The following is a 57032-nucleotide window of genomic DNA, read 5'->3' as shown; positions in this document are numbered from 1 at the left end:
GGCGGTGCGGGTGAACGGGGTGTCGTAGGTGACGTCCAGCTTTCCGCCGGAGGCGGGGAGTTCGAAGCCCTGGGCCCAGCCGTCGACCGTGGTGCGGGTGAGCGGCTTGCCGTCCAGGGTGGCCGTCCAGCCCTCGGCGGCGGTGTCGGCGAGGCGCAGCACGCGGCCGTCGGAGCCGGACGGGATCTCCGTGTGGATCTCCACGGGCCCGGCCGCGACGGGCTGCGGCTCACCGGCACCGGAGCCGGAGTCCGCGCCCGGGTCTTCGCCGGACACGATGGTCGCGCGCGCGACCTCCTGGTCCACCCGCCACAGTCCGCTGCCGTCCTGCTGGCTCAGCCGGCTCAGACCGGGCGTGGCGTCCAGGACGCGGGTGACCTCGCGGGGCGCGCCCTTGTGCACGAGGACGTAGCGCACGGCGAAGCCGCCGAGCTGGTCGGCCTGGTCGGCGCCGGAACCGGCCACGAGGTTGGCGACGATCTTGTCGAGCCCGCTGTTCCCGCCGTCTCCGGCGGCCAGTTCGCCGTCGCCGAGACGGGCTCCGGAGCCGCGGACCAGCATGTAGCTCACGTGGGCCGGGGAGTCGCTGTCGAGGACGAGGGTGCGGGCCTGGTCGCGGGTGTGGCTCTCCTCGGCGACGAACGCGGGCACCTGGACGGGATCGCGTCGCTCCAGGGGGCCGTCGGCGCCCCCGATCATCCAGCCGGCGGCGGCGATCAGCGGGCCGGCGGCCGAGGCGAGGGCGATCAGGGCGGCGACGGGCTGGCGCCAGCCGAAGCTCTGCTCGGCCACCCGCGAGCGTGCCCCGTCGGCGCCGAGGGTGGCGGCGGACAGCAGGGCGATGCCGTAGACGAGGGTGGCGGGCCCGGCCCAGGCGGAGCGGTTGGAGAGGACCGCGAAGACCAGGGCGACCAGGGCGACGGCCCAGGCCGTGCGGATGCCCAACTGCCGTTCCGAGCGCAGCAGAGCGGCGAGTGCGGCCAGCACGATGCCGATGAGGATCAGCCCGCCCACCGTACCGGGGCCGCCGGGGCTCGCCCCGAGCAGGTCGAGGGCGGAGGCGGCCGAGGAGCCGTGGTCCAGTCCGGCCTCGTCGAAGAAGCCGAACGGGAGCAGCGTCAGCGACCAGGGGGCGAGGAGCAGCAGGGGGGTGCCCAGTTGGGCGAGGAAGCGCAGTCCGTACGCCGCGATGTCGCCTCGGCGCAGGGCCAGGACGCCGACGCCGAGGAGCAGCGCGAGGGGCCACACGACGGGCGTGAAGGCAGTGGTGATCGTCAGCAGCAGCGCGTACGCCCAGGTGGCGCGCCAGCTGCCGCGGGTGCCGGACGAACTCGTCAGGCCGGCCGCGGCGGCGCCCGCGCGCGCGATGAGCGGCAGCAGTACGGCGAGGACGGCGGTGCCGATGCGGCCGCCGGCGAGCGCGCCGGTCGCGGCGGGCAGGAAGGCGTAGGCGACGGCCGCCCACGCGCGCAGCAGCCGGGAGGTGACGAGCGGACGGGACGCGAAGTAGGCGGTGACGCCGGCCAGGGGCACCGAGCAGACCAGCAGCAGGGTGACGGCCAGGCCGGTGGAGCCGAGCAGCACGGAGGCCAGCGTGGCGACGATCGCGAGGTAGGGCGGTGCGGAGGCGGTGCCGCCGGTGCCGACGGTGTGCCAGGCGTCCGTGTAGCGCGCCCACAGCTCTCCGGCGCCGGCCGGGGCGGGCAGCAGCGCGCCGCCCGCCAGGGCGCCGCCGCCGAGAAGCGCGCGGCAGGCGGCCAGGGAGACGAACAGCAGCACCAGGAAGAGCACCGGGCCGGGCTTGCGGGCGATGCGCTTGAGGCGGGCGAACTGCTCGATCTCCAGGAAGTCGGCGTCGTCGCCGCCGGGTCCGGACTCGATACCGCCGCCGTGCCGCCCGGCGCCGGTGGCCGTCTCGGCGTCGGAGCTGCCGGCCAGGCTGCCCGCGGCCTGTTCGACGGTGACGCGGACGGTCGCGCCGGGGGGCGGGAACAGGGGGCGCAGTTCGTCCTTCTCGACCTGCGGGCGGCCGCGTTCGCGCCGCCCGGCGAGGATGCGCTCGGGGCGCAGCAGGACGCCGAGCAGGCCGCGGATCTCGTCGACGGCCTGTCCGGGGACCTTGCCGACGAGGTAGGCGAGGGTGCGCAGCAGGGTGCCCACGACGATGCGCAGCAGCACCCAGGGCAGGGCGGCCGTACGGACGTTGACGAGGAGGGTGTGGACGGCGCCGGCTTTGTCCACCTTGTGCGGGGAGGCGGTGGTGCGGCCCGCGCAGTCGACGGCGCGGCGTTCGCGGGAAGCGGCCTCCGCGTGGCGTACGACCGCCTCGGGGGCGACGAGGACGCGGAGGCCGGCGGCGTGCGCGCGCCAGCACAGGTCGACGTCGTCGCGCATCAGGGGCAGCCGGCGGTCGAAGCCGCCGAGCCGCTCGAAGACGTCACGCCGGATCAGCATGCCCGCGGTGGACACCGACAGGACGGGCCGGACGTGGTCGTGCTGGCCCTGGTCCTGTTCGCGGCGGTCCAGGCCGGTCCAGCGGCGGCCGGAGTTGGCGATGGAGACGCCGACCTCCAGCAGCTGCCGGCGGTCGTACCAGCCGCGGAGCTTGGGGCCCACCACGGCGACGTCGTCACGGCCGAGTTCGTACTCGTTGTCCACGACGCGCAGCAGCTGGGCCAGGGCGTCGGGTTCGGGGGCGCAGTCGTCGTGCAGCAGCCACAGCCACTGCACCGGCTCTCCGTGGGGAAGCTCCGGCAGGTCGTAGGTGTCGTCGCGCCAGGTGCGCGTGACGGGGTCCCAGCCGCTGGGCCGCCTCAGGTACGGCAGGTCGTCCGGGGTGAGGACGGGGGCGGTGCGGGCGGCCTCCTCGACGGCCTGGCCGAAGCCGGTGCGCCGGGCGAGGTGGAGCACGCGGTCGTCACCGAGGGCGTCGGTCACCAGCCGGGCGGAGTCGTCGGCGCTGCCGGTGTCGGCGGCCACGGCGTACTGGACGGGGCGCTCCTGGCCGAGCAGCCCGGCGAGCGCGTCGGGCAGCCAGCGGGCTCCGTCGTGGGCGACGAGGACCGCCGTCACCACGTGACGCGGGAACTCAGGTGTGGCAGCGAGGTCTTGCTGGGCTGCCGTGTGGCTGTGCACGGACATCGAGGTACGGGCCCCGGTTCGGTGGACTGCGGTGGACGCCCGTGCCTGTTGGGGGTGGCGGGGCGTCTCGGACGAGCGCCCACACTATCGGCTGGGCAGGGCGACGGCCCGCCGCCTGTGGACAACCCACCCGCGAGGTGCCGTTCCTGCCGTTGCGTACGCGGGGTGGTGCGGTACGTGCGGAGACCGCGCCGCCCGTCGGACCGCGGGTCGACGGCGGGTCAGACGGCCGCCTTCTTCAGGCGGCGGCGCTCCCGCTCGGACAGACCGCCCCAGATACCGAACCGCTCGTCGTTGGCAAGGGCGTACTCGAGGCACTCGGAGCGGACCTCACAGGCGAGGCAGACCTTCTTGGCCTCCCTGGTGGAGCCGCCCTTCTCGGGAAAGAAGGACTCGGGGTCGGTCTGGGCGCACAGTGCGCGCTCCTGCCAGCCGAGTTCCTCGTCCGCGTCGTCGACCAGCAGTTGCTGCACCAGCTCGGTCATGTGCGCCCCTCGTCTGTCTTCGCGTCCCCGTGATCTAGCCGTTACCGATTCCGGCTGAACGACACGAGTGAAATTACAAGTGTGCTGATCCGGGCGAGTCAAGCCGAGATCTGCTATTGGGCCCCTTATTCACTCTGCGGAACCAAGGCCAAGCGGAAAGTGTTCAAATCGGCATAAACCTCGACATACCAATGTGGGTCCCGAGGGCAGCCGACCCGCTTGGAGTCCGCACAGGGAAGGACGCCCGGGTGTTCGATCCCGTTCCGATACACACGCCGAAGCGAACCTGATCACATTCGGATCACGGGATCGCAACGGGGGTTGTGCGCCCGGCTTGTGCGCCATGTGTCCCGGAAGCCCCCCGAGCAAACCTTTCACCTTTGAGATGAACCGGATGAGGTGAAACATGTCCTACATAACGGTCACCGAGTTGACAGTGCTGGTGTGAAGCGCTGTCCTTGTGGGCATGCTCGCGAACTTGGCGCTCACCTCGACCCGCACCGCCGGGTCCCACGGTGCTGCCCGCGCTCGCTGTAGCTGTTGCTGCTGTTCCAGCTGTTGAGCCAACCGCGCTCCGGCTGTCCCGAGTCCACGCGACTCGTGTCTTCACTGCCCGCCCCACCAGGGCGTTCTCCGTCTTCCTGCTTCGCCTCCCGCACTCTTCCGCCGAGGACCCACCGCACCCATGAACAGCGACAGCGACCTCCAGATCGCCGGCGACATCCTCGAAGTCCCCCACCTCCTGCAAGCACCGCGCGAGCACCCGGCCACCGTCGCCGAGTTCGCCGGCCTTGCCCGGTCCATCGCCGCCGACCGGTCCGAGTGGGAGCACCTCGTCCGTTACGACGCGACGACGCGCTGGTACCACCGGCTGCGCACGGGCCCCGGCTACGAGGTCTGGCTGCTGTCCTGGCTGCCCGGTCAGGGCAGCGGACGCCATGACCACGGGCCCTCCTCGGGAGTGCTGACCGTCCTGCACGGCACCGTGACCGAGCACACCGGGCGCGGCACGCGTGCGCTGCGGGCAGGGGCACAGCGCGTTTTCGCGCCGGGATACGTGCACGAGGTGGTCAACGACGCGCTGGAGCCGGCGGTCAGCCTGCACGTCTACTACCCGGGGCTGACGGACATGCCGATGCACTCCGCGCGGTGCTCGGGTGCCGAGGCGGGAGCCGGTGCCGGTGCGGTGACGACTGCCTGACGCGGTGTCGTACCCGCCTGCAAGACTGGGGCCATGCGCATTGTGGTTCTGGCAGGCGGCATCGGCGGTGCCCGGTTCCTGCGTGGTCTGAAGCAGGCCGCGCCGGACGCGGACATCACGGTCATCGGCAACACCGGGGACGACATCCACCTCTTCGGGCTGAAGGTCTGCCCGGACCTCGACACGGTGATGTACACGCTCGGCGACGGCATCAACGAGGAGCAGGGCTGGGGACGGGCCGACGAGACCTTCCACCTCAAGGAGGAACTCGCGGCGTACGGCGTCGGGCCCGAGTGGTTCGGCCTCGGCGACCGCGACTTCGCCACGCACATCGTGCGGACGCAGATGATCGCCGCCGGCTTTCCGCTCAGCGCGGTGACGCAGGCCCTGTGCGACCGCTGGAAGCCCGGCGTGCACCTCGTTCCGATGACCGACGACCGCGTGGAGACCCACGTCGCCGTCGAGCTGGACGGAGAGCGCAAGGCGGTCCACTTCCAGGAGTACTGGGTACGGCTGCGGGCCTCGGTTCCCGCCGAGGCGGTCGTACCGGTCGGCGCCGAGCAGGCCAAGCCGGCACCCGGTGTCCTGGAGGCCATCGCGGAGGCGGACGTGATCCTCTTCCCGCCGTCCAACCCGGTCGTCTCCGTCGGCACGATCCTCGCCGTGCCCGGCATCAGGGAGGCGATCGCCGACGCCGGGGTGCCGGTGGTGGGCCTGTCCCCGATCGTCGGGGACAGGCCCGTACGCGGGATGGCCGACAAGGTGCTCGCGGCGGTCGGCGTGGAGTCCACGGCGGCCGCGGTCGCCGAGCACTACGGCTCGGGACTGCTCGACGGCTGGCTGGTCGACACGGTCGACGCGGACTCCGTCACGCGCGTGAAGGCGGCCGGCATCCTCTGCCGTACCGTACCGCTGATGATGACCGACCTCGACGCGACGGCGCAGATGGCCCGTGAGGCGCTGACGCTGGCCGAGGAGGTGCGGGAAGCGTGAGCGACGGCGTGCGTGACGGCGCGTCCGGCCCCGGGGACGGCTACCGGGTGTGGGCCGTCCCGGGTCTGCCGGAGGTGCAGCCGGGCGACGACCTGGCCAAGCTGATCACGGCGGCCGGGCCCGCCCTCGCCGACGGGGACGTGCTGCTCGTCACGTCCAAGATCGTGTCCAAGGCCGAGGGCCGTGTCGTGGAGGCCGCCGACCGGGAGGCCGCGATCGACGCGGAGACCGTGCGGGTGGTGGCCCGGCGCGGCGCGCTCCGCATCGTCGAGAACCGCCAGGGCCTGGTCATGGCGGCGGCCGGGGTCGACGCCTCCAACACACCCTCCGGGACGGTGCTGCTGCTCCCCGAGGACCCGGACGCCTCCGCGCGCGGCATCCGCGACGGACTGCGCGACGCGCTGGGCGTGGACGTCGGCGTGGTCGTCACCGACACGTTCGGGCGGCCCTGGCGGGCCGGACTCACGGACGTGGCCATCGGCGCCGCCGGCGTCCGGGTCCTCGACGACCTGCGCGGGGGCACGGACGCGCACGGCAATCCGCTGGGCGCCACCGTCGTCGCCACCGCCGACGAGCTGGCCGCCGCGGGCGACCTGGTCAAGGGGAAGGCGGCCGGGCTGCCCGTCGCCGTCGTGCGCGGGCTCCCGCAGGTGGTGGCGGAGGACGACGGCGAGGGCGCGCGGGCGATGCTGCGCGGTGCGCGCGACGACATGTTCCGGCTGGGCACGTCGGAGGCGGTACGGCAGGCGGTCACCCAGCGCCGTACGGTTCGGGCCTTCACGGACGAGCCGGTCGACCCCGGCGCCGTACGACGGGCGGTGGCCGCGGCGGTGACCGCACCGGCGCCGCACCACACGACGCCATGGCGGTTCGTGCTGCTGGAGTCGGCCGAATCCCGCACCCGGCTGCTGGACGCGATGCGGGACGCCTGGATCGCGGACCTGCGGCGGGACGGCAAGAGCGAGGAGTCGGTCGCCAAGCGGGTCCGGCGCGGGGACGTGCTGCGGAACGCGCCGTATCTGGTCGTCCCCTGCCTGGTCATGGACGGCTCGCACACGTACGGGGACGCGCGGCGCGACCGGGCCGAGCGGGAGATGTTCGTGGTCGCCACCGGCGCCGGCGTGCAGAACCTGCTCGTCGCGCTGGCCGGGGAGCGACTGGGTTCGGCGTGGGTGTCCTCGACGATGTTCTGCCGGGACGTCGTGCGGGAGGTGCTGGGGCTGCCGGGTGACTGGGACCCGATGGGTGCCGTCGCCGTCGGTCATCCCGCCGAGGAGCCGCGGGCGCGGCCGGAGCGGGACGCGGAGGCGTTCATCGAGGTGCGGTGAGCTTGTCCGGGCGAGCCTTTACCCTCGTAGGGGCTTCCGCTTCCCCGCATGCCCTCACGTCCCTTTCCCCCGCATTCCCTCACGTCTCTTTCCCCGCACTCCCTCGCGCCAAGGACCTCTCTCGTGGCAGGACGTTTCGCTCCCCGGCCCACGCGCGCTTCGGTGCGCGGTGGGGAGGGCGTCGTGCCCGCGGGCGGTGTGCCCCGGCAGACCGTGGCGCCGGGGAAGGTACGGGTGTGGGTGCCGGACGGGCCGCTGGAGCTGGGGCTGGTGCTCGGTCCGCTGCGGCGCGGGCCGGGCGATCCGACGTTCCGCACGATGCCGGACGGGTCGGTGTGGCGGGCCAGCCGGACGCCCGCCGGGCCGGGCACGCTGCGGGTCACCGCGCGCGGCGGTGAGATGCGGGGCGAGGCCTGGGGGCCGGGAGCGGACTGGCTGCTGGAGCAGTTGCCGCGGATGCTGGGCGCCGACGACGATCCGTCCGCGTTCGTGCCGCGGCACCGGCTGCTGGCGTTCACGGCGCACCGGCGGCCGGGGCTGCGGCTGGCCCGGACCGGGCTGGTGATGGAGTCGCTGATCCCGTCGATCCTGGAGCAGAAGGTCACGACGCTGGAGGCGTACCAGGCGTGGCGGCTGCTCGTACGGAAGTACGGGGAACCGGCGCCGGGTCCCGCGCCCGGACGGATGTGTGTCATGCCGTCGGCGCGGACGTGGGCGATGATCCCGTCCTGGGAGTGGCACCTGGCCGGGGTGGACGACAAGCGGGCGTCGACGATCCTGCGGGCCGTGCGGGTCGCCGCGCGACTGGAGGAGGCGGCCGGGATGGAACCGGCGGCGGCGCAGGAACGGCTGGAGGTCGTGTCCGGCATCGGGCCGTGGACGTCCGCGGAGACCGTGCAGCGCAGTCATGGGGCACCGGACGCGGTGACGGTGGGGGATCTGCATCTGCCGGGGATCGTGGGGTTCGCGCTGGGCGGGGACCGGGACGCGGACGACTCCGTAATGCTGCGGCTGCTGGAGCCGTATGCCGGGCAGCGGCATCGGGCGGCTCGGTTGGTGTTGCTGAGTGGGCGGGTGCCGGGGCGGCGGGCGCCGCGGATGGCTCCGCGGGGGATTGAGCGGCTCTGACGCTGCTCCGCCGGCCTGCTGGTCCGGTCCTTCCCGGTTGCCCGGCGTGGGTGTGGGGCGGGGCGGGGCGGGGCGGGTGGCGCGGCCCGGCGTTGCGGGGTGCCTCCCCCACGCTCGGCTTCTCCCCCGCGCTCGGTCTCTCCCTCACGCTCGGCTTCTCCACCGCGCTCGGTCTCTCCCCCGCGCTCGGCTTCTCCACCGCGCTCGGTCTCTCCCCCACACTCGGCTTCGCTTGCGCGCTCGGCTTCTCCCCCACACTCGGCTTCGCTCGCGCGCTCGGCTTCTCCCCCACACTCGGCTTCGCTCGCGCGGGCCCCATGAGCGGGAGGTGTCCCCACCGCCCACCCGTGCCGCCCCTGGGGGTACCTCCCAGGCAGTTCAGGCACTGGGGGAGGCACGACCGCCCGCAGCCACGCGACACGACTGCCCCAGCGGCGCGGCGCGGCGCGGCGCGGCTGTCCGCAGCTGCGGGCGGTTCACGGCAGTTGCCGCCGCAGGCACCCCGCGCAACCGCCGGAGGCCTACGCGTCGGACGAGAAGCGGAGTGCTGCCGGGGGGATGTGGGCGTCGCACCAGATTCGGGCGCCGGAGCGGAGTTCGTTGTCGGCGCCGATGACGGCGCCGTCGCCGATCACCGTGTCGGTGAGGACCGAGCGGGTGCCGACGCGGGCGCGGGTGCCGATGAGGGAGTCGGTGACGACGGCACCCGGTTCGATGACCGCGCCGGGCAGGATCGTGCTGCCGAAGACGCGCGCACCCTCCGCCACGAAGGCGCCCTCGCCGACCACCGTGCCGCCGGCCAGCTTGGCGTCGGGCGCGACCCGCGCCGTGGGGAGGACGAGACGGTCGCCGCAGCGGCCCGGTATCGCGGGGGACGGGACGCGGCCGAGGACCAGGTCGGCGGAGCCGCGTACGAAGGCCGCCGGGGTACCCAGGTCCAGCCAGTACGTGGAGTCGACCATGCCCTGGAGGTGGGCTCCGGTGGCGAGGAGCTCCGGGAAGGTCTCGCGTTCGACCGAGACGGGGCGGCCGTGCGGGATCGTGTCGATGACCGAGCGGCGGAAGACGTACGCCCCCGCGTTGATCTGGTCGGTGACGATCTCCTCGGAGGTCTGGGGCTTCTCCAGGAAGGCCAGCACCCGGCCCGTCTCGTCCGTCGGCACCAGGCCGTACGCCCTCGGGTCGGTCACCTTCGTCAGGTGCAGGGAGACGTCCGCGCCCGTCGTCCCGTGGGTGCGGACCAGCGCGCCGATGTCCAGGCCGGTCAGGATGTCCCCGTTGAAGACGAGGACCGGGTCGTCGGGGCCCGAGTGCAGCCGGGACGCCACGTTGCGGATCGCGCCGCCGGTGCCGAGCGGCTCCTCCTCGGTGACGTACTCGAGGTGGAGGCCGAGGGCCGAGCCGTCGCCGAAGTGCGGTTCGAAGACCTCCGCCAGGTAGCTCGTCGCGAGCACGATGTGATCGACGCCCGCCGCCTTCGCCCGCGCCAGCTGATGCGTGAGGAACGGCACCCCCGCCGCCCTGACCATGGGCTTGGGCGTGTGCACCGTGAGCGGACGCAGCCGCGTGCCCTTGCCGCCGACCAGGAGGATCGCTTCTGTCACCGTCGTCTCTGCTTCCTGCCGGGACCGGCCGAACTGTCTTTCGGCCGGCCAGTGTATGCAGACCGTTCCATGGCGCCCTCGGTGGTCGTGCGGTGCGCCGCCCTCAGCGGCCCTGGTACTTGGCCGCCGTCGAGCGGGTGGTGCCGAGCTTGCCGTAGAGCTTCTTGCCGGGGCAGCTCGTGGCGAAGCCGTCGCGGTGACCGGAGATGACGTTCAGTCGTACGTTCTTACCTTTTCGGTAGAGATTGCCACCACCGGACCTCAGGTATGTCTTTCCGCGCGGATTCATGCCGTACAGGCCGACCTTCCACGCGGTGAGCCGGGCAACCGCCTTGACGGCGGCGGACGACGGCTTCTTGGAGCCGTATGTGCCGAGTACCGCGATGCCCATGCTGTTGGAGTTGAACCCCAGGGTGTGGGCGCCCAGTACCGCCTTGGACACGCCCCCGGCGCGTCCCTCGTAGATCTTTCCGCACTTGTCGACGAGGAAGTTGTAGCCGAGGTCACGCCAGCCCATGCTGTTGACGTGGTAGCGGTAGATGCTGCGAATGACTGACGGCGCCTGCTTGCAGGTGTAGTTGTTGCCGGTGGCCGAGTGGTGCACGAAGGCCGCCTTGACCTTGCTGGTGTACACGAACTTCTTCTCGCGCAGCTTCTCGTTGGCGCCCCAGCCGCGGCGCGTGGTGATCTTCGGGCGAGGGCCGACGTACGGCTTGGCCTGCTGCTGGGTGGCGAGTTCGGCCTGGGTCTGCGCCCGGCTCAGGGCCGGGATCTCGGTGGCGCCGAGCGGGGCGAGGCCTGCGTTGGCTGCGGAGGCGGCGACGGCTTCCGCGGACTCGGCGGTCATGCCGGTGGTACGGGGGGCCTCGTCCGGTCCGGGGGCCGCCTCGGGCGGGGCGCCCTCGCCCGGGTTGACGAGTTCGAGGCGCATGCCGGTGGGGAGGGGGGAGGCGGCGGCCGGAGCGGCTGTGGTCGCCCTGGCGGCCTCCGGGATGCGTTCCGCTCGTACCCGTACCTGCACGCCGTCGGACTCGCCCACCCACAGCGGGGCGGTGGCGCCGCGGACGCGGCCCGAGGTGCTCTCGGGGGTGCCGGGGTCGGCCGCGTGGTCGGCGTTGTGGGCCTCCAACTCCTGCCAGCCGGACCAGTTTCCGGTGGCGGTGGCGCGGGTGCGGACCTGGACGTGGCCGTGGAGTTCGGTGTCCGGGTCGTCCCAGACGAGACCGACCAGCGAGAAGTGCCGTACGTCCCGGCGGGGTACGCCCTGTTCGGCGGCGCCGGGGGCTCGGTCGCGGGTGAGGGGGGCGAGGGGCAGCGACTGAGTGCCGCCGGGGACGTACGCCTCGGACTGCGCCGTTCCTCCGCTTGTGGGCGGAACGGCGGAGGGGGCTGCCGCCGCCGCGGGCGGGGCGAGCGGAAGGGCCAGGGCGGCCGCGCACGTGACACCGATCGAGGAAGCAAGGAATCCACGCATGCTCCCGATCGTGGACATCACCGTACAAATCTGTCCAACCGTGATCTGACGGGCTGTAGGGCGTTTTCGTCCGAACCGGTGGCGGTGCGGTACGCCGTACGCTCGGTGCCCGCCCGTGGGCCCGCGTACGCTTGGGCGGGTGAACGCGACCGACCGCACCCCTGCCGACCTGCTGAGTTCCGCGCTCGCCGCGGACCCGGGACGCCCCCTGGTGACCTTCTACGACGACGCCACCGGCGAACGCGTCGAACTGTCCGTGGCCACCTTCGCCAATTGGGTGGCCAAGACCGCGAATCTGCTCCAGGACGAACTGTCCGTCGAACCCGGCGATCGGGTCGCGCTGCTGCTGCCCGCGCACTGGCAGACGGCCGTGTGGCTGCTGGCGTGCGCGTCGGTGGGTGTCGTCGCCGACGTGGGGGGTGATCCGGCGACGGCCGACGTGGTCGTGAGCGGGCCGGAACCGGAGTCGCTGGAGGCGGCGCGGGCGTGCTCGGGGGCGCGGGTGGCACTGGCGCTGCGCCCGCTCGGAGGGCGCTTCGTGCCGCGAGCGCCGGAGGGCTTCGCCGATTACGCGGTGGAGGTGCCGGGGCAGGGCGACCGGTTCGTGCCGTACGCGCCGGTGGATCCGGAGGAGCCCGCGCTGATCGTGGCCGGGCGGGAGTTCAGCGGGGCGGAGGTCGTGGAACGGGCCCGGGCGGAGGCGTCGGGCCTCGGGCTCACGGGGCCGGGGGCGCGGATTCTGTCGGGGTTGCCGTACGACACGTGGGCGGGGCTGAGCGCGGGGCTGTACGGGCCGTTGGCCAGCGGGGGGTCGGTGGTGCTGTGCCGGCATCTGGAGCTGGCGGAGGCGGGGGTCGTGGACCAGCGGATCGAGTCGGAGAAGGTCTCGGCGACGGCGCGGTGAGGTGTCTGCCGGGGCGGTGACTCGGCGTTGGGTGAGGAGGCGGGGCGGGCGTTCACCCGGGGGTGACGGGTCGTCCGGCATGGGTGTCGGGCGACGGCGGGCGCATGCCCGGCGTCGGTTGTCCGGCGTGGGTGTCGGGCGTGGGTGTCGGGCGTGGGTGTCGGGCGTGGGTGTCGGGCGAGGGCGGGCGCATGCCCGGCGTCGGTCGTCCGGCGTGGGTGTCGCGAAAAACGGGCGCACACCCGGCGTTGACGTGGCGCCCGGCGTCGTTTAGGCGCGGGGTGGGTGCGCGTGGCGCATGGGCGCGCGTGGCGCATGGGCGGTCGGCGCCCCGCGTCGCGTATCGACGCGACCCGGCGGACTGCGTGCCGGGAGTACCCGTGGACATCGGGGCGACAGCGCCCGGGGACGCCGGGGCGGACCCCTGCCCGTGGACGTGAGAGCGGGCGCATGCCCGTGCCGGCGTCGGAGCGGGCGCGCGCCCATCGGCGTGGAGCCACACCGTCCGTAGGCGTCGAAGCCGCAACGCCGGTGGGCACCGGGGCGGCCGCGCCCGTGGGGAGGCAGAGCGGGGCGGCCGCGCGCCCGCGAGGACGCCGGAACGGGCCCGCGAGGGCGTCGGAGCGACCACGTTGGAACGGGCCCGTGGCCGTGAGGGCATCGGAGCACGCCCCCGCCCGTGAGGACATCGCAACAGACCCCGCCCGTGAGGGCATCGGAGCACGCCCCCGCCCGTGAGGGCATCGGAGCACGCCCCCGCCCGTAGGCGTCGGCGCGGCCCCGTACCCCGTTCGGCTCAGCCCCGTTCCCCCTCCAGCGCTTGCTCGGGTCATGGTCGTAGGAGCGCACGTGTGCGGGACGGAGGGAGACGTGAGCGATGACGACGCAGGCGCGCCCTTCGGCGGGGGCGCCGGCAAGGGGGGCCCGGCGTCCGGGGCGGGGGCGTCCGCGACCGGGGACGGGCTGAGGCGGCGGCGTCGCAGGCGGCGGCTGAGGCGTTCCGGGATCGTGGTCGCCGTGCTGGCCGTCGGTGCCGTGGGGGCCGGGTGGGCGGTGTACGCCAAGCTGGACGGCAACATCACGTCGGACGAGGCGGCGGCGGCCGAACTGGCCCGGTACGAGAAGGAGCGGCCCACCTCGCTGGTCCGCGGCGCCCGGAACGTACTGCTGATCGGGTCGGACTCGCGCTCCGGCGACGGCAACGCGCGCTACGGCCGGGACACCGGTACCGAACGGTCGGACACCACGATCCTGCTGCACCTGGCCGCGGGCCGGGACAGCGCCACCGCCGTCTCCCTCCCCCGCGACCTGATGGTGGACGTGCCCGACTGCCGCCGCCCCGACGGGGCACGCACCGAGCCCGTCCTCGCGCAGTTCAACTACGCCTACGAGGTGGGCGGTTCGGCGTGCTCGATCCGTACGGTCGAGAAGCTGACCGGTGTCCGGATCGACCACCACGTGGTCGTCGACTTCCAGGGCTTCAAGGAGCTGGTCGACGCGCTCGACGGCGTCGAGGTGTGCCTGCGGAAACCGGTCGACGACAAGGACGCCAAGCTGAGGCTGCCCGCGGGCCGGGTCACGCTCGACGGGGAGCAGGCGCTCGGCTACGTCCGCGCCCGCAAGTCGCTCGGTGACGGCAGCGACACCGACCGGATGGACCGGCAGCAGCGTTTCCTGGGGGCGCTCGTCAACAAGGCGCAGAGCAATGGCGTACTGCTGAATCCGATGAAGTTGTATCCCGTTCTGGACGCGGCCACGTCGTCCCTCATGACGGATCCGGACCTGGCGAGTCTGCGTGGTCTGTACGACCTCGTACGGGGGCTGCGCGGCATTCCCACCGAACGCGTGCAATTCCTGACCGTTCCCCGGGAGTCGTACGCGGGCGACGCCAATCGCGACCAACTCGTGGAGCCCGACGCCGAGAAGCTGTTCACCCGCCTGCGGACGGACGAACCCGTGGCGATCGCGACGACGGCCGAGCCGGACGCGCCGACCGGTTCCGGGGGCCCCCGGGAACCCGGTGACGGTGATTCCCCGGCACCGACGTTCAGCGGGAACACCGCCGCGGACGACGTCTGCGAGTAAAGCGCATTCCAAAACGCCGCATGGCGGGCGCGGTAGAGCGGACAATTGTCCAAGGAATGCGCCGTATTGCCCAGTTGTAAGGTTCGTGGAATGTGTCACCGCCGTCGCCCCGCACCGAACAGGGCGGTTAATGTGAGCGCTCCGGTGTGCCCGGCCACGAGGTTCTGCCCGAGGCCGAGCACCGAGTGAGCAAGACCGGGCGCCTTGAGGGGAAGGCACCGCGTGGCCCCGACGGAGGATTCGGACAACCGTGGACGCGCAAAGCCGTGGGCGGGCGGAGAACGTCGACCCCGCAGACCAGTGGGTACTCAATCCGGACACCGGCGAGTACGAACTGCGACTGAGCCCTTCCGCACCGCAGTCGACCGTCCCGGGCCCCCGCGGTGCACGCCGCCGCGGCGCACAGGCGTCGGCCCCCTCGACCGCCCCGGAACGTGAGGCTCCCCCTCCCCGCAGACGCCGTACCGCGCCCGAGGAGCCGCCGCCCGGACGGCGCGGTCGCCGACGGCCGGCGAAGGAGAAGCCGAAGGGCAAGAAGGTCCTGCTGTGGACCGGCGGCACCATGGCGTTCGTCGTCCTCGCCGTCGGCACGGCCGGATACCTCTATCTGGAGCACCTCAACGACAACATCAAGTCCGTCGCCGACGACGGCGCGAGCACCGGTGGCTTCCAGAAGGACAGGGCGATCAACATCCTGCTGATCGGCACCGACAAGCGCACCGGAGCCGGCAACGAGGGCTACGGTGACGCGGGCAGCGCGGGCCACGCCGACACCACGATCCTGCTGCACGTCGCCAGGGACCGCTCCAACGCGACCGCGCTCAGCATCCCCCGCGACCTGATCGTCGACATCCCCGACTGCCCGACCACGCAGGAGGACGGGTCCACGAAGGTCATCCCCGGCTCCACCGGCGTCCGTTTCAACACGAGCCTCGGCCAGAGCGGCCGTACGCCCAGCTGCACCATGCGGACCGTCACCGAGCTGACCGGGGTCACGCCCGACAACTTCATGGTGGCCGACTTCAACGCGGTCAAGACGCTCACCACGGCGGTCGAGGGAGTCGAGGTGTGCCTGGCGAAGGCCATCGACGACCCGGACTCGCACCTGAACCTTCCGGCCGGCAAGCACACGATCGAGGGCGAGGACGCCCTCGCCTTCGTGCGCACCCGGCACTCCGTGGGCTTCGGCGGCGACCTGAGCCGCATCGAGATCCAGCAGCAGTTCCTCAGCGCGCTGATGCGCAAGCTCAAGTCCAACGACACGCTCACCAGCCCGTCGAAGATGGTGAAACTGGCCGAGGCGGCGACCGAGGCGCTGACCGTCGACTCCCAGCTGGACAGCATCGGCAAGCTGAAGGACCTCGGACTGGAGCTGGGCAAGCTCGACACCAAGAACCTGACCTTCGCCACGGTGCCGGTGAAGGACAACCCGGCCGAGCAGGTCAAGGCGACCGTCGTCCTCCAGGAGGAGCCGGCCCAGCAGGTCTTCGACATGATCAGGAACGACGTCTCCTTCACCGAGGTCAAGAAGAAGGAGTCGGAGAAGGAGAAGAAGGAGAAGGCCGCCGTCGCCGCCCGGCTGGAGGGCGAGAAGTCCGAGCCCTCCGAGATCCGCGTCCGCGTCATGAACGGCGGCGCCTCCGGCGGCAGCGCCCAGCGGGAGCTGGCCTACCTCCAGACGGAGGCCGGTGTGACCAAGTCGGAGAACGCGGGCAACGCCGACGCGGAGATCGCCAGGACCACCCTGGAGTACGCCCCCGACCAGGCCGACCAGGCCCGCGCCCTCGCCGAGATCCTCGGCCTGTCCGGCGCCGCCATGAAGCCCGGCGAGAGCGTCACCAACGCCCAGGGCCTGCCCACCATGACCCTCACCCTCGGCAAGGACTTCAAGGGCGCCGGCGTCAAACTCGACGCCGCCTCCGCCAAGGCTCCCGAAGAGGTCCAGAAGTCCACCGCGGACAAGGTCGAGTGCGCGAAGTGACCTGACGGGTTCCACGTGCGTCTGACAGTACGGCAGTCCATCGGTGCGCCCGGGAGACGGCTGGGACGGGAGCAGCCCTGCGGGACGCGAGCAATTCGTCGGGGCCGCCGTACAGCCAACGAGGGCGCCCGTACGTCCAACTGTGCGAACGGGCAGTGCGCGCAGGGGCGTTCGCGGGTCCGCGGGTGGGGAGAGGCATGACGCAGAGCAGTGTGCACGGGGAGGGGACACGACCGGGCACCGTCCGGCGCGCCCGGGGTGCCCGGGGCGAGGGTGACGCGGGTGGCGCGGGCACGGGCGGGCCGGGGGGCCCGGGCGGCCCGGAGGGCCCCGGCGGCGGGAACGGCAGGCGGTCCGGGCCGCGGCGGACCGGACGCCGGCATCGCGCGCTCCGATGGTCCGCGACGACCCTCGCGGTGCTGATACTCGGGACGGCCGGCGCCGGATACCTCTATTACGGGCACCTGAACGGCAACATCGAGAAGGGCGAGCGCAGCAGCGGCGACTCCAAGGCGCACAGGGCCGAGCCGAACGCGGCCGGGCAGACGCCGCTGAACATCCTGCTGGTCGGCTCCGACAGCCGCGCCTCCGATGCCAACGTGTCGCTGGGCGGAGGCAGGAACCACCGGGACAACCCGCCGCTGGGCGACGTGCAGATGCTCATCCACCTGGCCGCCGACCGCAAGAGCGCCGCGGTCGTGAGCATCCCCCGCGACACCCGGGTCGACATCCCCGGGTGCACCGACCCGGCCAGCGGCGAGAAGTACCCGGCGACCAACACGATCATCAACGAGTCGCTGGGCCGCGGCGGCGCCGGCTGCACCCTGGCCACCTGGGAGAACCTCACCGGCGTCTACATCGACCACTGGATGACGATCGACTTCGCGGGGGTGGTGTCGATGGCGGACGCCGTCGGCGGGGTCGAGGTCTGTGTGAACCACGACGTGTGGGACCGCCCGCTGCCCGGTGTACCCGGCGGCTCGGGTCTCAAGATGGAGGCCGGCCGGGAGAAGGTGCGGGGCGAGCAGGCGCTGCAGTGGCTGCGTACCCGGCACGCCTGGGGCAGCGATCTGCTGCGGGCCAGGGCCCAGCACATGTACATGAACTCGATGATCCGCACCCTGAAGGGGCAGAACGTCTTCACCGACACGGGCAGGCTGATGGACCTGGCCGAGGCGGCCACGAAGTCCCTGACGGTCTCCGAGGAGATCGGCACGGTCAGGAAGCTCTACGACCTGGGCATGCAGCTCAAGACGGTGCCGACGGACCGCATCACCATGACGACGATGCCCACCGTTCAGGACTCGCAGAACGCGAACCACCTGCTCCCGGCCGGCGACGACGCGGAGCGGGTGTGGGCGATGCTCCGCGACGACGTGCCCTTCGACGACAAGGGCGCCAAGGGCGGCGGCGAGGGCGCCGGCACCGGGGCGGACGCCGGAAAGGACAGCGGAAAGGACAGCGGGAAGGGCTCCGGGGAGGAGCCCGCCGAGGACTCCGCCGCCCCCGACTCCGAGATCGGCGTCAGCGTCCGGAACGCCACCCGCTCAGCCACCCTCGGCCCGGTCGGCGGCCGTGCGGGCGCGGTCGCCCAGGCACTGGTGCGGAAGGGCTTCGCCAGGGCGGTCAAGGACACCTCGGCCGCACTGTCCGAGGAAAGGACCGTGGTCCGCTATCCGAGCGCCGGGGCGGCGGGCGACGCCCTGCGCGTCGCCGAGTCACTGGGAATTCCGGCGAGCGCGGTGCGGAAGTCGGCCGCCGTGTCCGGGATCACGCTGGTCGTGGGAGCGGACTGGCGCTCCGGCACGTCATACCCGGAACAGAAGACGCCCGAGGCCGGAGAGCTGCCGGACAACAGCGACGCCATCAACGGCTCGGACACCAGTAAGTGCATGGACGTGTACAAACCGTACCGATGGTAGGAGTTCCGGAAAATAGGAGGGATTGCCCTGTTGTAGGGGAGCCGAATGTGGCGCCGGTGTCGTTCGACGCTGAACCGGACGGATAGTGTGAGCGCTCCGGTGCCCCCGCCGCGAGGTCCGCCCTGGCGTCGTGCACATGTTGACCCTTTATCGTGCGCCTTCCGGCAGAAGGTGCCGCGTGGCCCCGACGGAGGATTGGGAGACCGTGGACGCGCAAGGACGTGGGCGGGCAGAGGACGTCGATCCCGCAGATCAGTGGGTACTGAATCCGCGCACCGGTGAATACGAACTGCGACTGCCTTCTTCCGCACCGCAGTCACCCGTGCCGGGCCCCCGCAGGCCCGCCCCCCGTGACACCGGTGCCCCCTCCCCCGCCGACGGCGGCACCACCGGTTCGGCACGGCGTACGACCGCGCCCGGCCGGGAGGTCCCGCCCCAGCGGCGGCGCCGTCCGGCGCCCGAGGAGCCGGCGCCGGGGCGGCGCGGGCGCCGGCCGGCGAAGAAGAAGTCGAAGGGCAAGAAGGCCGTGCTGTGGGTCGGCGGCTCCACCGCGTTCGTCGTGCTCGTGGCCGGCCTCGGCGGCTACGTCTACCTCAAGCACCTCGAGGGCAACGTCGCGACGACGGACGTCGGCAGCGCCGGAAGCAGCAGCTTCAGCAAGGACGAGGCCTTCAACATCCTCATCCTCGGCACCGACAAACGCACCGGAGCCGGCAACGAGGGCTACGGCGACGCCGGCAGCGTCGGCCACGCGGACACCACGATCCTGCTGCACGTGGCCAAGGACCGCTCCAACGCGACCGCGCTCAGCATCCCCCGCGACCTGATCGTCGACATCCCCGACTGCGAGACCAAGCAGGAGGACGGCTCGACGGAGATCGTCCCCGGGGAGCAGGGCGTCCGCTTCAACCGGAGCCTCGGCGAGGGCGGCCGGAACGCGGGCTGCACCATGCGCACCGTGAAGGAGGCGACCGGCATCCAGCCGGACCACTTCATGATGGCCGACTTCAACGCGGTCAAGACGCTGACCACCGCCGTCGACGGCGTCGACGTCTGTGTGGAGAACGCCGTCGACGACCCGAAGTCCCACCTCAAGCTGCCCGCGGGCGAGTCCACGGTCGAGGGCGAGCAGGCCCTCGCCTTCGTCCGTACCCGGCACGCCTTCGGCAACCAGGGCGACCTGGACCGCATCGAGGTGCAGCAGCAGTTCCTGGGCTCGCTCATGCGGAAGATGTCCTCCAGTGACACCCTCACCAGCCCCACCAAGCTGGTGAAGCTGGCCGAGGCCGCCACCAAGGCCCTGACCGTGGACGAGCCCATCGGCAACGTGGGCACGCTGAAGGACGTCGCCCTGGAGCTGAAGAAGGTGCCGCCGAAGAACATCACGTTCCTCACGGTGCCGGTGATCGACAACCCGGCGGAGAAGGTCAAGGCGACGGTCGTCCCCAAGCCGTCAGAGGCGCCCCAGGTCTTCGACATGATCAAGAACGACATCTCCTTCACCGAGGTCAAGAAGAAGGAGAAGAAGGAGGCCGCCGCCGTCGCCGCCCGCCTCGAGGGCGAGAAGTCCGACCCGTCCGAGGTACGCGTCCGCGTCATGAACGGCGGCGCCCCCGCCGGCAGCGCCCAGCAGGAACTCTCCTACCTCCAGACGGACGCAGGTGTCACCAAGTCGGAGAACGCGGGCAACGCCGACGCGGAGATCGCCAGGACCACCCTCGAGTACGCCCCCGACCAGGCCGACCAGGCCCGCGCCCTCGCCGAGATCCTCGGCCTGTCCGGCGCCGCCATGAAGCCCGGCGAGAGCGTCACCAACGCCCAGGGCCTGCCCACCATGACCCTCACCCTCGGCAAGGACTTCAAGGGCGCCGGCGTCAAACTCGACGCCGCCTCCGTGGAGACGCCCGAGGTGGAGAAGTCCACGGCCGACCAGAAGCTGTGCGCCAGTTGACCTGACGGGCCCGTCGTACGTCTCACGGGACGGCGACGGGCCCGCGCCGCGGCGCGGAGGTGGGAGGGACCGAGATGACGCGAAGCAGTGTGCAGGCGGAGGACGCGCGCCAGGGCGCGACCGACGCCCCCGAGCGCGCCGAGGCGGACGGGAAGACGGAGAGCGAGGAGGGTGACGGCGGCGCCGAGGCGGGCAGACGCCGGCCGCGCAGAGGGCGCCGGGTGCTCCGCTGGACGGCGGTGACGCTCGCCGTGCTCATAACCGGTACGGCCGGCGCCGGTTACCTCTACTACGAGCACCTCAACGACAACATCAAGAAGGACGCCCTGAACCTGGGCGACAACAAGGTCGCCGCCCCGACGCCGAACGCGGCCGGGCAGACCCCGCTGAACATCCTCGTCATCGGCTCGGACGCGCGGGACAGCGAGGCCAACCAGCAACTCGGCGGCGCCCGCGAGACGTTCGGCTCCACGCCGCTGGCGGACGTGCAGATGCTGGTGCACCTGTCCGCCGACCGCAGCAACATGTCGGTCGTCAGCATGCCGCGCGACACCCTCGTGAAGATCCCCAAGTGCACCGACCCGGACGACGGGAAGGTCTACCCGGCGAGCGAGGGCCGGGTGATGACCAACCGGAGCCTCGGCCACGGTGGCCCCGGCTGCACGGTGGCCACCTGGCAGGAACTGACCGGCATCCGCATCGACCACTTCGTGATGGTCGACTTCGCGGGCGTGGTGTCGATGGCGGACGCCGTCGGCGGCGTCCCGGTCTGCGTGGACGCCAACATCCACTCACGCGACGGCGAGGGCCACGGCTCCGGCCTGAAGCTGGAGAAGGGAACGCACCCGGTCAAGGGCGAGCAGGCCCTGCAGTGGCTGCGCACCCGCTACGGCTTCGAGGACGGCAGCGACCTCGCGCGGGCCAAGGCCCAGCACATGTACCTGAACTCGATGGTCCGGACGCTGCGCGAGAACGCGACCCTGAGCAGCCCGAACAGGCTGCGCAGGCTGGCCGAGGAGGCCACCCGGGCGCTCACGGTCGACCCGGGCCTGGACACCGTCAGGAAGCTGTACGACCTCAGCGACGAGCTGCGCAAGGTGAAGCCGGAGCGCATCACCATGACCACGATGCCCAACCGGTACGTGGGCGCCCGCGTGGAGCCGACCGAGGACGCGGAGCAGCTGTTCCGGCTGGTGCGCGAGGACGTCGCGCTGGACGGCAAGGACACCGGGAAGAAGGCGGCCGACGAGAAGACGGAGGTCTCGGACGACCCGGCCGCCGCCGACGACGAGATCGCCGTCCAGGTGCGCAACGGCACCCGGACGGACCGCCTCGGCGCGGCCCGCGGACGCGCGAACACGGTCACGGGGCTGCTGGTGGAACAGGGCTTCGCCAAGGCCGTCGCCGACCCGTCGGTGCTGCCGAGCGAGGACCGTACGGTCGTCCGCTACCCGAGCGCCGACCTGGAGGGCGACGCGCAGCGGGTCGCCAAGGCCCTGGGGATTCCCGCGAGTTCGGTGCAGCGGTCGACCGACGTCTCGGGTGTCACGCTCACCGTGGGCGCCGACTGGCGCGAGGGGACGACGTACGAGGCGCCCGCGTCCGACGACCGGACCCCGGAGTCGGCCGAGGCCCTCAACGGCGCGGACGAGAGCGCCTGCATGCACGTGAACCCGGCGTTCACCTGGTCCTGAGCCTCGTCCTGAGCCCGATCCGGCCCGGCGTCACCTGGTCCCGGTGTCACCTGGTCCCGGCGGCGTCGGTGTCGGCGGCCGGCCGCACCGCCGGGCGCCGCGAGGCGATGACCTTCCTGGCCAGCGACTTCGGGCTGGTCAGAAAGCCCCAGCCCCACGACATGTGCATGGTCGCCAGCGCCACAGGGATCTGCGCCCGTGCCTTCAGCCCCAGCCCCTTGCCCGCCGGGACCGAGCCGGCGGCGATCGCGGCCAGGTAACCGCCGGGCACGACGAAGCCCCACGGGGTCAGCGCGACACCCACCACGACACCGGCCGCGATGGCGCACACGGCCGCCGGCGGGGCGAGGTAGCGCAGGTTGATGGAGCCGGAGTGGTAGCGGGCGACGACGTGCCGCCAGCGGCCGTAGTCCTTGTACTGCTTGGCCAGCGCCCGCACGGACGGCCGCGGGCGGTACGACACCTTCAGCTCCGGCGAGAACCAGATCAGGCCGCCGGCCTCGCGGATGCGGAAGTTCAGCTCCCAGTCCTGGGCGCGGATGAACTCCTCGTTGTAGCCGCCCTGCCGCTCCAGCGCCTCGCGGCGGAACACCCCCAGGAACACGGTCTCGGCGGGCCCTGCCTCCCCGCCCGTGTGGAAGGCGGCGTTGCCCACGCCGATCTTCGACGTCATCGCGGCGGCGACGGCGTCCTCCCAGGCGTTCTCGCCCTCGGCGTGCATGATGCCGCCGACGTTCTGCGCGCCGGTCTCCTCGAGGAGCCGTACGGCCGTGGCGATGTAGTTCGGCGAGAGCATGCCGTGGCCGTCGACGCGGACGACGACCGGGTGGCGGGAGGCCTTGATGGCGGCGTTCAGCGCGGCGGGCGTACGGCCGGTGGGATTCGGCACGGTGTGCACGCGCGGGTCCTCGGCGACGAGTTCTGCGGCGATCTCGTCCGTACGGTCCGCGGAGGGACCGAGGGCGATCACGACCTCCATCTCGCCGGCGTACTCCTGGGCGAGGATGGCGCGGACGGAGCCGCGCAGATGCCGCTCCTCGTTGAGGACGGGCATGATCACGGAAACGGCGGGCGGCCGCACGTCGGACTTGGCGTTCATCGGTGCTCACGTTACCGCGAACGGGGGACACGGGTGCGCGCCGCGGGGGTCACAGCCCCGGGCAGCAGATCGTATCGGCCTACGGTGCTCACGGATCCCACGCCCGGCCGCACGGCCCGTCCCCGCGGAGGTGTCACCTTGCCCACGCCGCCCCGCTCCCCCCGGGTCCCGGCCGCGTCCCCCCGTGGCGGCCCGCCACCGCAGCGCGGCGGCCCGCGTCCGTCCCGCCGCCCGCCGAGGCCCCCCGTACGGCGGAAGAAGCCGCGCTGGGCCGTGCGGGCGGTGACCGCTCTGTCCGTGGTGGTGCTCGCCTCCGCCGGGATCGGGCACGCGGTGCTCTCCGGCCTGGACTCGGACATCTCGCGGGTCGACGCCTTCAAGGACATGAAGAACCGGCCGCGGGCCGGCGACGGAATGAACGTCCTGCTGGTCGGCACCGACGGCCGTGACCGGATCAGCGAGGAGGAACGGCGGAAGTACCGCCTCGGCGGCGCGCCCTGCCACTGCACCGACACGATCATGATCGTGCACATCTCGGAGGACCGGGAGCACGCGAGCGTGGTCAGCCTGCCGCGCGACTCCTACGCCGAGACGCCCGACCACACCGACCGCACCACCGGTGAGCACCACAAGGGGCACCCCCTCAAGCTGAACGCGGCCTACGCGGAGGGCGGCCCGCAGCTGACCATCCGCACCGTGGAGAACATGACCCGCGTGAAGATCGACCACTACCTGGAGGTCGACTTCACCAGCTTCATGAAGACGGTGGACGTCCTCGGCGGTGTGCAGATCTGCACCGTTCAGCCGCTCAAGGACAGCTACACCGGGCTCGACCTGCCGGCCGGCACCCACGAGCTGACGGGCGGGCAGGCGCTGCAGTACGTCCGCGCCCGCCACCTCGACGGGGCCTCGGACCTGAGCCGGATGAAGCGCCAGCAGCGCTTCCTGGCCGCCCTGATCGACCGGGCGACCTCCTCGGGGCTCCTGCTGAACCCGCTGAAGTTCCGTGACGTCACCCAGGCGGTGCTGGGCTCGGTGCGGGCCGACGAGGGCTTCGGCACCGACGAGTTGCTGGCCCTCGGGCGGGCGATGCGGAACTTCTCGCCGTCCTCGTCCGAGTTCACCACCGTGCCGATCGGGCAGATGGGCTACGCCGTCAAGGGCGTCGGCTCGACCCTGAAGTGGGACCCTGCCAAGTCCGAGCGGATCTTCGACGCCCTGCGCGAGGACGAGCCGCTGGCCGCCCCCAGGCCGAAGCCGAAGGGCCCGGCGCCGGTCCGGGTCCCGGTGGACCCGAAGCAGATCCGGGTCCAGGTGGAGAACGGCACGCACACGCGAGGGCTCGGCAAGCGGGTCGACGACGCGCTGGCGGCGACCGGGTTCCGCACCACCCGCGCCCCCAGGAACGCCACCGACCGCGCGGTCCGGCGGACCGTCGTCGCCTTCGACCCCCGCTGGGACCGCTCGGCGAAGTCGCTGGCCGCCGCCCTGCCCGGCAGCGAGCTGCGGCCGGTCAAGGGCCAGGGCCCGACGCTGAAGGTGGTCGCGGGCGCCGACTTCAAGCAGGTCGTGAAGGTGAAGCCGGCGGACCCGCCGCAGGAGTCGGGCACGGTGGTGCGCGGCGACGAGGTGGTGTGCGGGAAGAAGTGACCCGCCGGGGCCCCCGCGGCCTCAGTTGCCGGAGACGGTGACTTTCTCGTCGTTCTTCAGCTGCTCGACCAGCTTCTTCACCTTGGCCTCGTCCCACTTGAGGTTTCCGCCGACGCTGCCCGAGACCGGCATGTTCATCGACGTGCCGTCACCGCCGCTGACGCTCTTCATCGCCCAGAACATGCTCGCCAGATCGAACAGGCCCATGTCCTTGTCGACGACGAGGGAGTCCAGGCCGGCGCCCATGGTCGGGTACAGCTTGAACGGGTTGAGGACGGTCGACGGGGTGGCCACCTGGCTCGCCAGCGCCGACAGGAACTTCTGCTGGTTCTTGGTGCGGTCCAGGTCGGAGCCGGCCAGCGCGTACCGGGTGCGGACGAAGGCGAGGGCGTCCTGGCCGTCCAGGGTCTGCCTGCCCTTCTTGAAGTCGGCGCCGGACTTCGGGTCCTTGATGTCCTGCGGGATGTCCATCTCGACGCCGCCGACCGAGTCCACGATGTTCGCGAAGCCGGCGAAGCCGATCTCCACGTAGTGGTCCAGGCGCAGCCCGGTGTTGTGCTCGACGGTGCGCACCAGCAGCTCGGGGCCGTCCTCCGCGTACGCGGCGTTCAGCTTCACGTGCCGGCCCGTGCCCTGGTACGTCTTGCCGGACTCGGAGCCGACGAAGCTCGGGATCTCCACGTCCGAGTCACGGGGCAGCGAGATCAGTGTCGACCCGTTGTCCCCGGTGTGCAGGATCATCATCGAGTCGGTGCGCTTGCCCTCGGCGGAGCCGGTGTGCAGGTCCTTCTTCTGCTCGGCGGTCATGCCCTCGCGGCTGTCGGAGCCGACGATCAGGTAGTTCGTGCCCTCGCCGGCGCCGGGCCGCTCGATGACCTTGGACAGGTCGACCTCGCGGTTGAGCTTGGAGTCGGCCCAGAAGTACGTGCCGACGGTGGTGACGACCAGCGCCGTCACCAGCGTGATCGCGGTCCACTTGATCCGGCGGCGCCAGTCCGGCGCGGGCCGGCCCGGGCCGGGACCACCGGGGCCGCCAGGGCCGTGGCCCCGGCCGCCCGGGCTGCCGTAGACCTGGCCGGTGTTGTAGCCGCTGTCGTACTGGTCCTGGCCGCCGTGGCCCTGGCCGTCGACGTACGACGGCTGCTGCGGCACCCCGGCACCGTACGGCGGTGCGGACGGGCCCGGGCCGGGCGGCGGCGCCTGGCCGCGGCGGACCTGCCGCATCACGCGCGCGCTCTCGGGCCGTGCGCTCGCGCTGCCGCGTCCGTACCGGCCGGCGCGGTTGTCACCGGACCATCCCTCGGGCCAATCATTCATGCGCACCAGTGTGCAGGTCCGCGCCACGGGCCATACAAGGGTCGTCGGAAAATCAGGTCAGTGCTGTTGCGAAGCTGACACAAATTACTCGGATGTCGTCCCGGCATAAGGTGGAGGCCATGACAGACCAGGCAGAACAGGCCTCAGCCGCGCAGTCGGCGACTCCGGAGATCCCGGGCAAGCCGACCTCGGCGTCCCGCACCACCCTCAGCCACATCATGACCCACGGCGACACCAACCTCCTGGGCACGGTGCACGGCGGAGTGATCATGAAGCTCGTCGACGACGCGGCGGGCGCCGTGGCCGGCCGGCACTCGGGCGGCCCCGCCGTCACCGCGTCGATGGACGAGATGGCGTTTCTCGAACCGGTCCGCGTCGGCGACCTCGTCCATGTGAAGGCCCAGGTCAACTGGACCGGCCGCTCCTCCATGGAGGTCGGCGTCCGGGTCCTGGCCGAACGCTGGAACGAGTCCACGCCCGCCACCCAGGTCGGCTCGGCGTACCTGGTCTTCGCCGCGGTCGACGCGGACGGCAAGCCGCGCACGGTCCCGCCGGTCCTCCCGGAGACCGAGAAGGACAAGCGCCGCTACCAGGAGGCCCAGATCCGCCGCACCCACCGCCTGGCCCGCCGCCGCGCGATCATGGAGCTGCGCGAGCGGCGGGTGGCGGAGGGCTTCGACGACTGAGACCGGGGCCGGCCGCGTGAGCCGTACGACGCCGGTTACGGCAGGTTGCGCGCCATCACGATCCGCTGGACCTGATTCGTGCCCTCGTAGATCTGCGTGATCTTGGCGTCGCGCATCATGCGCTCGACCGGGTAGTCACGGGTGTAGCCGTAGCCGCCGAGGAGCTGGACGGCGTCGGTGGTGACCTCCATCGCGACGTCGGAGGCGAAGCACTTGGCGGCGGCGCCCTGGAAGGTGAGGTCGCTGTCACCCCGCTGGGACTTGGCGGCGGCCGCATACGTGAGCTGCCGGGCGGCCTCGATCTTCATGGCCATGTCGGCGAGCATGAACTGGATGCCCTGGAAGTCGGCGATCGGCTTGCCGAACTGCTTGCGCTCCTTGACGTAGCCCTTGGCGTAGTCGAGGGCGCCCTGGGCGATGCCGAGGGCCTGGGCGGCGATGGTGATGCGGGTGTGGTCCAGCGTCTTCATCGCGGTGGCGAAGCCGGTGCCCTCCTCGCCGATCATGCGGTCGGCGGGGATGCGGACGTTGTCCAGGTAGACCTCGCGGGTCGGCGAGCCCTTGATGCCGAGCTTCTTCTCCGGGGCGCCGAAGGAGACGCCCTCGTCGGACTTCTCGACGACGAAGGCGGAGATGCCCCTGGAGCGCTTGGCGGGGTCGGTGACGGCCATCACCGTGTAGTACTCGGACTCGCCCGCGTTGGTGATCCAGCGCTTGACTCCGTCGAGGACCCAGAAGTCGCCGTCGCGGACGGCCTTGGTCTTCATGCCGGCCGCATCCGAGCCCGCGTCGGGCTCGGAGAGGCAGTAGGAGAACATGCCGTCGCCCTTGGCGAGCGGGGTCATGTACTTCTTCTTCAGCTCCTCGGAGCCGGAGAGGATCACCGGCAGGGAGCCGAGCTTGTTCACGGCCGGGATCAGGGAGGAGCTGGCGCAGACGCGGGCGACCTCCTCGATGACGATCACCGTGGCGAGGGCGTCGGCGCCCGCGCCGCCGTACTCCTCGGGGATGTGCACCGCGTGCAGGTCGTTCGCGGTCAGGGCGTCGAGGGCCTCCCGCGGGAAGCGGGCCTCCTCGTCCACCGCCGCGGCGTGCGGCGCGATCTTCGCCTCGGCCAGCGCGCGGACGGCGTCCCGGAGCATGTCGTGCTCCTCCAACGGGCGGTACAGGTCGAAGTCAGCCGATCCGGCCAAGGTCTCTCACGCTCCAAAACGCTGTGATGCTGGGCACGCTAACTACCGTTAAGTAACCCAAATTTTAGAGCCCCCTCCGCGTCCGTGGATAGGTGAGCTTGACGACAGCCGACCGGGAGACCTGACCGGTGTCCCGGTTATGCTCGGGCGCGCACCTCCGCCGTACACCTCTGGAGCACCCATGGCCCTCAAGATCACCGTGATCGGCACCGGCTATCTCGGCGCGACCCATGCGGCGGCCATGGCCGAGCTCGGTTTCGAGGTGCTGGGCCTGGACGTGGTGCCCGAGAAGATCGAGATGCTCCAGCGGGGCCAGGTCCCGATGTACGAGCCGGGGCTGGAGGAACTGCTCCGCAAGCACGTCGCCGGTATCGAGGGCTCCAGCGGGCGGCTGCGCTTCACCACCGACTTCGCCGAGGTCGCCGCCTTCGGCGACGTGCACTTCCTGTGCGTGAACACCCCGCAGAAGCATGGCGAGTACGCCTGTGACATGTCGTACGTCGAGTCGGCGCTGGCCTCGCTCGCGCCGCACCTGACCGGCCCCGCGCTCGTCGTCGGCAAGTCGACCGTGCCCGTGGGCTCCGCCGACCGGCTGGCCGCCCACCTCGCCGAGCACGCGCCGGCCGGTGACGACGCCGAGCTGGCCTGGAACCCGGAGTTCCTGCGCGAGGGCTTCGCTGTGAAGGACACGCTGCACCCCGACCGGATCGTGGTCGGCGTGCGCAGCGAGCGGGCGGAGAAGCTGCTGCGCGAGGTGTACGCGACGCCGGTGTCGGAGGGCTCGCCCTTCGTCGTCACCGACTTCCCGACGGCCGAACTGGTGAAGACCTCCGCGAACTCCTTCCTCGCCACCAAGATCTCCTTCATCAACGCGATGGCGGAGGTGTGCGAGGCCGCGGACGGCGACGTGGCCAAGCTGGCCGAGGCGATCGGGTACGACGACCGGATCGGGAAGAAGTTCCTGCGGGCCGGGATCGGGTTCGGCGGCGGCTGTCTGCCGAAGGACATCCGGGCGTTCATGGCGCGCGCCGGTGAGCTGGGCGCCGACCAGGCGCTCACCTTCCTGCGCGAGATCGACTCGATCAACATGCGCCAGCGCGGCCAGATGGTGGAGCTGACCCGGCAGGCACTGGGCGGCGGCCCCTTCCTCGGCAAGCGGGTCGCGGTGCTGGGCGCCACCTTCAAGCCCGACTCGGACGACGTACGGGACTCGCCCGCGCTGAACGTCGCAGGCCAGGTGCACCTCCAGGGCGCGCAGGTGACGGTGTACGACCCCAAGGGCATGGAGAACGCCCGGCGGCTGTTCCCGACGCTCGGGTACGCCGACTCCGCGCTGGAGGCGGTGCGGGGCGCCGACGTCGTACTGCACCTGACGGAGTGGCGGGAGTTCCGCGAGCTGGACCCGGGCTCGCTGGGCGAGGCGGTGACGGCCCGGGTGATCCTGGACGGGCGCAACGCCCTGGACCCGCAGGCCTGGCGCAAGGCCGGCTGGACGTACCGGGCGATGGGCCGTCCGACCGCGTAGCCCGTGACCGGGGAACGGGTGACGCCGGTTCGGCCGAGGCTCAGTCGGCCGAACCGGCGTCTTCCGCATTCTGCCCCACGGAGCGGCCCGGCGGCCGGTGAACCGTCCTTGGATCACGCCTCCTTGGACCGGTACCGGCGCATCTTGGCGCGTGCCCCGCACACCTGCATGGAGCACCAGCGGCCGCGTCCGGCCGGGCTGCGGTCGTAGTACGCCCAGTGGCAGTCGGCGGCCTCGCACGCCTTGAGCCGGATCCAGGTGCCCGCGACCAGTGCCTCGGCGACGGCGGCGGCGACACGGGCGGTCAGCGCACCGTCCCGGGCCGGAGCCAGGGCGGCGGAGCCGTCGGCCGGGTCGACCGTCACCACCAGCGGGGCTCCGGCGAGCAGCTCGCCGAGCGGGGTCACCGTGCGGTGCGGCGGGTGGCCGGCGTGGGCGAGCAGGGCCGCGCGCAGGGACTCGCGCAGTTCGCGGGCCCCGGGCACGTCGCCCTCCGGCAGGCCGAACCGCGCCCGGCCCTCCGGCGTGTCCAGGGAGTCGGCGCCCGTCTCGATGTCCAGCGTGTTCACCAGGGTCTCGACCAGGTCCAGGCCTCCCGGTGCGGGCGATCTCTCACTCATGCTTGCGACGTTACCGCCAATGAGGCAGCATGCAGTAACCGTTACTGGTTACCCGCGCTTTGCCGGTAACCGAAGTACGCGGACTCCAAGGAGGAAGTCATGGCTGTCGCCGGACTGGGCGCCGTCGTTCTGGACTGTCCCGACCCCCACGCTTTGGCCCGCTTCTACGCCGACGTCCTCGGCGGCACCGTCGAGGACAAGAGCGACGACCAGTACGAGTGGGTCGACGTGAACCTGCCCGGCGGGCAGACGCTGGCCTTCCAGGGCTCGCCCGGCCACGTACCGCCGAAGTGGCCCGGGCCCGACGGCGCGCAGCAGTTCCACCTCGACCTCGACGTCAAGGACCTGGACGCGGCGGAGGAGGCCGTGCTGGAGCTGGGCGCGAGGCCGCTGGACGCGGAGGACCGGGCCCGGACCTTCCGGGTTTACGCGGACCCGGCCGGGCACCCGTTCTGCCTCTGCGCCTGCTGAGTCCGCCTGCTGAGTCCCCCCGACCGGCCGCACCGGAAGGTACCCCCATGGCACCCGTGGCACGCTTCCGTTCCGTCGTCGTCGACTGTCCCGAGCCGCGCGAACTGGCCCGCTTCTACGCACGGGTGGGCGGCGGCAGCCCCGAGGAGCAGGACCCCGACTGGGTGGTCCTCCAGGTGCCCGGCGGACCGCGGCTGTCCTTCCAGCGGGCGCCGGGGCTGACCCCGCCGGAGTGGCCGCGCGCCGACCGCAACGCCCAGCAGTTCCACCTCGACTTCGACGGCGGGGCGACCTGGGAGGAGATGGACGCGGCGCACGAGAAGGTGCTCGCGCTGGGCGCCCGGCCGCTGGACCTGGAGGACCGGGAGAAGAAGGACTTCATGGTGTACGCCGATCCGGCGGGGCATCCGTTCTGCCTGTGCCGGATCGAGCACGCGTGACGGTTGCCCGCCGAGTCCGGCGAGCCGCTCGGCGTCGTCTTCGGCGAGCCGCTCAGCCGTCGAGTTCGGCGATCGTCGCCGTCGACGGCTCCCGGCGCAGCTGTGCCGCGCGGGCGGTGAAGGCCGCTCCCCGCAGTACGCGCTGGACGTTGCCCCAGGTCAGCAGGGCCACGTCCGCCTCGGCCCAGCCGCGTCGCAACAGCTCGGCGATGAGCCGGGGGTAACAGGAGGCGTCACCGAGCTCCAGCGGATGGGCCGTGCCGGCGTCGTAGGTGCCGGACAGGCCGACGCTCTCCGGGCCGGCCACCGTACGGACGTGGTCGAGGTGGTCGGCGACGTCCCGGACGGTCGGGCCGGTCTGCTCGGCGGTGAGCGGCACCATGCACAGGCCCCCGGCCGCACCCAGCTCGACGAGCAGGTCGTCGGGGAGGTTGGCGGGGTGCGGGCGCAGGGCACGGGCGGCGGAGCGGGTGCACAGCGCCGGCGCCTTGGAGACCGCGAAGTTGCGGCGGATGGTCTCGGCGGAGGCACCCGAGAGGTCGGCGACGACGCCGAGGCGGTTCATCTCGCGGACGACCTCCTCGCCGAACCGGGTCAGCCCCGTCTCGCTCGCCCAGGTCGCCCCGGTCAGCGTGATCACGCGCAGGCCGAGGGCGTACAGGGAACGCAGGATGCCGAGGCAGTCCCCGAGGGCGGCGGCGCCGGCGGGGCCGGGCAGCACGGCGACCCGGCCGCAGTTGCGGGCATCGATGGCCTGCCCGGCGTCGTACGCCAGGCGCAGCCCCTCCGGATGGGCCCGGACGACCATCTTGACCAGGTCCAGCTGCTCCATGGTGGCGCCGACGGCCCGGTCCCCGTCGATGGCGTCGGGCAGGTGCAGCGACCAGAACAACGCCCCCACATGGCCCTCGCGGAGCCGGGGCACGTCGGTGTCGACGGCGCTCTCGCCCAGCTCCAGGTCGTACCAGGGCAGGTGCTTGAGCGCCCAGGGCAGGCCGCTGTAGCCGTCGGCGACGGGGTGGGCGGCCAGTACGGCGTGCGCCCGGGCGAGCGGCTCGTCGTCGGGGTCGGACACCGGCGCGTAGGGCTCCGGCGGGAAGGCCTCCGCGGCAGGCGGCACGGGCAGACCGACGAGCCCGCCGGCCGCGGCGCTGGTGTGCAGGTCGTCCTGGAGGTCTGCCATGGCGGGCTCCGTACGGTCGTCGTGCGTTACCGTCACCGTCGCACGGAGCGGAAAGGGCTTCCTGGTGGGTGGGGCGTTCGGGGGTACGCCGCTCAGCCCCGGGCCGCCGCCTCGATCACCTCGTCCAGGGTGTCCCGGGAGCGGAGCAGGTCGGCGATCATCCGGTCGATGCGGGCGCGCTCGGCGGTGAGGTCGGCGACCAGCTTCGGCGACGCGGCGGTCGAGGGGCCGCCGTCCCCGTCCCGCATGCAGGGCAGGAGTTGCGCGATCTTGGCGCTGCACAGGCCGGCCGCGTACAGCTCCTGGATCCGGATGACCCGGTCGACGGCCGTCTCGGCGTATTCGCGGTGGCCGCCGGGCGTACGCTCGGCCGCGAGCAGCGCCTGCTTCTCGTAGTAGCGCAGCGAGCGTTCGCTGACGCCCGTGCGCCGGGCGAGTTCACCGATCCGCATCCGTACGTCTCCTCCTCGGCCGGTCCCCGGGGCTTGATTCTGACATGGGTGTCAGGTTCTAGCGTACGGGCATGTCGAAAACAACAGCGCTCTTCGCGTCCGCCCCGCTCGGCCCGCTCACCCTTCCCAACCGTCTGGTGATGGCCCCCCTGACCCGCAACCGGGCCGAGGCCGACGGCACCCCGACCCCGCTCATGGCCACCTACTACGCCCAGCGCGCCGCCGCCGGGCTGATCGTCGCCGAGGCCGCGACACCGAACGCGGTCGGACAGACGTACCCGAACATCACCGCCGTCCACAGCGCGCGGCACGTGGCGGGCTGGCGGCAGGTCACCGACGCGGTACGGGAGGCGGGCGGGCGGATGTTCCTCCAGCTCCAGCACGGCGGCCGGGTCGGCCATCCCGCGACCAGCGGGCTGACGCCGGTCGCGCCCTCGCCGGTGCCGCTGCCCGAGACGGTCTTCACGCCCCAGGGGCACCGTCCGGCCGTCGTCCCGAGGGAGATGAACGAGGAGGACGTCCGCACCACCGTCGCCGACTTCGCGCGTGCCGCCCGCAACGCGCTCGACGCCGGGTTCGAGGGTGTGGAGGTGCACTCCGCCAACGGCCACCTCCTGCACCAGTTCCTGGCCGCCAACACCAACCGCCGCACCGACGGCTACGGCGGACCGGTCGCCGCGCGGATCCGGTTCACGGCCGAGGTGGCCGAGGCCGTGGCCGCCGAGATCGGCGCCGAGCGGGTGGGCCTGCGGGTCTCCCCCGGCAACACCGTCAACGGCATCGCGGAGGGCGAGACCGAGGAGATCTACCCGGCGCTCACCGAGCGGCTCGGCGGGCTCGGGCTCGCGTATCTGCACCTGGTGTACGCCGACCCGGACGCGCCGGTGTTCCGGAGGATCCGCGCCGGCTGGCCCGGGGTGCTGATCGCCAACCCGGTGCTGGGCGAGGACCTCTCCACGGGCGCCGTGCGCCGCGCCTCCGGGCGGCTGCTGGCCGCCGGGGCCGATCTGATCGCCCTGGGCCGGCCCTTCCTCGCCAATCCCGACCTGGTGGAGCGGCTGCGGCTGGGCGCGCCGCTGAATCCGGTGCGGGACCGGTACTTCATGTACGTGGGCGGGGCGACCGGCTACACCGACTACCCCGCCCTCGGCGACGCGACCGCTCAGCCGTCCAGTGCTTCGAGCGTGGCGTTGGACGGCCCCCGCGTCGCCTGAAGCCCCCGGGCCACGTCCTCCGCGGCGCCCAGCACCCGGACGGCGTTCTTCCAGGTCAGCTTGGCCAGGTCGGCCTGGGACCAGCCGCGGTCGAGCAGCTCGGCGATCAGGTTCGGGTAGCCGGACACGTCGCTGAGGCCGTCGGGGGTGAAGGCGGTGCCGTCGTAGTCGCCGCCGATGCCGAGGTGGTCGACGCCGGCGACCTCGCGCATGTGGTCGAGGTGGTCGGCGACCGTGGACACCGTGGCGACGGGGCGCGGGGTGCCCTCCTCGAAAGCGCGGTGGATCTTCATCGCCTCGGGGCCGGAGTCGAGGTGGTGGAAGCCGTGCGCGCGCATGTTCTCGTCGGCGGCGGCCGTCCAGTCCACGGCCGCCTGGAGCACGAACTTCGGCACGAACGTCACCATCGCCATGCCGCCGTTGGCCGGCAGCCGCTCCAGCACGTCGTCCGGGACGTTGCGCGGGTGGTCGCAGACGGCACGCGCGGAGGAGTGGGAGAAGATCACCGGCGCGGTGGAGGTGTCCAGCGCGTCGCGCATCGTGGTCGCCGCCACGTGCGAGAGGTCGACCAGCATGCCCTCGCGGTTCATCTCCCGCACGACCTCGCGGCCGAAGGCCGTCAGACCGCCGGCGGCGGGCTCGTCGGTCGCCGAGTCCGCCCACGCCACGTTGTCGTTGTGGGTGAGGGTCAGGTAGCGCACGCCGAGCGCGTACAGCGCGCGGAGCGTGGCGAGCGAGTTGTCGATGGAGTGGCCGCCCTCGGCGCCCATCAGCGAGGCGATGCGGCCCTCGGCGCGTGCGGCCTCCATGTCTGCGGCGGTCAGCGCGGCGCGCAGCTCCTCGGGGTGGCGGTCGATCAGCCGCCGTACGCAGTCGATCTGCTCCAGCGTCGCGGTCACCGCGCCCGGCAGGTCCGAGCGGACGTACACCGACCAGTACTGCGCGCCGACGCCGCCGGCGCGCAGCCGGGCGAGATCGGTGTGCAGGTGGGCGGACTGGTCGGCGGCGATGTCGCGGGCGTCGAGGTCGTAGCGGACCTGCTCGCGCAGCGCCCAGGGCAGGTCGTTGTGGCCGTCGACGACGGGGAACTCGCGCAGCAGCTCCCGGGCCTGGTCGAGGGAGGTCACGGGCCTCACTTCCCGAAGCCGAAGGCCGCGGAGCCCTCGACCTTGGTCCGCAGCCGCTTGCCCTTCTCGGTGGCCTGGTCGTTGAGGTCCTGCTGGAACTCGCGCATGCGGCCCAGCAGCTCCTCGTCGTGGGCGGCGAGCATCCGCGCGGCCAGGAGACCCGCGTTGCGGGCGCCGCCGACCGAGACGGTGGCGACGGGGACACCCGCCGGCATCTGCACGATGGACAGGAGGCTGTCCATGCCGTCCAGGTACTTCAGCGGCACCGGCACGCCGATGACGGGCAGCGGGGTGACCGAGGCGAGCATGCCGGGCAGGTGGGCGGCGCCACCGGCCCCGGCGATGATCGCCTTCAGCCCGCGTCCGGCGGCCTGCTCGCCGTAGGCGATCATCTCGTGCGGCATGCGGTGCGCGGAGACGACGTCGACCTCGTAGGGGACCTCGAACTCGTCGAGTGCCTTGGCGGCGGCCTCCATCACGGGCCAGTCGGAGTCCGACCCCATGACGATGCCCACGACCGGACCGACCGGGCTGGCCTGGTTCATTCGGTGATCGTCCCTCTCAGGTAGCCGGCAGCGTGACGGGCGCGCTCCAGCACGTCGTCCAGGTCGTCGCCGTAGGTGTTGACGTGACCCACCTTGCGGCCGGGCTTCACGTCCTTGCCGTACATGTGGATCTTCAGCTGGGGGTCGCGGGCCATGCAGTGCAGGTACGCGGAGTACATGTCCGGGTAGTCGCCGCCGAGGACGTTGACCATGACCGTCCACCTGGCGCGCGGGCGCGGGTCGCCGAGGGGGAGGTCGAGGACCGCGCGGACGTGGTTGGCGAACTGCGACGTGATCGCGCCGTCCATCGTCCAGTGGCCGGAGTTGTGCGGGCGCATCGCCAGTTCGTTGACGAGGACGCGGCCGTCGCGGGTCTGGAACAGCTCGACGGCGAGGTGACCGACGACGTCCAGTTCATTGGCGATGCTGAGCGCCATCTCCTCGGCCCTGAGCGCCAGCGTCCCGTCGAGGCCGGGGGCGGGCGCGATCACCGTGTCGCAGACACCCTTCACCTGCTGGGACTCGACGACGGGATACGCCACCGCCTGGCCGTGCGGGGAGCGGACCACGTTGGCGGCCAGCTCGCGGACGAAGTCGACCTTCTCCTCCGCCAGCACGGGCACACCGGCGCGGAAGGGCTCGGCGGCCTCCTCGACGGAGTCCACCACCCACACGCCCTTGCCGTCGTAACCGCCGCGCACGGTCTTGAGGACGACGGGGAAACCGTCCCCCTCGTCCGCGAAGGCGGCCACGTCGGCCGGATCGCGCACGATCCGGTGCCGCGGGCAGGGCACGCCGATCGCGTCGAGCTTCGCGCGCATCACGCCCTTGTCCTGGGCGTGCACGAGCGCGTCAGGGCCCGGGCGCACGGGGATGCCGTCCGCCTCCAGGGCCCTGAGATGCTCGGTCGGCACGTGCTCGTGATCGAAGGTGATCACGTCACAGCCGCGCGCGAACTCGCGCAGCGTGTCCAGATCGCGATAGTCGCCGATGACGACTTCGTTCACGACCTGCGCCGCAGAGTCCTGGGGGGTGTCACTGAGGAGCTTGAACCTGATGCCCAACGGGATGCCAGACTCGTGTGTCATACGAGCGAGCTGGCCACCGCCGACCATACCGACTACGGGGAACGTCACACCCCTAGCGTATCGGCCGCGCGAGGCCCACCTGTTTACCGGCCGTTTCCCCGACGGTACGGCCCCCCTTTCCCGTCGCCCGGCGTCCGTCCGCAGGAAGATCGCACGTCCGGGTGGTTAGCATGAACGGATTGACGCCAACCGATGGACGGGGGCCTGCACGACCATGGGACATGGTTCCTCGGGTGCTCATACGGCTCCCCCCACACCCCCACTGCCCCCGGCACCGCGTGGCGCGGTGCGGGAGCGGATCGGCCGGCTGGCCCGTGAGGTCCTGAAGTTCGGCGCGGTGGGCGGCGCGGGGGTCCTGGTCAACCTTCTCGTCTTCAACCTGGTGCGGCACGTGACCGACCTCGCGGTGGTGCGGGCGAGCATCATCGCGACCGTCGTCGCGATCGTCTTCAACTACCTGGGCTTCCGGTACTTCACCTACCGGGACCGCGACAAGGGCCGCCGGACCCGCGAGATGTCGCTGTTCCTGCTGTTCAGCGTGGTCGGGCTGGTGATCGAGAACGGTGTGCTCTACACCGCGACGTACGGCTTCGGCTGGGACAGCCCGCTGCAGAGCAACATCTTCAAGTTCCTCGGCATCGGCATCGGCACACTGTTCCGCTTCTGGTCGTACCGCACCTGGGTCTTCCGGACGCTGCCGGCCCGCGAGCCGGTGACGCGGGCGGAGACCTTCCTGGAGCACGAGCAGCCTACGGCGATGCGCACCACGGACGGCACCCCCGCGGCCCACCACTGACGGCGGCCGGGACCTGCCCGCACGGACCCGCTCGATGAGCAGCCGCCTGCCGCGCACAGTCAGCCGGGCACAACGGTCGGACACGAAGACCTCCGTGCGGTGCAGTCGGGCACAGCTCCACCACACGGAGGTCTTCGCCATGATCAAGCCCCTCCAGCGTCGGCAACGCTCGTGCTCAGTACACCTAGCGCACCGTCGAGGCCCCGGACGACTTCTTGGACGGCGGTGTGCGCGACAGGAACAGGCCGAAGACCGGAGGACGGCCCTGGAGGAGCTCCAGCCGGCCGCCGTCCGCCTCGGCCAGGTCGCGGGCGACGGCCAGGCCGATACCCGTCGAGTTCCGTCCGCTGATGGCGCGCTCGAAGATCCGCGCCCCCAGGTCGCCCGGGACGCCGGCTCCCTCGTCGGTGACCTCGACCACCGCCTGGTTGCCGGTCACCCGGGTCCGCAGGGCCACCGTGCCGCCGCCGTGCATCAGTGAGTTCTCGATCAGCGCGGCCAGCACCTGCGCCACCGCACCCGGGGTGCCCACGGCCGTCAGATGCCGTTTGCCGGAACTGACGATCGCCCGCCCCTCGCTGCGGTAGGCGGGGCGCCACTCCGCGATCTGCTGCTGGATGATGTCGTCCAGCTCGAAGGTGACGGCGGAGCCGCTGCGCGGGTCGCGGGAGTTCGTCAGCAGCCGGTCCACGACGTCCGTCAGCCGCTCCACCTGCGACAGCGCGATCGCCGCCTCGTCCTTCACCGTCTCCAGTTCGTCGGTGAGGGTGATCTCCTCCAGCCGCATGGACAGCGCGGTCAGCGGTGTGCGCAGCTGGTGGGAGGCGTCGGCGGCCAGGCGGCGCTCGGCGGTGAGCATCCGGGCGATGCGCTCGGCGGAGGAGTCCAGCACGTCCGCGACCCGGTCCAGCTCGGGAACGCCGTAGCGCTTGTGCCTCGGGCGCGGGTCGCCGGAACCGAGGCGTTCGGCGGTCTCGGCGAGGTCGGTGAGCGGGGAGGCGAGGCGGTTGGCCTGCCGGATCGCCAGCAGCACCGCGGCGATCACCGCGAGCAGCGCCACCAGACCGATGATCAGCAGGGTCCGGCCGACCTCGCGGGTCACCGAGGAACTCGGCTCCTCGACGAGGACCGTCTCGCCCTCCTCGCCGGTGGCCCTGCCCCGGATGACCTCGCCGGACGGCCGGCTGCCGACCTCGATGACCGGCTTGCCGGGGATGCGGATCTCGGCGTACCGGGCGTCCCGCACCTGCTCCCGGAGGAACTTGGCGTCGACGGACCCGGCGCCGAGCAGCCGGCTGTCCACGATGCTGGCCAGCCGCACCGCCTCCAGGTCGACCCGCTCCTGGGCGGAGCTGCTGATCGTCCGGGTCTCGACGATCACGAGGGAGACGCCGAACACGGCGATCACGACGAGCACCACGGCGAGTGTGGACTGGATCAGTCGACGGCGCATGTCCTCTTACCCGGGCAGGCCCTACGGGCGCTCAGCACTTGCTCACTTCTCGCTCGGCTCTTGCCTCAGTCCTTGCCTCAGTTCTTGCTCAGTTCTTCTCGAAACGGAAGCCGACGCCGCGCACGGTGGCGATGTAGCGGGGGTTCGCCGCGTCGTCCCCCAGCTTCTTGCGGAGCCAGGAGATGTGCATGTCGAGGGTCTTGGTCGACGACCACCAGGTGGTGTCCCAGACCTCGCGCATCAGCTGGTCGCGGGTGACGACCCGGCCGGCGTCGCGCACGAGCACCCGCAGCAGGTCGAACTCCTTGGCGGTGAGCTGGAGCTCCTCCTCGCCCATCCAGGCCCGGTGCGACTCGACGTCGATGCGCACACCGTGCGTGGCGGCCGGCTGCGGGGGCTCGACGGCACCGCGCCGCAGCAGGGCGCGAACCCGGGCGAGCAGCTCGGCGAGGCGGAAGGGCTTGGTGACGTAGTCGTCGGCGCCCGCGTCCAGGCCGACGACGGTGTCCACCTCGTCGGCGCGCGCGGTCAGGATCAGGATCGGCACGGCGTGGCCCTCGGACCGCAGCCGGCGGGCGACCTCCAGCCCGTCCATGCCCGGCAGGCCCAGGTCCAGCACGACCAGATCGATGGCGCCCTGCAGCCCGGCGTCGAGTGCGGTGGGTCCGTCCTCACGCACCTCGACCTCGTACCCTTCCCGGCGCAGTGCGCGGGCCAGCGGCTCCGAGATGGACGCGTCGTCCTCGGCGAGCAGTACACGGGTCATGAGCTGATGGTAGTCCGCTCGGAGCAGCGCCCGGGGCGTGAGCGCCCCGAGGCTCTCTTACCTACGGACAAGCCGGGCACCTGCCGCGCGACCTGCCCGTCCGACCCCCCGCCGACCCGCCACCGGCCCACTGTGCGAACCTGCGCCTGTGGGGTGTCATCCTGGGATGGACCTTCGAAAGACCGTTCGCGGTTCCTTCATTACCTGTGATCCGCGTCTCAAGTCCTTCCATACCGGGCGGTGTCCTGCCGTATGGTGAATCAGCGCCTGTAGCACCCAGGGGACCTTTGGCGAGGTTTTGACGCTGAGGGTCTCTTTTGTGTGCGGGTCGGCCCCACGGCCGGCCTCGAAAGGAATGACCTGTGGCCGGGCCTCACCGCGCGCACTGACGTGCGCAGAGGCGTGGATCCCGGTGGCCGCCGTCCGCCGCTTCGCAATCCGGAGCGGAATCCCCCTCAAGGCGTGGGGCGGGCGGGTGACGGCGCCGGTGCCGGCCGCCCCCCACCGGGCGCGCATCGCCTCATGAGCGCGTCCCGACCAGCAAGGATCGACCATGGCGTCCAGCCTGACGAAGGACTCGGTCTCCCCGGGCACCCCCGGAGCCGAGAAGACCTTCTTCGGCCACCCCCGCGGACTGGCCACTCTCTTCATGACCGAGATGTGGGAGCGTTTCTCCTACTACGGCATGAGGGCCCTGCTCCCGCTGTACCTGGTGGCCCCCGGCGGTCTCGGCATGAACGCCGGCACCGCGACCGCGATCTACTCGGTGTACCTCTCACTGGTGTACCTGCTCACGATGCCGGGCGGCTGGTTCGGCGACCGTGTCTGGGGTCCCCGCAAAACCGTCGCCGTCGCCGGTGGCGTGATCATGCTCGGCCACCTCACGCTGGCCCTGCCGTCCTCCGGCACGTTCTTCGCGGGCCTCGGTCTGGTCGCCATCGGTTCGGGTCTGCTGAAGGCCAACATCTCCACGATGGTCGGCCAGCTCTACAGCGGTCCGGACGACCCGCGCCGCGACGGTGGCTTCACCGTCTTCTACATGGGCATCAACCTGGGTGCCTTCGCGGCGCCGCTGATCATCGGCACCATCGGTGAGAACGTCAACTGGCACCTCGGCTTCGCGCTCGCCGCGGTCGGCATGGGCCTGGGCGTGATCCAGTTCCTGCTCGGCAGCCGCCACCTGGCCCCGCACTCCAGCTCGGTCCCGAAGCCGCTGTCGGTGGAGGAGAAGACCTCCACGCTGCGCAAGGCCGCGTTCTGGGCCGCGCTGGCCGTCGTCTTCTACGCGATCGTCGGCTTCTCCGGCAACTACACGCTGAACTGGATCCTGGTCCCGCTGACCCTGCTCGGCGTGATCATCCCGGTGCTGGTGCTGACCCGCATCAAGCGCGACCGGGAGCTGGACCGCGCCGAGCAGTCCAAGATGTCGGCGTACATCTGGTTCTTCGTCGCCGCGGCCGTCTTCTGGATGATCTACGACCAGGGCGGTTCGACCCTGGCGATCTTCGCCGACTCCTCGACCGACACCAGCGTCCTCGGCTGGGAGTTCCCGGTCTCCTGGTTCCAGTCGGTCAACCCGGTCATCATCATGGCCCTGGCCCCGGTCTTCGCCACGGTGTGGCTGGCGCTCGCCCGGCGCGGCAAGGAACCGAGCACGATCGTCAAGTTCTCCTTCGGTCTGGTCCTGGTCGGCGCGTCCTTCTTCCTCTTCCTGGCCCCGCTGGCCATCGCGGACGGCGGTCACGAGGCGGCCGCGCTGTGGCTGGTGGCGATCTACTTCGTCCAGACCTGCGGTGAGCTGATGCTCTCCCCGGTCGGCCTCTCGGTCACGACGAAGATGGCGCCCGTGAAGTACGCCTCGCAGATGATGGGCGTCTGGTTCCTGGCCGTCACCGCCGGTGACGCCACGACCGGCCTGCTCTCCATCGCCGGCGTCGACCTCAACAAGACGGGCATCGTCGCCGCGGAGGCCGCCCTGGCCGTCCTCGCCGGTGTCGCGATCTGGATGTACCGCAAGCGCGTGAAGGAACTCATGGGCGACGTCCGCTGAGGCCTGCCGGCCTGGCGGTTCTTGCCTGCGGAGGGTCATCGCATCCCGGTGGATGCGGTGGCCCTCCGGGCGTTTTGGGGGAGTGCGGGGCGTGGTGGGGGCGAGTGTGTGCAGGCGTGAGTGGGAAGGCGGGCGTGGGAAGGCGTGGGTGCGGCTGAGGCACAGGGCGCGGCTGGGGGCGCAGGTGGAGGCGCGTGGGCGCGGATGAGGCGCGGGGCCTCTGAGGAGCGCACGCGTAGGTGTGCCGGCACGGGCCTGGGCACGGGGGCGAGGGCGGGAGCCGGTTCCGCCCGCCGGGTGCCGGGTGCGGACCGGCGAGGGGCGCGGAGCTCGGGGCTGCGCGGGACACGGGGCACGGGGCACGGGGCACGGGCGACGGAGGCTGCACGGTGCGCGGGGCACGGGGCGATGAGCGACGGGGGCCTGAGGCTCCACGGGGTGCGGGCCGCCGGGCGATGAGCGACGGGCGCTTGAGGCTCCACAGGGCACGGGCCACCGGGCGACGAGCGACGAGCGCTACAAGCTCCACAGGGTGCGGGCCGCCGGGCGACGAGCGACGGGCGCTACAAGCTCCACAGGGTGCGGGCCGCCGGGCGACGAGCGACGGGCGCTACAGGCTCCACGAACCCCGCCACAGGACGACGAGCGCTACAAGCTCCCCGGACCCCCGACCCCGGGCCACAGGGCGACGGGCGCCAGAGAGACGGCGAGGGCGCAGGGCGGCGGCGAGCGCCCGACAGCAGACGGCAGACGGCAGACGGCGGACAGCGGACAGCGGACAGCGGACGCTTGAGGCTGCACAGGGCGGCGGGCCGGCCACAGGGCCGTGGGCGCTTGAGGCGGCGCGGGCACAAGGTGGCGAGCGGCGGACACAGAAGCTCGAGGCTGCGCGAGGCGCGAGGCGCGAGCTACAGAGCGGTGGCCGCTTGAGGCAGCGCGTGCGCAGGGCGACGCAGAAACTCATGGCTGCGGGGGCACAGGGCCACGGGGCGGCGCGGGACCTGGCACGCGCAGGGGCCCAGGGGACCCAGTCCCCGCCGGGGTCCGGGGCGGAGCCCCAGGGGCGTCGGCCTCCTGGCCAACCAAGTCGGGCGGGCGGGAAAGGGCCGGGAAGAGCGCCGCAGGCCACCGCGTCGCAAGAGGCCTACGCCGGCGCCGCCAGCTCGGCCCACACCCGCTTGCCCGCGACCCCCGGCGTACGCACCACGCCCCAGTCCAGGCACAGCCGCTGCACGATGAACATGCCGTGGCCACCAGGACGCCCCGCCTGGTGCGGGGTCCGCGGCGCCGGCTGACCCGTTCCCCGGTCGGAGACCTCCAGCCGGATCACCTTCTTCTCACAGGTGATCAACAGCTCGTCCGGCCCCTCGGCGTGCAGACACGCGTTGGTGACCAGCTCGGACACCACGAGGAGCACGTCCTCGGCGGCGGCCCGCTGGTCCGCGGTGGCGGAGGGCAACCAGCCCCAGGCGTACAGCGCCTGGCGGGTGAAGTCACGAGCGAGCGGGACCACCCCGCTCTGGTCGTCGAAACTCAGCCTGCGTCCCTGCCGCCCACCGCCCCCCGCAGGCGCGGTCCCTTCGCCGACCGGAGACGGGGACGAGGACGCGGACGGGGACGACGGCTCGGACGTCCCGATAATGGCGGCCTGCCCCGCGGACACGCCCCCCTCGGACTCCCCGGAAGCGCCGCCGGGCTCCGGACCGCGGTCGCCCGGCGAGCAGGGCCGGGTGGTGCTCATCAGCGCTTCACCTCACCGATTCACCAGTTCACATTTCAAAGTCGTACGTCGTACACAGTCAGCTCAGGGTGTCTCCTGCCCGACCGGCTCGTCTGAACACCCCTGTATTCGGCACGAAACACAGAACGGGGCGAAAACGCCGGCCCCAGGCAGCGCACGAGACCCGCCGCCGGCCGGACAAGGGCCGGTTCAGTCGGACTCGTCGGCCAGGGCGGCCTCAAGGGTGTCATGGAGGGTGAAGACCGCTTCGGCCCCCGTGATCTCGAACACGCGAGCCACCACGGGCTGCATGGCCACCAGATGTACACCGCCCCCCGCGGCCTCCGCCTTCAACCGCGCGCCGAGCAGGACGTTGAGTCCCGTGGAGTCGCAGAACTCCAGGCGCGAGCAGTCGACGACGAGCCGATTGAATCCCTTGGCGAGACAGTCCTCCAATGGCTCGCGCAACAGCTCGGCGGTGTGGTGATCCAACTCACCCGCCGGTGTCACGACGGCACTGGGGCCCTCATCCCGTACTTCGACCAGAAGCCGGCCCGACTGGGCACTGCCGACCGTCCCGCGGTCCATGCCGTTTCTCTCTCCCGAGGTCGTGACTGCCTACTGACGCCCTCGAACACTACGCCTTCCCACCGCACTCCGACACCCGAACAACCGCACACAAACGGACATACCCGCACAGAACACACTTGCGGTGGGCTCGGTAAACCCGGTAGGGCTAGATAGGACACGTAAACCGACACGGCCGGCTTTGGAGGCGCCGCACACCGCAGTGCACGTAATTGGCTTCGGCAGCCGTATGCCGAGAACGATGGAGGACATCATGTCACCCCGGCTCGACGGATCGCGTACCCAAGAAGCGACGTCGACACTCCCTCCGGAACATCTGGATCCCATCGAGCACCTTGACGCGGTCGTCGACCACGACGGCGCACTCGCCGGGCTTCCCGTCATCCCCGCCTACGACGAGGTTGCTCCGGCGGACGCCCGGGCCTTGTCCAAGACCCTCTTCGAGCGGCTCGAGTCGCTGGACGAAGGAACCCACGAGCACGCGTACGTACGCAACACGCTCGTCGAGCTCAACCTCGCGCTGGTCAAGTTCGCGGCCTCCCGCTTCCGCTCCCGCAGCGAGCCGATGGAGGACATCGTCCAGGTCGGCACGATCGGCCTGATCAAGGCGATCGACCGATTCGAGATGTCCCGCGGTGTGGAGTTCCCCACGTTCGCGATGCCGACCATCATCGGCGAGATCAAGCGCTTCTTCCGCGACACCTCGTGGTCCGTGCGCGTCCCGCGCCGCCTCCAGGAGCTGCGGCTCGACCTGGCCAAGGCCGGCGACGAGCTGGCCCAGCGCCTCGACCGCGCTCCCACGGTGAGCGAGCTGGCCGAGCACCTCGGCCTGTCCAAGGACGAGGTCGTCGAGGGCATGGCGGCCTCCAACGCCTACACCGCCTCCTCGCTGGACGCCCAGCCGGAGGAGGACGACGCGGAGGGCGCGCTGGCCGACCGCATCGGCTACGAGGACCACGGACTCGAGGGCATCGAGTACGTCGAGTCGCTGAAGCCGCTGATCGCCGAACTCCCGCCCCGGGACCGCAAGATCCTCTCGCTCCGCTTCGTCGCGGGCATGACCCAGTCGGAGATCGGCGAGGAGCTCGGCATCTCCCAGATGCACGTCTCGCGCCTGCTCTCGCGCACACTCGTACGGCTGCGCAAGGGGCTCACGGTCGAGGAGTAGTCCTCGCCGGGTGACGCTTGCCCTCCAGGGGGGTGGTCCGAAATCGGGCCGCCCCCCTTCGGGTTGCGCGCGCCGCTCGCGGTACGGACGCGCTCGCGGTACGGACCATCGCGCGTCCGGAACCGCCGCCGGAACAGCCGACGGTTACCCACGGAAACCTCTTTCCTCGCGGGCCCCGTTCCACCACTGTGAGGCACCCCACAAACTGGCCGGTCCGTCAGGACCGGCACCGTGGCGTCGCCCTGCACCTCGTCCCCCACCCAGCTGTGGCGGGTCGACGCCGGGCGCGGGCTGGTCCAGTCGTACGCCGACGAGGACTACTGCCTGGACAGCCGCGGCTCCGTGGACGAGGGCGTCGGCATCTGGGAGTGCGACTCGGTCGACGGACGCAACGGTCAGAACCTCCGCTTCTCGGTGGACGCGCGCGGTGTGATCCGCCCCGGCATCGCCCCGGACCGCGCGGTGACCCCGGGCGGGGGCGACGCGGTGGTCCTCGTCGGGACGGGGTCGGGGCGGACGGACCAGCGGTGGCGCGCCGGGGCGGCCTCCTGAGCGGTCCGGGCGGTAAGCCGGGAGCGAACCCGAACGCGAACCCGGGCGGAAAACCGGGCGCGAATCCGGGCGCGAACCCGGGCGGGAAACTGGGCGGGAAACCGGGCGCGAATCCGGGCGGCGATCAGACCACGCGTGCGCCGCGCCGCCAGACCCCGCTGACCAGCGGGACGCCGGGCCGGTAGGCCAGGTGCACGTGGCTCGGGGCGTCGAGGAGCATCAGGTCGGCGTACGCACCCGGGGTGAGGCGGCCGACGTCGTCGCGGCGCAGGGCGGCCGCGCCGCCCGCGGTGGCCGACCAGACCGCCTCGTCGGGGGTCATCCCCATGTCCCGTACGGCGAGGGCGACGCAGAACGGCACGGAGGACGTGAAGGACGAGCCGGGGTTGCAGTCGGTGGACAGCGCGACCGTGGCACCGGCGTCGACGAGGCGCCGCGCGTCCGGCCACTCGGCGCGGGTGGAGAACTCGGCCCCGGGGAGCAGGGTGGCGACCGTGCGGCTGTTCGCGAGGGCGTCCACGTCGGCGTCGGTGAGGTGGGTGCAGTGGTCGGCGCTGGCGGCGTCGAGTTCGACCGCGAGCTGGACGCCGGGGCCGTAGGAGAGCTGGTTGGCGTGGATGCGCGGGTGCAGGCCCTTGGCCTTGCCGGCGGTGAGGACGGCGCGGGCCTGGTCGCCGTCGAAGGCGCCCTTCTCGCAGAACACGTCGATCCACCGGGCGTGCGGGGCGCAGGCGTCGAGCATCTCGCCGGTGACGAGGGCGACGTAGGCGGCCGGGTCGTCGGCGAGTTCGGGGGCGACGATGTGGGCGCCGAGGAAGGTGACCTCGTCGGTGTGGCGGGCGGCGACCCGCAGGGCGCGGGACTCGTCGGCGGTGGTCAGGCCGTACCCGGACTTGGTCTCGAAGGTGGTGGTGCCCTGGCGCAGGGCCTCTTCGAGGTAACGGGTGAGGCCCGCCTCCAGTTCCGCGTCGCTCGCGGCGCGGGTAGCGGCGACGGTGGTGCGGATGCCGCCGGCGCTGTAGGGGCGGCCGGACATGCGGGCGTTGAACTCCTCGGTGCGGTCGCCGCCGAAGAGGAGGTGGGAGTGGGAGTCGACGAAGCCGGGGAGGACCGCCCGGCCGCCGGCGTCGACCCGACTGTCAGTGGCGGGTGCTTTGCTTGATTCACCGGTCCACGCGACGCGGTCGCCGTCGATGACGACGGCCGCGTCCCGGACCAGTCCGAGGGGGGAGTTGTCACCGAGGGAGGGGTCGTTGGTGACGAGTGCTGCGATGTTGGTGATGACGGTGCTGCTGCTCATGATGTCCGTGACGTCCTCGTGGGGGCGGGAGCGGGCGTTCGTTACCGGGCGCGCAGGGTTTCCACGGCCCGCGCGAGGGCCTCTGGCACATCGGGTACGAGGGTGTGCGCCCCGTCGCGTACGAGGTGCCGTCCGCCCACGATCGTGTGCCGCACGTCCGCTGCCGTCGCGGCGAATACGGCCGTCTCGGCGCCGAGCCTGGGCAGCGGCCCCGCCGTTCTGACCGAGTCGAGGGCGACCGTGGTGAAGTCGGCGCGGGCGCCTGCCTCGATGGTCCCGGCGTCGTCCCAGCCGAGGGCGGCGTGGCCGTCGGCGGTGGCGGCGCGCAGCAGGGCGGCGGCGGTCCAGTGGCCGCGGGTGCGGGTGCGCAGGCGCTCGTTCAGCTCCATGGCGCGCGCCTCTTCGAGCAGGTCGACGACGGCGTGGCTGTCGGAGCCGAGGGAGAGCGGGGAGCCCGCCCGCTGGAGGGCGGCGGCGGGGCCGATGCCGTCGGCGAGGTCGCGTTCCGTGGTGGGGCACATGCAGGTGCCGGTGCGGCTGCCGCCGAGCACGGCGATGTCCTCGTCGGTGAGGTGGGTGTTGTGGACGCCGGTGGTGCGGGGTCCGAGCACGCCGTGGTCGGCGAGGAGCCGGGTGGGGGTGCGGCCGTGGGCTTCGCGGCAGGCGTCGTTCTCGGCGGTCTGCTCGGACAGGTGCACGTGCAGCGGGGCCCGTCGCTCCTCGGCCCAGCGCGCCACGGTCGCCAACTGGCCGACGGGCACGGCCCGTACGGAGTGGATCGCCGCCCCGATCCGTGCGTGATCCCGTTCCTTGAGAACTGAACAGCGTTCCGCCCAGGCGTCCGCCGTCCCGTCGGAGAAGCGGCGCTGGTGGTTGTTCGGGGGCTCCCCGAAGCCGGCGGACAGGTAGCAGGTGTCGAGGAGGGTGATGCGGATGCCGGCTTCGGCGGCGGCCTCGATCAGGGCCTCGCCCATCGCGTTGGGGTCGGCGTAGGGGGTGCCGCCGGGGGCGTGGTGGACGTAGTGGAATTCGCCGACGGTGGTGACGCCGGCGAGCGCCATCTCGGCGTACACCGCGCGGGCGAGGTCGTGGTAGGTCTCCGGGGTCAGCCGGTCGGCGACGGAGTACATGACCTCGCGCCAGGTCCAGAAGGTGCCGGAGCCGACCTGGACGGTGCCGCGCAGGGCGCGGTGGAAGGCGTGCGAGTGGGCGTTCGCCAGGCCCGGGAGGGTCAGTCCGCGCAGGGGCTCCGCGCCCGGGGGCGGGGCGGGGACGTCCGCGCGGACGGCCGTGACGCGGCCGTCGCTCACGTCAACGGCGACGCCCGGCTCGACGTGGGTGCCGAGCCAGGCGTGCTCCAGCCAGTACGTCCGCTTGGTGGGGGTCACGTGCGGGCCAGCCCTTCCAGTACGTCGGCGAGTGCGCTCACCCCGGCCACGCAGTCGTCCTCGGCGGCGTACTCGGCCGGGGAGTGCGAGACGCCGGTGGGGTTGCGCACGAACAGCATGGCGGTCGGGACGCGTCCGGAGAGGATTCCGGCGTCGTGTCCGGCGCCGGTGCCGAGGACGGGCACCGTGAGATCCGTTTCCGTGTCGCCGCCGAGGATGCGGGCGAGTTCGTCGCGCAGGACGTGGTCGAACTCGACGACGGGGGTGAAGGACTCGCGTACGACGTCGAGGTCGGCGCCGTGGGCGGCGGCGTACTCACGAGCGGCCTCCTCCACCCCGCCGACCACGGCGTCCAGGCTTTCCTGGTCGGCGGCGCGGGAGTCGAGCCAGCCGCGTACGAGGGACGGGATGGCGTTGACGCCGTTGGGCTCGACGGCGATCTTGCCGAAGGTGGCGACGGCACCGGCGAGTTCCGCCTCGCGGCGGGCGGCGAGCACGGTCTGGGCGTAGGACAGCATGGGGTCGCGCCGGTCGGCGAGGCGGGTGGTGCCGGCGTGGTTGGCCTCGCCCCGGAAGTCGAACCGCCAGCGTCCGTGCGGCCAGATGGCGGACGCGATGCCGATCCGGTCGCCGGACAGGTCGAGGGCGCGGCCCTGTTCGACGTGGAGTTCGACGAAGGCGCCGATGCGGGCCAGCCGCTCGGGGTCGGGGCCGATGGTGTCCGGGTCGTGTCCGGCGGCCTCCATGGCCTGTGAGAGCGTGATGCCGTCGCCGTCGGTGAGGCGGTGGGCCTGCTCGACGGTGAGCGCGCCGGCGGTGAGGCGGGAGCCGACGCAGGCGAGGCCGAAGCGGGCGCCCTCCTCGTCGCCGAAGTTGACGATGCCCAGCGGCCTGGTGAGCCGCGCCCCCCTGCCGCGCAGTTCGTCCAGGGCGGCGAAGGCGGAGACGACACCGAGAGGGCCGTCGAAGGCGCCGCCGTCGGGCACGGAGTCGAGGTGGGAGCCGGTGACGACGGCGTTCCCGGCGGCGGGGTCACCGAGCCAGGCCCACTGGTTGCCGTTGCGGTCGGTCTCGTAGGCCAGCCCGCGGGTTTCGGCCTGCTCCCGGAACCAGGCCCGGCAGTCGGTGTCGGCGCCGGTCCAGGCGTAGCGGCGGTAGCCGCCGGAGGCGGAGCTGCGGCCGACCGGCAGCAACTCCGCCCACATGCTGTGGAAGCTCACGCGTCGCCACCCTCGCGCATCGGCACCCGCACGTCCCGCTCCCCGGCGACCGACTCGGCGATGTCGTACCCGGCGTCGACGTGCCGGATGACGCCCATGCCGGGGTCGTTGGTGAGGACCCGGCGGATCTTCTCGCCGGCCAGCGCGGTGCCGTCGGCGACCGTGACCTGCCCGGCGTGGATGGAGCGGCCCATGCCGACGCCGCCGCCGTGGTGGAGGGAGACCCAGGAGGCGCCGGAGGCGACGTTGACCATGGCGTTGAGCAGCGGCCAGTCGGCGATGGCGTCGGAGCCGTCGAGCATGGCCTCGGTCTCGCGGTACGGGGAGGCGACGGAGCCGCAGTCGAGGTGGTCGCGGCCGATGACGATCGGGGCGGACAGTTCACCGCTCGCGACCATGTCGTTGAACCGCTCACCGGCCTTGTCGCGCTCGCCGTAGCCGAGCCAGCAGATCCGGGCGGGCAGGCCCTGGAAGTGGACGCGCTCCCCGGCCATCTTGATCCAGCGGGCGAGGGACTCGTTCTCGGGGAAGAGGTCGAGGATCGCCTTGTCGGTCCTGGCGATGTCGGCGGGGTCGCCGGACAGGGCGGCCCAGCGGAAGGGGCCCTTGCCCTCGCAGAAGAGGGGGCGGATGTAGGCGGGGACGAACCCGGGGAAGGCGAAGGCCCGGTCGTATCCGGCGAGCTGGGCCTCGCCGCGGATGGAGTTGCCGTAGTCGAAGACCTCGGCGCCGGCGTCCTGGAAGCCGACCATGGCCTCGACGTGCCGGGCCATGGACTCGCGGGCGCGGGTGGTGAAGCCGGCCGGGTCCTTGGCGGCGGCGTCGGCCATGTCCTCGAAGGCGATCCCGGTGGGCAGGTAGGCCAGGGGGTCGTGGGCCGAGGTCTGGTCGGTGACGATGTCGATCGGGGCGCCCATGGCGAGCAGCCGCGGGACCAGCTCGGCGGCGTTGCCGAGGACGCCGATGGACAGCGGCTTGCGCCGGTCCCGGGCCTCGGTGGCGAGCTGGAGGGCGTGGTCGAGGGAGTCGGCCTTCACGTCGAGGTAGCGGTGCTCGATGCGGCGGTGGATGGCACGCGGGTCGCAGTCGACGCAGATCACCACGCCGTCGTTCATGGTGACGGCGAGCGGCTGGGCGCCGCCCATGCCGCCGAGGCCGGCGGTGAGGGTGATGGTCCCGGCCAGGGTGCCGCCGGCCCCTTTGCCCATGGAATGCAGCTTGGCGGCGACGGCGGCGAAGGTCTCGTAGGTGCCCTGGAGGATGCCCTGGGTGCCGATGTAGATCCAGGAGCCGGCTGTCATCTGCCCGTACATGGTGAGGCCGAGGGCCTCCAGGCGGCGGAACTCCTCCCAGTTCGCCCAGTCGCCGACCAGGTTGGAGTTGGCGATGAGGACGCGCGGGGCCCACTCGTGGGTCTGCATGACACCGACCGGACGGCCCGACTGGACGAGCATCGTCTCGTCCTGCTTGAGGGTCCGCAGCGTACGGACCATGGCGTCGAATGACCGCCAGTCGCGTGCCGCCCTGCCCGTCCCGCCGTAGACGACGAGCTTGTCGGGATGCTCGGCGACCTCGGGGTCGAGGTTGTTCTGCAGCATCCGCAGGGCGGCCTCCTGCTGCCAGCCCAGGGCGCTCGGCGTCGTACCGCGTGGCGCTCGGACAGGGCGGGGTCCGGACATGGTCTGCCTCCTGGTGGCTTGCTCCCGGCGGATTGTTGCTGTGGATATTCATATCCTCGCTTCGTGAATAGAACTAGTCAATACGTCCGTGTCCCGGCACGAACGCGTCGCGGGTGTTTGGCTGGATACGAGGGGCGGGCAGCGGGACGGGGCGGCGGGCAACGAGCGGACGGAGGATCGCGTGAGTGACGGCACGGGCATGAACGGTGGTCTCGGCGGCATCGACGCGGAGCGGGCGGCGCGGCGGGACGACGCGGTGCGGGCGGCCGTGGAGCAGGGGCTGCTCGGAGCGGACGCCCCGATCATCGGGCTGCTGGACGTCGCCGGGATACGGGAGTCGGCGGCGGCGCTGCGGGCCGCGTTCGAGGCGGTGACGGCGCCCGGGACGCCCGTGCTGCACGCCTTCGCGGTGAAGGCGACCCCGCTGGTCCCGGTGGTGCGGCTGCTGCACGAGGAGGGCATCGGCGCGGAGGTCGCGAGCCCGGGTGAACTGGCGCTGGCACGGGCGGCGGGTGTGCCGCCGGAGCGGACGGTGCTGGACTCGCCCGCCAAGACGCCGGGCGAGCTGCGCCAGGCGCTCGTGCTGGGCATCGCGGTCAACGCGGACAATCCGCAGGAGCTGGAGCGCATCGACGGCCTGATGGCCGAGGGGGCGAGCCGCACCACGAGCCGCTCCCCGCTCGGCATCCGGGTCAATCCCCAGGTGGGCGGGGGTTTTATCGAGGCACTGTCGACGGCGACGGCGACCTCGAAGTTCGGGGTGGCGCTGCGCGACGAGGGGGCGCGCGAGTGGGTGGTGCGGGCGTATCTGGACCGGCCGTGGCTGACCCGGCTGCACGCGCACACCGGGTCCCAGGGCATCCCGTTGGCGCTGATGACCGAGGGCGTGGCCGAGACGTACGCGCTCGCCGAGGAGATCAACGAGCGGGCCGGGCGCCGCCAGGTCGACACGCTCGACATCGGCGGCGGGCTGCCGGTGAACTTCGCGTCGGACGAGACGACACCGACGTACGCCGAGTACGCGCGCGTGCTGCGCGAGGCCGTACCGGGGCTGTTCGACGGGCGGTACGGGCTGGTCACCGAGTTCGGGCGGTCGCTGCTGGCCAAGCACGGCACGGTGGTGGCGCGCGTGGAGTACGCCAAGAGCGCCGGGGGACGGCCGGTCGCGGTGACCCACGCGGGCGTGCAGGTCGCGACCCGGACGGTGTACGCGCCGGGGGCGTGGCCGCTGCGGATCGCCGCGTACGACGGCAAGGGGCTGCCGAAGGAGGGGCCCGCCGTGGTGCAGGACGTGGCCGGGCCCGCGTGCTTCGCGGGGGACCTGCTGGCGACGGGGCGTGCGCTGCCGCTGCTGGAGCAGGGGGACTACGCGGCGGCGCTGGACACGGGGGCGTACTACTTCGCGCATCACTACGCGTACAACTCGCTCGCGCGTCCCGGGGTCTACGGGTTCGCGGCGGGGGGCACCGGGGGCGTCGCCTTCGCGACCGTGCGGGAGGCTCAGGCGGTCGAGGAGATCGTGGCCGAGGCGGGAGGGGAGCACGTCGACTCGCTGACGGAAGCCGCTCACCGTTCGCGGTGAAGGCTCCGGCAGTTCGTGGGCCACCGGCCGATGTGGCCGGTCACCCCCACGCGGCGCGCCGCGGAACGTCACGACCCCGCACCGCTGTCCTTCCGATCAGACCAGCTCCCCCGCCCCTCCAGCCCGGACCAGCTCCCCCGCCCCTCCAGCCCGGACCAGCTCCCCCGCCCCTCCAGCCCGGCCCAGATCTCCTACCCCTCCGGCCCGGACCAGCTCCCCCGCCCCCCCGGCTCAGACCAGCTCCGCCGTCTTGCGGCGTGCTCCGCCCGGGGCCGCGTCGCCCGCCGCGATGCCGGTGCTGCGGTACGCACGGACGCCCTTGCCCGCCGGGCGGCCGCTGCCGCGGGCGAGCCAGTCCACGCGGACCCACAGCAGGGCCTCGCCGACCTGCTCGCGACGGCCGATCCAGGCGGACTTCAGCCACAGGCCGACGCCGCAGCCGGCCATCAGCAGTCCGGCGGCGGCGGGAACGGCGAAGGCGCTGCCCAGGGCGGCGAGGAAGCCGAGGAGCAGCCACCAGCGGTGGCCCCGGCGCCAGTTGCGCAGGGTCACCGCACGGTCCTGGAGCACGTCGTGCTTGCCCGCGCGGCCGGCCGAGCGGGCCAGGGCGGTGTACCGCCTTCGGCGCACGGACGCGACGACCACCGCCGCGACGATGAACAGGGCGGCGCCCGCCAGGACGCCGATCCGGCGTCCGGTCAGCCCCGGCACCAGCACCCCGATGCCCGCCGCGAGTACGCCCAGCCACCACAGCGGTGCCGCACCCGCCCGTACGACGACGGCGACCCGAGCCAGCCCCTGTCCTCCGCGCGCCACGTCCGGCCTCCTCTTCCGTTCTGCTTCCTGCGATGCGTGTGAAGGGTGTGAGGCGAGGCAGGTTAACGGGAGAAGGTGAGACGAGTCTGAGAAGCGGGCGTCGGTGCCGGCGCCCCGCGTCAGTCCACGAAGAGGCCCCGCACCGCCGCCTTCGTGTCGAACTCCTCCAACCGGGCCTGGGCGTCCGGCAGGTCGTCGCACATGGCCTCCAGCAGCACCCGGCCGAGCAGCATCGGCGCGCAGGCGGTGTCGAAGGCGAGGCCGGTACCGACGGCGGCGGGCAGCAGCAGGTCGGAGACCTTGGCGACCGGCGCGAAGGCGGAGTCGGCGACGGTCACCACCGTGAGCCCCGCCTCCTTGGCGTGGGCGAGCGTGTCGACGACCTCGCGTGGATGGCGGGGCAGGGCGAAGCAGAGCAGCGCCGTCGCGCCGGCCCGGACGGCGGCGTCGATGCGGTCGTGCAGCATCGTGCCCCCCTCGTTCAGGAGCCGGACGTCCGGGTGGACCTTGGCGGCGAAGTAGGCGAAGCCGTGCGCCTGGGCCGACGCCGCCCGTAGTCCGAGGACGGGCAGGGGCCGGCTCCCGGCGAGGAGACGGCCCGCCTCCCGCACCGGCCCCGGGTCGGCGAGCGCCTCCGCCAGATGGCGCAGGTTCTCGATCTCGGCCTCCACGGCCTGCTGGTACTCGTTGCAGGAGCCGGTGTCCGCCGCCGGTTCCGCGGGAGCGACCTCGCGCAGATGGCGGCGCAGCGCCGGGTAGCCGTCGAAGCCGAGGGCGACGGCGAAGCGGGTCACGGACGGCTGGCTGACCCCGGCCAGTTCGGCGAGTTCCACACTGGACAGGAAGGGCACCTCGGAGGCGCGCCGCACCATGCTGTGCGCGATGCGCCGCTGGGTCGGCGTCAGCCGGTGCCCCTCGAAGAGCGCCTGCAGCCGCACGGCCGGGCTGTCGGTGCCGTTGGTCCCGCTCATGACGTGCTCCCCCTCGCCGCTATTCACTGTCCCCGATTCCTGCATACCGTTATACAGCGAGGCGGCGGCCCGCACGATGCCGAGCGTCTCCTCCCGGCCGCCCCAGTCACAAGACGGGGGCTAACCCCAGTGCCGCCGGCGCTCCGGCTGCCTACCGTGAGTGCCATGACGGGCATGGACGGGCGGGACACCGACCTCAAGAAGGAACTCGACGCCACCCTGCGGACCCGCAGGGAACTCGGCGAGGAGTACGAGTCCGCGCTGGTCGACTCGTTCCTGGAGAAGGTCGACCAGCGCATCGACGGAACGGTCGAGCGCCGGGTGCGCCGGCAGCTCGCCGAGCAGCAGATGGCGACGGCCCGGGACAGCAGGTCGCCGAGGCCCACGGACTCCTTCGGCGAGCGCTTCGGCTTCGGCATCGTCTCGCTGGTCCTCGCGGTCCCGCTGTCCGCGATCGGCGGCGGCGTCGCCGACCTCCCCGGGCTGCTGGTCGCCTGGGCCGGCATCGTCGGGGTGAACGTCGTCCAGGCCGCCCGGACCACTCCCGGTCTCTTCGGAAGGCGCCGGCGGGCCGACAAGGACGACGCCTGGCAGGACTGAGAAAGGACTGCGCGGGGACCGCCGCACCCCCATCACTGGGGGGCGGGACGACGGCGGTCCCCGCGGGGACGCGCGGTGCCTGGCCTCACGGCCGGGGCGGCGCGTCCGTGGCGTCCATGGAGGTCCGGGAGCCGCTCCGGAAGGTCCTTGACGCCGTTCGGTGCCGGCCGGACGGGGAGCCGCTCCCGTCCTGCCGACAACCACCACTGTGCCGGGCGCGTGTTAAGCGTGTGCTGCGCGAACGTGACGGGCGCGTACCACTCCCGCGAAGTCCGCGGAGATCATCGGGCGCTCCGAGTCCGGCCGCACGGCCGCTGGTTCACCCGGCGTTCACCGCGACTCGCCACACCGCTCCGCTACTTCCCGCTCTTGGCGAGGAAGGACAGCAGGTCCTGACGGCTCACCACACCGGTCGGCTTGCCCTCGACGAGGACGATCGCCGCGTCCGCGACACCGAGCACCGACATCAGGTCCGCGACCGGCTCGCCGGAGCCGACCTGCGGCAGCGGGGCCGACACGTGCTTCTCCAGCGGGTCCTCCAGCGAGGCGCGCTTGGTGAACAGGGCATCCAGCAGCTCGCGTTCCACGACCGAGCCGACGACCTCGGCGGCCATCACGTCCGGGTGACCGGCGCCGGGCTTGACGATCGGCATCTGCGAGACGCCGTACTCGCGCAGTACGTCGATGGCCTGACCGACCGTCTCGTCCGGGTGCATGTGGACGAGGGAGGGGATGTGGCCGCCCTCCTTGTGGTTCAGGACGTCGGCGACGCGCGCGCTGGGACCGGCGTCCTCCAGGAAGCCGTAGTCGGCCATCCACTCGTCGTTGAAGATCTTGCTGAGGTACCCGCGCCCGCTGTCCGGGAGGAGTACGACGACCACGTCGTCCTCACCGAGCCGCTCGGCCACCTCCAGCGCCGCGACGACCGCCATGCCGCAGGAGCCGCCGACCAGCAGGCCCTCCTCCTTGGCGAGGCGGCGGGTCATCTGGAAGGAGTCCTTGTCGGAGACGGCGACGATCTCGTCGGCGACGTTCCGGTCGTACGCCGTCGGCCAGAAGTCCTCACCGACGCCCTCGACGAGGTAGGGGCGTCCCGAGCCGCCCGAGTACACGGAGCCCTCGGGGTCGGCGCCGACCACCTTGACCGCGCCGTCGCTGATCTCCTTCAGGTACCGGCCGGTGCCCGAGATGGTGCCTCCGGTGCCGACGCCGGTGACGAAGTGGGTGATCTTCCCCTCCGTCTGCGCCCACAGCTCGGGGCCGGTCGAGTGGTAGTGGGAGAGCGGGTTGTGCGGGTTGGAGTACTGGTCCGGCTTCCAGGCGCCCGGCGTCTCGCGGACCAGCCGGTCGGAGACGTTGTAGTACGAGTCCGGGTGCTCGGGGTCGACCGCCGTGGGGCAGACGACCACCTCGGCGCCGTACGCGCGCAGCACGTTGATCTTGTCGGTGGACACCTTGTCAGGGCAGACGAAGATGCACTTGTAGCCCTTCTGCTGGGCCACGATCGCGAGGCCCACGCCGGTGTTGCCGCTGGTCGGCTCGACGATCGTGCCGCCCGGCTGCAGGGCTCCGCTCTGCTCTGCGGCCTCGATCATGCGCAGGGCGATGCGGTCCTTCACCGAGCCGCCCGGGTTGAAGTACTCCACCTTGGCCAGGACGGTCGCCCTGATGCCCTTGGTCACGCTGTTGAGCCGCACCAGCGGGGTGTTGCCGACGAGGCTGATCATCGAGTCGTGGAAATGCACCGTGGTCTCCGGATGCTGCAAAGGTGTGGTCGTTATCGGTCCGGCCAGCCTATGGCCTGCCCGGCGGATTTCCGCCGGGCAGGCCGGAGGGCGGGCCGCGCGGCGGCTGGTGCGTGCGATCGCAAGGCGCCGGAGCG

Annotated in this window: 45 protein-coding genes and 1 pseudogene (1 of these 46 cut by a window edge); 22 read left to right on the top strand and 24 right to left on the bottom strand. The window is 72.2% G+C overall.

What is annotated here, in order from left to right; translation table 11 throughout:
• Both ACIQ1J_RS12715 and ACIQ1J_RS12710 read right to left on the bottom strand, forming a co-directional pair.
• Nucleotides 1–3141 carry the 5' portion of a glycosyltransferase family 2 protein gene (locus ACIQ1J_RS12715; RefSeq protein ID WP_403556605.1) on the bottom strand. It extends 648 nt beyond the left edge of the window, so the window shows 3141 of its 3789 coding nt (coding positions 1–3141); it begins with the start codon at nucleotides 3139–3141; its stop codon lies off the left edge, out of view.
• 221 nt (nucleotides 3142–3362) lie between these two features.
• Nucleotides 3363–3626, bottom strand: coding sequence for a WhiB family transcriptional regulator (locus ACIQ1J_RS12710; protein WP_003975777.1), 264 nt, complete (start codon nucleotides 3624–3626; stop codon nucleotides 3363–3365).
• Between the two features lie 685 nt (nucleotides 3627–4311).
• Between ACIQ1J_RS12710 and ACIQ1J_RS12705 the strand changes: the two genes are divergently transcribed.
• The 4 genes from ACIQ1J_RS12705 to ACIQ1J_RS12690 all read left to right on the top strand — a co-directional run bounded on the left by ACIQ1J_RS12705 (nucleotide 4312) and on the right by ACIQ1J_RS12690 (nucleotide 8276).
• Nucleotides 4312–4827 (top strand): cysteine dioxygenase family protein, encoded by a 516-nt coding sequence (locus ACIQ1J_RS12705; protein WP_210962902.1) that lies wholly within the window; start codon nucleotides 4312–4314, stop codon nucleotides 4825–4827.
• Nucleotides 4828–4860: 33 nt separating this feature from the next.
• Complete coding sequence (gene cofD, locus ACIQ1J_RS12700; protein WP_403556602.1) at nucleotides 4861–5820, top strand: 2-phospho-L-lactate transferase; 960 nt, start codon at nucleotides 4861–4863, stop codon at nucleotides 5818–5820.
• On the top strand, nucleotides 5817–7148 hold the full coding sequence (locus ACIQ1J_RS12695) for a coenzyme F420-0:L-glutamate ligase (RefSeq protein ID WP_403556600.1): 1332 nt from the start codon (nucleotides 5817–5819) through the stop codon (nucleotides 7146–7148). Before cofD ends, ACIQ1J_RS12695 begins: the two co-directional genes overlap by 4 nt.
• Before the next feature lie 123 nt (nucleotides 7149–7271).
• Complete coding sequence (locus ACIQ1J_RS12690) at nucleotides 7272–8276, top strand: DNA-3-methyladenine glycosylase family protein (protein WP_403556598.1); 1005 nt, start codon at nucleotides 7272–7274, stop codon at nucleotides 8274–8276.
• A gap of 521 nt (nucleotides 8277–8797) precedes the next feature.
• Here ACIQ1J_RS12690 and ACIQ1J_RS12685 read toward each other — a convergent pair.
• Nucleotides 8798–9880 carry a sugar phosphate nucleotidyltransferase gene (locus tag ACIQ1J_RS12685; protein ID WP_403556596.1) on the bottom strand — a complete coding sequence of 361 codons (1083 nt, stop codon included), beginning with the start codon at nucleotides 9878–9880 and terminating at the stop codon, nucleotides 8798–8800.
• Between the two features lie 103 nt (nucleotides 9881–9983).
• Entirely contained in the window at nucleotides 9984–11354 is a 1371-nt protein-coding gene (locus tag ACIQ1J_RS12680) for a peptidoglycan recognition protein (RefSeq protein WP_403556594.1), read from the bottom strand.
• Between the two features lie 139 nt (nucleotides 11355–11493).
• Between ACIQ1J_RS12680 and ACIQ1J_RS12675 the strand changes: the two genes are divergently transcribed.
• The 6 genes from ACIQ1J_RS12675 (at nucleotide 11494) to ACIQ1J_RS12650 (ending at nucleotide 21891) form a co-directional block, all read left to right on the top strand.
• Entirely contained in the window at nucleotides 11494–12258 is a 765-nt protein-coding gene (locus tag ACIQ1J_RS12675) for a TIGR03089 family protein (protein WP_403556592.1), read from the top strand.
• A gap of 831 nt (nucleotides 12259–13089) precedes the next feature.
• Nucleotides 13090–14343: an LCP family protein gene (locus tag ACIQ1J_RS12670; protein WP_403556590.1), complete on the top strand. Its 1254-nt coding sequence runs from the start codon at nucleotides 13090–13092 to the stop codon at nucleotides 14341–14343.
• A 250-nt stretch (nucleotides 14344–14593) separates the two neighbouring features.
• Nucleotides 14594–16324 carry an LCP family protein gene (locus ACIQ1J_RS12665; protein ID WP_403556588.1) on the top strand — a complete coding sequence of 577 codons (1731 nt, stop codon included), beginning with the start codon at nucleotides 14594–14596 and terminating at the stop codon, nucleotides 16322–16324.
• A gap of 197 nt (nucleotides 16325–16521) precedes the next feature.
• Nucleotides 16522–18246, top strand: a complete 1725-nt coding sequence (locus ACIQ1J_RS12660; RefSeq protein ID WP_403556586.1) for an LCP family protein — start codon at nucleotides 16522–16524, stop codon at nucleotides 18244–18246.
• 205 nt (nucleotides 18247–18451) lie between these two features.
• Nucleotides 18452–20197 (top strand): LCP family protein, encoded by a 1746-nt coding sequence (locus tag ACIQ1J_RS12655; protein WP_403556663.1) that lies wholly within the window; start codon nucleotides 18452–18454, stop codon nucleotides 20195–20197.
• 74 nt (nucleotides 20198–20271) lie between these two features.
• On the top strand, nucleotides 20272–21891 hold the full coding sequence (locus ACIQ1J_RS12650; protein ID WP_403556584.1) for an LCP family protein: 1620 nt from the start codon (nucleotides 20272–20274) through the stop codon (nucleotides 21889–21891).
• Nucleotides 21892–21937: 46 nt separating this feature from the next.
• On the opposite strand, the gene ACIQ1J_RS12645 is transcribed toward ACIQ1J_RS12650, so the two are convergent.
• Nucleotides 21938–22990, bottom strand: coding sequence for a glycosyltransferase family 2 protein (locus ACIQ1J_RS12645; protein ID WP_403556582.1), 1053 nt, complete (start codon nucleotides 22988–22990; stop codon nucleotides 21938–21940).
• Nucleotides 22991–23263: 273 nt separating this feature from the next.
• Here ACIQ1J_RS12645 and ACIQ1J_RS12640 point away from each other — a divergent pair, with 273 nt between their 5' ends.
• Complete coding sequence (locus ACIQ1J_RS12640; RefSeq protein ID WP_403556580.1) at nucleotides 23264–24640, top strand: LCP family protein; 1377 nt, start codon at nucleotides 23264–23266, stop codon at nucleotides 24638–24640.
• A gap of 21 nt (nucleotides 24641–24661) precedes the next feature.
• Here ACIQ1J_RS12640 and ACIQ1J_RS12635 read toward each other — a convergent pair whose 3' ends face one another.
• Complete coding sequence (locus ACIQ1J_RS12635; protein WP_403556578.1) at nucleotides 24662–25957, bottom strand: LCP family protein; 1296 nt, start codon at nucleotides 25955–25957, stop codon at nucleotides 24662–24664.
• A gap of 119 nt (nucleotides 25958–26076) precedes the next feature.
• Between ACIQ1J_RS12635 and ACIQ1J_RS12630 the strand changes: the two genes are divergently transcribed.
• On the top strand, nucleotides 26077–26643 hold the full coding sequence (locus ACIQ1J_RS12630) for an acyl-CoA thioesterase (protein ID WP_210962889.1): 567 nt from the start codon (nucleotides 26077–26079) through the stop codon (nucleotides 26641–26643).
• Between the two features lie 35 nt (nucleotides 26644–26678).
• Here ACIQ1J_RS12630 and ACIQ1J_RS12625 read toward each other — a convergent pair whose 3' ends face one another.
• Entirely contained in the window at nucleotides 26679–27836 is a 1158-nt protein-coding gene (locus ACIQ1J_RS12625; protein WP_403556576.1) for an acyl-CoA dehydrogenase, read from the bottom strand.
• A gap of 181 nt (nucleotides 27837–28017) precedes the next feature.
• On the opposite strand from ACIQ1J_RS12625, the gene ACIQ1J_RS12620 reads away from it, so the two are divergent.
• The gene (locus ACIQ1J_RS12620; RefSeq protein WP_403556574.1) at nucleotides 28018–29361 is read left to right on the top strand and encodes a UDP-glucose dehydrogenase family protein; all 1344 of its coding nucleotides are present in this window, start codon (nucleotides 28018–28020) and stop codon (nucleotides 29359–29361) included.
• Between the two features lie 113 nt (nucleotides 29362–29474).
• Here the strand turns inward: ACIQ1J_RS12620 and ACIQ1J_RS12615 are convergent, their stop codons facing one another.
• Nucleotides 29475–29981 carry a CGNR zinc finger domain-containing protein gene (locus ACIQ1J_RS12615; protein WP_403556573.1) on the bottom strand — a complete coding sequence of 169 codons (507 nt, stop codon included), beginning with the start codon at nucleotides 29979–29981 and terminating at the stop codon, nucleotides 29475–29477.
• A gap of 99 nt (nucleotides 29982–30080) precedes the next feature.
• Here ACIQ1J_RS12615 and ACIQ1J_RS12610 point away from each other — a divergent pair, with 99 nt between their 5' ends.
• Both ACIQ1J_RS12610 and ACIQ1J_RS12605 read left to right on the top strand, forming a co-directional pair.
• Nucleotides 30081–30452: a VOC family protein gene (locus tag ACIQ1J_RS12610; RefSeq protein WP_403556571.1), complete on the top strand. Its 372-nt coding sequence runs from the start codon at nucleotides 30081–30083 to the stop codon at nucleotides 30450–30452.
• Between the two features lie 47 nt (nucleotides 30453–30499).
• A complete protein-coding gene (locus tag ACIQ1J_RS12605; protein ID WP_403556569.1) occupies nucleotides 30500–30892 on the top strand; it encodes a VOC family protein in 393 nt (130 codons plus the stop codon).
• Nucleotides 30893–30944: 52 nt separating this feature from the next.
• Here the strand turns inward: ACIQ1J_RS12605 and ACIQ1J_RS12600 are convergent, their stop codons facing one another.
• On the bottom strand, nucleotides 30945–32075 hold the full coding sequence (locus tag ACIQ1J_RS12600) for a dipeptidase (protein ID WP_403556567.1): 1131 nt from the start codon (nucleotides 32073–32075) through the stop codon (nucleotides 30945–30947).
• A 92-nt stretch (nucleotides 32076–32167) separates the two neighbouring features.
• The gene (locus ACIQ1J_RS12595) at nucleotides 32168–32527 is read right to left on the bottom strand and encodes a MerR family transcriptional regulator (RefSeq protein WP_210962879.1); all 360 of its coding nucleotides are present in this window, start codon (nucleotides 32525–32527) and stop codon (nucleotides 32168–32170) included.
• 71 nt (nucleotides 32528–32598) lie between these two features.
• Between ACIQ1J_RS12595 and ACIQ1J_RS12590 the strand changes: the two genes are divergently transcribed.
• Complete coding sequence (locus ACIQ1J_RS12590; RefSeq protein ID WP_210962878.1) at nucleotides 32599–33741, top strand: alkene reductase; 1143 nt, start codon at nucleotides 32599–32601, stop codon at nucleotides 33739–33741.
• Here ACIQ1J_RS12590 and ACIQ1J_RS12585 read toward each other — a convergent pair.
• The 3 genes from ACIQ1J_RS12585 to ACIQ1J_RS12575 are packed head-to-tail and all read right to left on the bottom strand — an operon-like array spanning nucleotide 33690 to nucleotide 36549.
• Nucleotides 33690–34868 carry a dipeptidase gene (locus tag ACIQ1J_RS12585; RefSeq protein WP_403556564.1) on the bottom strand — a complete coding sequence of 393 codons (1179 nt, stop codon included), beginning with the start codon at nucleotides 34866–34868 and terminating at the stop codon, nucleotides 33690–33692. The two genes, ACIQ1J_RS12590 and ACIQ1J_RS12585, sit on opposite strands and share 52 nt — an antisense overlap.
• Before the next feature lie 5 nt (nucleotides 34869–34873).
• Nucleotides 34874–35413 carry a 5-(carboxyamino)imidazole ribonucleotide mutase gene (gene purE / locus ACIQ1J_RS12580; RefSeq protein ID WP_210962876.1) on the bottom strand — a complete coding sequence of 180 codons (540 nt, stop codon included), beginning with the start codon at nucleotides 35411–35413 and terminating at the stop codon, nucleotides 34874–34876.
• Nucleotides 35410–36549 carry a 5-(carboxyamino)imidazole ribonucleotide synthase gene (locus ACIQ1J_RS12575; RefSeq protein WP_210962875.1) on the bottom strand — a complete coding sequence of 380 codons (1140 nt, stop codon included), beginning with the start codon at nucleotides 36547–36549 and terminating at the stop codon, nucleotides 35410–35412. The genes purE and ACIQ1J_RS12575 overlap by 4 nt, the downstream gene beginning before the upstream one ends.
• A gap of 166 nt (nucleotides 36550–36715) precedes the next feature.
• Here ACIQ1J_RS12575 and ACIQ1J_RS12570 point away from each other — a divergent pair, with 166 nt between their 5' ends.
• Nucleotides 36716–37297: a GtrA family protein gene (locus ACIQ1J_RS12570; protein ID WP_403556561.1), complete on the top strand. Its 582-nt coding sequence runs from the start codon at nucleotides 36716–36718 to the stop codon at nucleotides 37295–37297.
• Nucleotides 37298–37481: 184 nt separating this feature from the next.
• Here the strand turns inward: ACIQ1J_RS12570 and draK are convergent, their stop codons facing one another.
• Nucleotides 37482–38750, bottom strand: a complete 1269-nt coding sequence (draK, locus tag ACIQ1J_RS12565; protein WP_403556559.1) for a two-component system sensor histidine kinase DraK — start codon at nucleotides 38748–38750, stop codon at nucleotides 37482–37484.
• Nucleotides 38751–38838: 88 nt separating this feature from the next.
• Complete coding sequence (locus ACIQ1J_RS12560; RefSeq protein ID WP_121747436.1) at nucleotides 38839–39516, bottom strand: response regulator transcription factor; 678 nt, start codon at nucleotides 39514–39516, stop codon at nucleotides 38839–38841.
• A 553-nt stretch (nucleotides 39517–40069) separates the two neighbouring features.
• On the opposite strand from ACIQ1J_RS12560, the gene ACIQ1J_RS12555 reads away from it, so the two are divergent.
• Nucleotides 40070–41566: an MFS transporter gene (locus tag ACIQ1J_RS12555; protein WP_403556557.1), complete on the top strand. Its 1497-nt coding sequence runs from the start codon at nucleotides 40070–40072 to the stop codon at nucleotides 41564–41566.
• A gap of 1144 nt (nucleotides 41567–42710) precedes the next feature.
• Here the strand turns inward: ACIQ1J_RS12555 and ACIQ1J_RS12550 are convergent.
• Together ACIQ1J_RS12550 and ACIQ1J_RS12545 are read right to left on the bottom strand one after the other, a co-directional pair.
• Nucleotides 42711–43307 carry an ATP-binding protein gene (locus ACIQ1J_RS12550; RefSeq protein WP_403556555.1) on the bottom strand — a complete coding sequence of 199 codons (597 nt, stop codon included), beginning with the start codon at nucleotides 43305–43307 and terminating at the stop codon, nucleotides 42711–42713.
• Nucleotides 43308–43496: 189 nt separating this feature from the next.
• The gene (locus tag ACIQ1J_RS12545) at nucleotides 43497–43874 is read right to left on the bottom strand and encodes an STAS domain-containing protein (RefSeq protein WP_210962870.1); all 378 of its coding nucleotides are present in this window, start codon (nucleotides 43872–43874) and stop codon (nucleotides 43497–43499) included.
• Nucleotides 43875–44127: 253 nt separating this feature from the next.
• On the opposite strand from ACIQ1J_RS12545, the gene ACIQ1J_RS12540 reads away from it, so the two are divergent.
• Both ACIQ1J_RS12540 and ACIQ1J_RS12535 read left to right on the top strand, forming a co-directional pair.
• Nucleotides 44128–45042, top strand: a complete 915-nt coding sequence (locus tag ACIQ1J_RS12540; protein ID WP_403556553.1) for an RNA polymerase sigma factor SigF — start codon at nucleotides 44128–44130, stop codon at nucleotides 45040–45042.
• A gap of 237 nt (nucleotides 45043–45279) precedes the next feature.
• Nucleotides 45280–45594 (top strand): annotated as a pseudogene (locus ACIQ1J_RS12535) (ricin-type beta-trefoil lectin domain protein); the annotation flags it as partial.
• Nucleotides 45595–45718: 124 nt separating this feature from the next.
• Here the strand turns inward: ACIQ1J_RS12535 and hutI are convergent.
• The 4 genes from hutI to hutU are packed head-to-tail and all read right to left on the bottom strand — an operon-like array spanning nucleotide 45719 to nucleotide 51181.
• Nucleotides 45719–46894 (bottom strand): imidazolonepropionase, encoded by a 1176-nt coding sequence (hutI, locus tag ACIQ1J_RS12530; protein WP_403556551.1) that lies wholly within the window; start codon nucleotides 46892–46894, stop codon nucleotides 45719–45721.
• 41 nt (nucleotides 46895–46935) lie between these two features.
• Nucleotides 46936–48282: a formimidoylglutamate deiminase gene (locus ACIQ1J_RS12525; RefSeq protein WP_403556549.1), complete on the bottom strand. Its 1347-nt coding sequence runs from the start codon at nucleotides 48280–48282 to the stop codon at nucleotides 46936–46938.
• On the bottom strand, nucleotides 48279–49502 hold the full coding sequence (locus tag ACIQ1J_RS12520) for an allantoate amidohydrolase (protein WP_403556547.1): 1224 nt from the start codon (nucleotides 49500–49502) through the stop codon (nucleotides 48279–48281). Before ACIQ1J_RS12520 ends, ACIQ1J_RS12525 begins: the two co-directional genes overlap by 4 nt.
• Entirely contained in the window at nucleotides 49499–51181 is a 1683-nt protein-coding gene (gene hutU, locus ACIQ1J_RS12515) for a urocanate hydratase (RefSeq protein WP_403556546.1), read from the bottom strand. Before hutU ends, ACIQ1J_RS12520 begins: the two co-directional genes overlap by 4 nt.
• A gap of 199 nt (nucleotides 51182–51380) precedes the next feature.
• On the opposite strand from hutU, the gene ACIQ1J_RS12510 reads away from it, so the two are divergent.
• Nucleotides 51381–52763, top strand: coding sequence for a diaminopimelate decarboxylase (locus ACIQ1J_RS12510; RefSeq protein WP_403556661.1), 1383 nt, complete (start codon nucleotides 51381–51383; stop codon nucleotides 52761–52763).
• A gap of 231 nt (nucleotides 52764–52994) precedes the next feature.
• Here the strand turns inward: ACIQ1J_RS12510 and ACIQ1J_RS12505 are convergent, their stop codons facing one another.
• Together ACIQ1J_RS12505 and ACIQ1J_RS12500 are read right to left on the bottom strand one after the other, a co-directional pair.
• Complete coding sequence (locus ACIQ1J_RS12505) at nucleotides 52995–53579, bottom strand: hypothetical protein (protein ID WP_210962864.1); 585 nt, start codon at nucleotides 53577–53579, stop codon at nucleotides 52995–52997.
• Nucleotides 53580–53698: 119 nt separating this feature from the next.
• Nucleotides 53699–54550, bottom strand: a complete 852-nt coding sequence (locus tag ACIQ1J_RS12500; RefSeq protein ID WP_403556544.1) for a MurR/RpiR family transcriptional regulator — start codon at nucleotides 54548–54550, stop codon at nucleotides 53699–53701.
• A 174-nt stretch (nucleotides 54551–54724) separates the two neighbouring features.
• On the opposite strand from ACIQ1J_RS12500, the gene ACIQ1J_RS12495 reads away from it, so the two are divergent.
• Nucleotides 54725–55150 carry a hypothetical protein gene (locus ACIQ1J_RS12495; protein WP_403556659.1) on the top strand — a complete coding sequence of 142 codons (426 nt, stop codon included), beginning with the start codon at nucleotides 54725–54727 and terminating at the stop codon, nucleotides 55148–55150.
• Between the two features lie 356 nt (nucleotides 55151–55506).
• Here ACIQ1J_RS12495 and ACIQ1J_RS12490 read toward each other — a convergent pair whose 3' ends face one another.
• A complete protein-coding gene (locus tag ACIQ1J_RS12490) occupies nucleotides 55507–56895 on the bottom strand; it encodes a cystathionine beta-synthase (protein WP_403556542.1) in 1389 nt (462 codons plus the stop codon).
• Between the last annotated feature and the right edge of the window lie 137 nt (nucleotides 56896–57032).

The organism is Streptomyces sp. NPDC097107, assembly GCF_044762405.1.
Classification (GTDB): Bacteria; Actinomycetota; Actinomycetes; order Streptomycetales; family Streptomycetaceae; genus Streptomyces; species Streptomyces thinghirensis.
Note: the sequence above shows the minus strand (reverse complement) of the source record. Positions and strands in the feature narration are given on the sequence as shown.

What these genes read in the sequence shown, in the direction of transcription:
- cofD (WP_403556602.1), top strand. Translation starts at nt 4,861, where the DNA reads ATGCGCATTGTGGTTCTGGCAGGCGGCATCGGCGGTGCCCGGTTCCTG.
- ACIQ1J_RS12680 (WP_403556594.1), bottom strand. Translation starts at nt 11,354, where the DNA reads ATGCGTGGATTCCTTGCTTCCTCGATCGGTGTCACGTGCGCGGCCGCC.
- ACIQ1J_RS12620 (WP_403556574.1), top strand. Translation starts at nt 28,018, where the DNA reads ATGGCCCTCAAGATCACCGTGATCGGCACCGGCTATCTCGGCGCGACC.
- ACIQ1J_RS12660 (WP_403556586.1), top strand. Translation starts at nt 16,522, where the DNA reads ATGACGCAGAGCAGTGTGCACGGGGAGGGGACACGACCGGGCACCGTC.
- ACIQ1J_RS12545 (WP_210962870.1), bottom strand. Translation starts at nt 43,874, where the DNA reads ATGGACCGCGGGACGGTCGGCAGTGCCCAGTCGGGCCGGCTTCTGGTC.
- ACIQ1J_RS12495 (WP_403556659.1), top strand. Translation starts at nt 54,725, where the DNA reads ATGGACGGGCGGGACACCGACCTCAAGAAGGAACTCGACGCCACCCTG.
- ACIQ1J_RS12645 (WP_403556582.1), bottom strand. Translation starts at nt 22,990, where the DNA reads ATGAACGCCAAGTCCGACGTGCGGCCGCCCGCCGTTTCCGTGATCATG.
- ACIQ1J_RS12500 (WP_403556544.1), bottom strand. Translation starts at nt 54,550, where the DNA reads ATGAGCGGGACCAACGGCACCGACAGCCCGGCCGTGCGGCTGCAGGCG.
- ACIQ1J_RS12595 (WP_210962879.1), bottom strand. Translation starts at nt 32,527, where the DNA reads ATGCGGATCGGTGAACTCGCCCGGCGCACGGGCGTCAGCGAACGCTCG.
- ACIQ1J_RS12540 (WP_403556553.1), top strand. Translation starts at nt 44,128, where the DNA reads ATGTCACCCCGGCTCGACGGATCGCGTACCCAAGAAGCGACGTCGACA.
- ACIQ1J_RS12550 (WP_403556555.1), bottom strand. Translation starts at nt 43,307, where the DNA reads ATGAGCACCACCCGGCCCTGCTCGCCGGGCGACCGCGGTCCGGAGCCC.
- hutI (WP_403556551.1), bottom strand. Translation starts at nt 46,894, where the DNA reads ATGAGCAGCAGCACCGTCATCACCAACATCGCAGCACTCGTCACCAAC.
- ACIQ1J_RS12630 (WP_210962889.1), top strand. Translation starts at nt 26,077, where the DNA reads ATGACAGACCAGGCAGAACAGGCCTCAGCCGCGCAGTCGGCGACTCCG.
- ACIQ1J_RS12600 (WP_403556567.1), bottom strand. Translation starts at nt 32,075, where the DNA reads ATGGCAGACCTCCAGGACGACCTGCACACCAGCGCCGCGGCCGGCGGG.
- ACIQ1J_RS12650 (WP_403556584.1), top strand. Translation starts at nt 20,272, where the DNA reads ATGACGCGAAGCAGTGTGCAGGCGGAGGACGCGCGCCAGGGCGCGACC.
- purE (WP_210962876.1), bottom strand. Translation starts at nt 35,413, where the DNA reads ATGAACCAGGCCAGCCCGGTCGGTCCGGTCGTGGGCATCGTCATGGGG.
- ACIQ1J_RS12610 (WP_403556571.1), top strand. Translation starts at nt 30,081, where the DNA reads ATGGCTGTCGCCGGACTGGGCGCCGTCGTTCTGGACTGTCCCGACCCC.
- ACIQ1J_RS12560 (WP_121747436.1), bottom strand. Translation starts at nt 39,516, where the DNA reads ATGACCCGTGTACTGCTCGCCGAGGACGACGCGTCCATCTCGGAGCCG.
- ACIQ1J_RS12710 (WP_003975777.1), bottom strand. Translation starts at nt 3,626, where the DNA reads ATGACCGAGCTGGTGCAGCAACTGCTGGTCGACGACGCGGACGAGGAA.
- ACIQ1J_RS12670 (WP_403556590.1), top strand. Translation starts at nt 13,090, where the DNA reads ATGGTCGTAGGAGCGCACGTGTGCGGGACGGAGGGAGACGTGAGCGAT.
- hutU (WP_403556546.1), bottom strand. Translation starts at nt 51,181, where the DNA reads ATGTCCGGACCCCGCCCTGTCCGAGCGCCACGCGGTACGACGCCGAGC.
- ACIQ1J_RS12705 (WP_210962902.1), top strand. Translation starts at nt 4,312, where the DNA reads ATGAACAGCGACAGCGACCTCCAGATCGCCGGCGACATCCTCGAAGTC.
- draK (WP_403556559.1), bottom strand. Translation starts at nt 38,750, where the DNA reads ATGCGCCGTCGACTGATCCAGTCCACACTCGCCGTGGTGCTCGTCGTG.
- ACIQ1J_RS12635 (WP_403556578.1), bottom strand. Translation starts at nt 25,957, where the DNA reads ATGAATGATTGGCCCGAGGGATGGTCCGGTGACAACCGCGCCGGCCGG.
- ACIQ1J_RS12615 (WP_403556573.1), bottom strand. Translation starts at nt 29,981, where the DNA reads ATGAGTGAGAGATCGCCCGCACCGGGAGGCCTGGACCTGGTCGAGACC.
- ACIQ1J_RS12605 (WP_403556569.1), top strand. Translation starts at nt 30,500, where the DNA reads ATGGCACCCGTGGCACGCTTCCGTTCCGTCGTCGTCGACTGTCCCGAG.
- ACIQ1J_RS12590 (WP_210962878.1), top strand. Translation starts at nt 32,599, where the DNA reads ATGTCGAAAACAACAGCGCTCTTCGCGTCCGCCCCGCTCGGCCCGCTC.
- ACIQ1J_RS12510 (WP_403556661.1), top strand. Translation starts at nt 51,381, where the DNA reads ATGAACGGTGGTCTCGGCGGCATCGACGCGGAGCGGGCGGCGCGGCGG.
- ACIQ1J_RS12555 (WP_403556557.1), top strand. Translation starts at nt 40,070, where the DNA reads ATGGCGTCCAGCCTGACGAAGGACTCGGTCTCCCCGGGCACCCCCGGA.
- ACIQ1J_RS12570 (WP_403556561.1), top strand. Translation starts at nt 36,716, where the DNA reads ATGGGACATGGTTCCTCGGGTGCTCATACGGCTCCCCCCACACCCCCA.